The organism is Pseudolysinimonas kribbensis (assembly GCF_039531715.1).
In the GTDB taxonomy this organism is placed as follows: domain Bacteria; phylum Actinomycetota; class Actinomycetes; order Actinomycetales; family Microbacteriaceae; genus Pseudolysinimonas; species Pseudolysinimonas kribbensis.
Map to the genome: position 1 here is coordinate 767568 of NZ_BAAAQO010000003.1, position 51208 is coordinate 818775.

At 70.8% G+C, this 51208-nt stretch carries 48 protein-coding genes, 1 tRNA gene and 3 rRNA genes (1 of these 52 running past the window's edge); 47 read left to right on the forward strand and 5 right to left on the reverse strand.

What is annotated here, in order from left to right; genetic code table 11:
• From infC to ABD285_RS10395, 17 genes are all read left to right on the forward strand, one after another.
• Positions 1-258, forward strand: the end of a protein-coding gene (infC, locus tag ABD285_RS10315; protein WP_425565006.1) for a translation initiation factor IF-3. Its footprint begins 333 nt before the window's first position; the window shows 258 of its 591 coding nt (coding positions 334-591); the start codon falls outside the window, past its left edge; its stop codon occupies positions 256-258.
• Complete coding sequence (gene rpmI / locus ABD285_RS10320) at positions 251-445, forward strand: 50S ribosomal protein L35 (protein WP_284252370.1); 195 nt, start codon at positions 251-253, stop codon at positions 443-445. Before infC ends, rpmI begins: the two co-directional genes overlap by 8 nt.
• Positions 446-472: 27 nt before the next feature.
• Positions 473-859 (forward strand): 50S ribosomal protein L20, encoded by a 387-nt coding sequence (gene rplT, locus ABD285_RS10325; protein WP_284252368.1) that lies wholly within the window; start codon positions 473-475, stop codon positions 857-859.
• A 183-nt stretch (positions 860-1042) separates the two neighbouring features.
• Positions 1043-1285, forward strand: a complete 243-nt coding sequence (locus tag ABD285_RS10330; RefSeq protein WP_284252366.1) for a hypothetical protein — start codon at positions 1043-1045, stop codon at positions 1283-1285.
• Positions 1285-1743, forward strand: a complete 459-nt coding sequence (locus ABD285_RS10335; RefSeq protein ID WP_344202410.1) for a hypothetical protein — start codon at positions 1285-1287, stop codon at positions 1741-1743. The genes ABD285_RS10330 and ABD285_RS10335 overlap by 1 nt, the downstream gene beginning before the upstream one ends.
• Positions 1744-1834: 91 nt before the next feature.
• Positions 1835-2620, forward strand: coding sequence for a TrmH family RNA methyltransferase (locus tag ABD285_RS10340; protein ID WP_284252362.1), 786 nt, complete (start codon positions 1835-1837; stop codon positions 2618-2620).
• 1 nt (position 2621) lies between these two features.
• Positions 2622-3779 carry a glycosyltransferase gene (locus tag ABD285_RS10345; RefSeq protein ID WP_344202412.1) on the forward strand — a complete coding sequence of 386 codons (1158 nt, stop codon included), beginning with the start codon at positions 2622-2624 and terminating at the stop codon, positions 3777-3779.
• An 11-nt stretch (positions 3780-3790) separates the two neighbouring features.
• Positions 3791-4825, forward strand: coding sequence for a phenylalanine--tRNA ligase subunit alpha (pheS, locus tag ABD285_RS10350; RefSeq protein ID WP_344202414.1), 1035 nt, complete (start codon positions 3791-3793; stop codon positions 4823-4825).
• On the forward strand, positions 4825-7314 hold the full coding sequence (pheT, locus tag ABD285_RS10355; RefSeq protein ID WP_284252357.1) for a phenylalanine--tRNA ligase subunit beta: 2490 nt from the start codon (positions 4825-4827) through the stop codon (positions 7312-7314). Before pheS ends, pheT begins: the two co-directional genes overlap by 1 nt.
• A 216-nt stretch (positions 7315-7530) precedes the next feature.
• A complete protein-coding gene (gene argC, locus ABD285_RS10360; protein ID WP_344202416.1) occupies positions 7531-8580 on the forward strand; it encodes an N-acetyl-gamma-glutamyl-phosphate reductase in 1050 nt (349 codons plus the stop codon).
• A complete protein-coding gene (argJ, locus tag ABD285_RS10365; protein WP_344202417.1) occupies positions 8577-9746 on the forward strand; it encodes a bifunctional glutamate N-acetyltransferase/amino-acid acetyltransferase ArgJ in 1170 nt (389 codons plus the stop codon). The genes argC and argJ overlap by 4 nt, the downstream gene beginning before the upstream one ends.
• Complete coding sequence (argB, locus tag ABD285_RS10370) at positions 9743-10636, forward strand: acetylglutamate kinase (RefSeq protein WP_284252355.1); 894 nt, start codon at positions 9743-9745, stop codon at positions 10634-10636. The genes argJ and argB overlap by 4 nt, the downstream gene beginning before the upstream one ends.
• Complete coding sequence (locus tag ABD285_RS10375) at positions 10633-11841, forward strand: acetylornithine transaminase (protein ID WP_344202420.1); 1209 nt, start codon at positions 10633-10635, stop codon at positions 11839-11841. The genes argB and ABD285_RS10375 overlap by 4 nt, the downstream gene beginning before the upstream one ends.
• On the forward strand, positions 11838-12761 hold the full coding sequence (argF, locus tag ABD285_RS10380; protein ID WP_344202422.1) for an ornithine carbamoyltransferase: 924 nt from the start codon (positions 11838-11840) through the stop codon (positions 12759-12761). Before ABD285_RS10375 ends, argF begins: the two co-directional genes overlap by 4 nt.
• A 96-nt stretch (positions 12762-12857) precedes the next feature.
• Positions 12858-14069, forward strand: coding sequence for an argininosuccinate synthase (locus ABD285_RS10385; RefSeq protein ID WP_284252353.1), 1212 nt, complete (start codon positions 12858-12860; stop codon positions 14067-14069).
• Position 14070: 1 nt separating this feature from the next.
• Complete coding sequence (argH, locus tag ABD285_RS10390; protein WP_344202425.1) at positions 14071-15489, forward strand: argininosuccinate lyase; 1419 nt, start codon at positions 14071-14073, stop codon at positions 15487-15489.
• Positions 15486-16097: a DNA-3-methyladenine glycosylase gene (locus ABD285_RS10395; RefSeq protein ID WP_284252350.1), complete on the forward strand. Its 612-nt coding sequence runs from the start codon at positions 15486-15488 to the stop codon at positions 16095-16097. The genes argH and ABD285_RS10395 overlap by 4 nt, the downstream gene beginning before the upstream one ends.
• A 101-nt stretch (positions 16098-16198) precedes the next feature.
• Here ABD285_RS10395 and ABD285_RS10400 read toward each other — a convergent pair whose 3' ends face one another.
• Positions 16199-16786 carry a hypothetical protein gene (locus ABD285_RS10400; RefSeq protein WP_284252348.1) on the reverse strand — a complete coding sequence of 196 codons (588 nt, stop codon included), beginning with the start codon at positions 16784-16786 and terminating at the stop codon, positions 16199-16201.
• A gap of 4 nt (positions 16787-16790) precedes the next feature.
• A complete protein-coding gene (locus ABD285_RS10405; RefSeq protein WP_344202427.1) occupies positions 16791-17429 on the reverse strand; it encodes a DNA-binding protein in 639 nt (212 codons plus the stop codon).
• Positions 17430-17539: 110 nt separating this feature from the next.
• Between ABD285_RS10405 and ABD285_RS10410 the strand changes: the two genes are divergently transcribed.
• On the forward strand, positions 17540-18556 hold the full coding sequence (locus ABD285_RS10410; RefSeq protein WP_344202429.1) for a DUF817 domain-containing protein: 1017 nt from the start codon (positions 17540-17542) through the stop codon (positions 18554-18556).
• Here the strand turns inward: ABD285_RS10410 and ABD285_RS10415 are convergent.
• Complete coding sequence (locus ABD285_RS10415; RefSeq protein ID WP_284252344.1) at positions 18458-20293, reverse strand: DUF2207 domain-containing protein; 1836 nt, start codon at positions 20291-20293, stop codon at positions 18458-18460. The two genes, ABD285_RS10410 and ABD285_RS10415, sit on opposite strands and share 99 nt — an antisense overlap.
• A gap of 36 nt (positions 20294-20329) precedes the next feature.
• Here ABD285_RS10415 and tyrS point away from each other — a divergent pair, with 36 nt between their 5' ends.
• From tyrS to ABD285_RS10530, 23 genes are all read left to right on the forward strand, one after another.
• Positions 20330-21613, forward strand: a complete 1284-nt coding sequence (tyrS, locus tag ABD285_RS10420) for a tyrosine--tRNA ligase (RefSeq protein ID WP_344202431.1) — start codon at positions 20330-20332, stop codon at positions 21611-21613.
• An 81-nt stretch (positions 21614-21694) separates the two neighbouring features.
• Positions 21695-22963, forward strand: a complete 1269-nt coding sequence (locus tag ABD285_RS10425; RefSeq protein ID WP_344202433.1) for a hypothetical protein — start codon at positions 21695-21697, stop codon at positions 22961-22963.
• 499 nt (positions 22964-23462) lie between these two features.
• Positions 23463-24985, forward strand: a 16S ribosomal RNA gene (locus tag ABD285_RS10430).
• A 425-nt stretch (positions 24986-25410) separates the two neighbouring features.
• A 23S ribosomal RNA gene (locus ABD285_RS10435) occupies positions 25411-28524 on the forward strand.
• Positions 28525-28624: 100 nt separating this feature from the next.
• Positions 28625-28741 (forward strand): 5S ribosomal RNA (rrf, locus tag ABD285_RS10440).
• The 16S, 23S and 5S rRNA genes sit together here, the layout of an rRNA operon.
• 93 nt (positions 28742-28834) lie before the next feature.
• Positions 28835-29359 carry a hypothetical protein gene (locus ABD285_RS10445; RefSeq protein ID WP_284252340.1) on the forward strand — a complete coding sequence of 175 codons (525 nt, stop codon included), beginning with the start codon at positions 28835-28837 and terminating at the stop codon, positions 29357-29359.
• A complete protein-coding gene (locus ABD285_RS10450; protein WP_284252338.1) occupies positions 29308-29982 on the forward strand; it encodes a tetratricopeptide repeat protein in 675 nt (224 codons plus the stop codon). Before ABD285_RS10445 ends, ABD285_RS10450 begins: the two co-directional genes overlap by 52 nt.
• Complete coding sequence (locus tag ABD285_RS10455) at positions 29966-30982, forward strand: HAD-IIA family hydrolase (RefSeq protein WP_284252336.1); 1017 nt, start codon at positions 29966-29968, stop codon at positions 30980-30982. The genes ABD285_RS10450 and ABD285_RS10455 overlap by 17 nt, the downstream gene beginning before the upstream one ends.
• Positions 30979-31131 carry a hypothetical protein gene (locus ABD285_RS10460; protein ID WP_284252334.1) on the forward strand — a complete coding sequence of 51 codons (153 nt, stop codon included), beginning with the start codon at positions 30979-30981 and terminating at the stop codon, positions 31129-31131. The genes ABD285_RS10455 and ABD285_RS10460 overlap by 4 nt, the downstream gene beginning before the upstream one ends.
• A 17-nt stretch (positions 31132-31148) precedes the next feature.
• Positions 31149-31940: a TlyA family RNA methyltransferase gene (locus ABD285_RS10465; RefSeq protein ID WP_344202437.1), complete on the forward strand. Its 792-nt coding sequence runs from the start codon at positions 31149-31151 to the stop codon at positions 31938-31940.
• Between the two features lie 49 nt (positions 31941-31989).
• Positions 31990-32970 carry an NAD kinase gene (locus tag ABD285_RS10470; RefSeq protein WP_284252333.1) on the forward strand — a complete coding sequence of 327 codons (981 nt, stop codon included), beginning with the start codon at positions 31990-31992 and terminating at the stop codon, positions 32968-32970.
• Entirely contained in the window at positions 32967-34676 is a 1710-nt protein-coding gene (gene recN / locus ABD285_RS10475; protein ID WP_344202439.1) for a DNA repair protein RecN, read from the forward strand. The genes ABD285_RS10470 and recN overlap by 4 nt, the downstream gene beginning before the upstream one ends.
• A gap of 145 nt (positions 34677-34821) precedes the next feature.
• On the forward strand, positions 34822-36585 hold the full coding sequence (pyrG, locus tag ABD285_RS10480) for a CTP synthase (protein WP_344202441.1): 1764 nt from the start codon (positions 34822-34824) through the stop codon (positions 36583-36585).
• Entirely contained in the window at positions 36586-37197 is a 612-nt protein-coding gene (locus ABD285_RS10485; RefSeq protein WP_284252331.1) for an NUDIX domain-containing protein, read from the forward strand.
• 44 nt (positions 37198-37241) lie between these two features.
• Entirely contained in the window at positions 37242-38153 is a 912-nt protein-coding gene (locus tag ABD285_RS10490; protein WP_344202444.1) for a site-specific tyrosine recombinase XerD, read from the forward strand.
• Between the two features lie 140 nt (positions 38154-38293).
• Positions 38294-39181, forward strand: coding sequence for a ParA family protein (locus tag ABD285_RS10495; RefSeq protein WP_284252330.1), 888 nt, complete (start codon positions 38294-38296; stop codon positions 39179-39181).
• Positions 39182-39183: 2 nt separating this feature from the next.
• Positions 39184-40026: a segregation and condensation protein A gene (locus tag ABD285_RS10500; RefSeq protein ID WP_284252328.1), complete on the forward strand. Its 843-nt coding sequence runs from the start codon at positions 39184-39186 to the stop codon at positions 40024-40026.
• Positions 40027-40030: 4 nt separating this feature from the next.
• Positions 40031-40636 carry an SMC-Scp complex subunit ScpB gene (scpB, locus tag ABD285_RS10505; protein WP_284252326.1) on the forward strand — a complete coding sequence of 202 codons (606 nt, stop codon included), beginning with the start codon at positions 40031-40033 and terminating at the stop codon, positions 40634-40636.
• Positions 40633-41382 (forward strand): pseudouridine synthase, encoded by a 750-nt coding sequence (locus ABD285_RS10510; RefSeq protein WP_284252325.1) that lies wholly within the window; start codon positions 40633-40635, stop codon positions 41380-41382. Before scpB ends, ABD285_RS10510 begins: the two co-directional genes overlap by 4 nt.
• Entirely contained in the window at positions 41379-42482 is a 1104-nt protein-coding gene (locus tag ABD285_RS10515) for a prephenate dehydrogenase (protein ID WP_344202447.1), read from the forward strand. The genes ABD285_RS10510 and ABD285_RS10515 overlap by 4 nt, the downstream gene beginning before the upstream one ends.
• Positions 42479-43144: a (d)CMP kinase gene (gene cmk / locus ABD285_RS10520; protein WP_284252323.1), complete on the forward strand. Its 666-nt coding sequence runs from the start codon at positions 42479-42481 to the stop codon at positions 43142-43144. Before ABD285_RS10515 ends, cmk begins: the two co-directional genes overlap by 4 nt.
• Positions 43141-44715 (forward strand): ribosome biogenesis GTPase Der, encoded by a 1575-nt coding sequence (gene der / locus ABD285_RS10525; protein ID WP_284252321.1) that lies wholly within the window; start codon positions 43141-43143, stop codon positions 44713-44715. Before cmk ends, der begins: the two co-directional genes overlap by 4 nt.
• Complete coding sequence (locus ABD285_RS10530; protein WP_344202449.1) at positions 44712-45368, forward strand: dihydrofolate reductase family protein; 657 nt, start codon at positions 44712-44714, stop codon at positions 45366-45368. The genes der and ABD285_RS10530 overlap by 4 nt, the downstream gene beginning before the upstream one ends.
• 50 nt (positions 45369-45418) lie before the next feature.
• On the opposite strand, the gene ABD285_RS10535 is transcribed toward ABD285_RS10530, so the two are convergent.
• The gene (locus tag ABD285_RS10535; protein WP_284252320.1) at positions 45419-46777 is read right to left on the reverse strand and encodes an HNH endonuclease signature motif containing protein; all 1359 of its coding nucleotides are present in this window, start codon (positions 46775-46777) and stop codon (positions 45419-45421) included.
• Positions 46778-46822: 45 nt separating this feature from the next.
• On the reverse strand, positions 46823-47425 hold the full coding sequence (locus ABD285_RS10540) for a TetR/AcrR family transcriptional regulator (RefSeq protein WP_344202451.1): 603 nt from the start codon (positions 47423-47425) through the stop codon (positions 46823-46825).
• 37 nt (positions 47426-47462) lie between these two features.
• On the opposite strand from ABD285_RS10540, the gene ABD285_RS10545 reads away from it, so the two are divergent.
• From ABD285_RS10545 to ABD285_RS10570, 6 genes are all read left to right on the forward strand, one after another.
• Entirely contained in the window at positions 47463-48182 is a 720-nt protein-coding gene (locus ABD285_RS10545) for an MBL fold metallo-hydrolase (protein ID WP_284252314.1), read from the forward strand.
• A 21-nt stretch (positions 48183-48203) separates the two neighbouring features.
• Complete coding sequence (locus ABD285_RS10550) at positions 48204-48932, forward strand: class I SAM-dependent methyltransferase (RefSeq protein ID WP_284252312.1); 729 nt, start codon at positions 48204-48206, stop codon at positions 48930-48932.
• 10 nt (positions 48933-48942) lie between these two features.
• The gene (locus ABD285_RS10555) at positions 48943-49521 is read left to right on the forward strand and encodes a cysteine hydrolase family protein (RefSeq protein ID WP_284252310.1); all 579 of its coding nucleotides are present in this window, start codon (positions 48943-48945) and stop codon (positions 49519-49521) included.
• Entirely contained in the window at positions 49514-50173 is a 660-nt protein-coding gene (locus ABD285_RS10560; protein WP_284252309.1) for a class I SAM-dependent methyltransferase, read from the forward strand. Before ABD285_RS10555 ends, ABD285_RS10560 begins: the two co-directional genes overlap by 8 nt.
• Positions 50170-50556 carry a YchJ family protein gene (locus ABD285_RS10565; protein ID WP_284252307.1) on the forward strand — a complete coding sequence of 129 codons (387 nt, stop codon included), beginning with the start codon at positions 50170-50172 and terminating at the stop codon, positions 50554-50556. Before ABD285_RS10560 ends, ABD285_RS10565 begins: the two co-directional genes overlap by 4 nt.
• A gap of 139 nt (positions 50557-50695) precedes the next feature.
• A tRNA-Pro gene (locus tag ABD285_RS10570) sits at positions 50696-50769 on the forward strand.
• Positions 50770-51208: the final 439 nt, after the last annotated feature.

Below are 51208 nucleotides of genomic sequence, written 5' to 3' on the forward strand. Positions count from 1 at the left end.
GGTCGCGAGCAGTCCCGGCCGGAGCAGGGCTACCGACTGCTGCAGCGGTTCGCGGAGGACGTCGCGGAGTGGGGCTCGGTCGAGTCCAATCCCGTGCAGGACGGTCGCAACATGGTCATGGTCATCGGCCCGCTGAAGAACAAGGCCGACGCGAAGGCCGAGCAGAACGCGAAGCGCGATGCGGCGCGAGCCCGCAACAACCCCGCTCCGGCGGCAGAACCCGCAGCTGCGGAGAAGAACGAGGAAGAAAGTGCCTAAGCAGAAGACCCACTCGGGTGCCAAGAAGCGGTTCCGGATCACCGGCTCCGGCAAGGTCGTGAAGCAGGGCGCGGGCATGCGCCACCACCTCGAGTACAAGTCGTCGCGGGTCACCCGCCGGCAGAACCAGGACGTCGTGCTGCCCACGCAGGACGCCAAGGTCATCAAGAAGCTCCTGGGCAAGTAAGCCCGGACCGGACAAGGAAACAGACTCATGGCACGTGTCAAGAGAGCGGTCAACGCCGCCAAGAAGCGCCGCACCACGCTCGAGCGCGCCGAGGGCTACCGCGGGCAGCGGTCGCGCCTCTACCGCAAGGCCAAGGAGCAGGTCACCCACTCGCTCACCTACGCCTTCCGCGACCGTCGCGCGAAGAAGGGTGAGTTCCGTCGCCTGTGGATCCAGCGCATCAACGCCGCCGCCCGCGCGAACGGCATGACCTACAACCGGCTGATCCAGGGCCTCGGCCTCGCCGGCATCGAGGTCGACCGCCGCATCCTCGCGGAGCTCGCGGTCAACGAGCCGGCCACGTTCACCGGGCTCGTGGAGGCTGCGAAGGCGGCCCTCCCGAAGGACGTCAACTCTGCGAAGGCGTCTGCGTAGCCGGGCCCGCATCACGAACCACGCACAGCGCGGACGCCGTAGGTCGGTGTCCGCGCTGTCGTTGTTGTGCGCGTGCCGGTCCGAGTCGGGCTTCGCGGCGCGCCGGAGCGGGAACGCGCGAGGAGTGAGGATCAACCACGATATGGTCGGCGTCACCACATCCCGATCGGCCGAGGAGGTCACGTGGCGCTCGGATTGAGCATCGCGGTTCTCGTGATCGTGATCGTGATCGTGATCGTGATCGTGATCGTGATCGCGAAGTCGGTCAACACGCGTCGTCATCACGCCGAGAACCTGCAACGGCTGATCGAAGCCGGCGTCGCGGCCGCAGATCAGGCACGGACAGGGACGACACCCGCGTCGCCCGGACCCACCCCCGCCCCGATGGCGCTCGACGCCGACGGGGATCCGAAGGAGAACGACTGATGGCGAAGCCGCACCCCCTGATGTGGACGGGCACGGACATCGTGACCACCCTCGCCCCCGAGGCGATCTGGCTGGCCGCGGCCGAAGCGATCGTCGGCGGCAAGGGCAAGGTGACCCAGACGGCCGACGCGGGGCCTATCCGTGCCTACGACATCAAGGGGTCGGACACGCTCTTCGCGACGAGCCCCGAGCTGTCGTTCGACATCCAGATCTCCGACGAACGTGATGGACGCCGCGCCGTGCGCACGCACATCCTCCGCGCGCTCCTCAAGGACGGCGGCCTCTTCGGCCCCAAGAAGATGCTCGGGCAGAAGGCATACGTGCGCATCGCCCAGGCCCTGGGGGAGCGGATCCGCGCGCAGGATGCCGCGGCGACCGTCTCGATGCGCGACGGCGCGATGCCTGCGGGTTTCGTGCTGGACGGCCTGTCGGCCAAGGTGGCGCCGCCCGCCGCATGAGCCGGCCCGTTCGGACCGCGCGGTGAACCGGTCGAGTAGCCGGCGTCACCGCGATGCCCGATCCGCTTCGTGGTGTCCCTAGACTTTTCCTGTGATCGACAACCCGCGCTCGCCGCGGGTCCGTGCCGTGGCGAAACTCGCCAAGCGCACCGCCCGTGAGGAGACCGGCTACTTCCTGGTGGAGGGGCCGCAGGCCGTCGCCGAGGCGTTCGCCTGCCGTCCCGAGCTGGCGATCGACCTCTTCATCACCCGGAGCGCTCTCGATCGCGGCGACTTCGGCGCCGCGGCGGCGGGCGTCGACGTCGAGCTCGTCACGGATGCGGTGCTCGAGGCGATGGCCGACACCGTCACCCCGCAGGGAGTGGTCGCGGTCTTCGCCCATCTCGACCAGACCGTCGACTCGATGCTCGACCGCCAGCCGAAGCTGCTGGCGATCCTCGACGAGATCCGCGATCCGGGCAACGCCGGCACGATCATCCGCGCGGCGGACGCCACCGGTGCCGACGGGGTCGTGCTCACCGGCCGGCACGTCGATGTCTACAACCCGAAGGTCGTCCGCTCCACGACCGGGTCGGTCTTCCACGTGCCGATCGCGCAGAACGCCGCGCTGGAGGCCACGATCGCCGGGGTGCGCGAGGCCGGCATCCGGGTCGTCGCCGCCGATATCAAGGGCGACCCCCTGCCGGAGGTGCGCGAGCTGCTGCCCGAGCCGACCGCGTGGCTGTTCGGCAACGAGGCGCACGGGCTCTCCGACGAGGCGCTCGAGCTCGCCGATCGCGTCGTGCGACTGCCGATCTACGGGCGCGCCGAATCGTTGAACCTCGCCACGGCCGCCTCGGTCTGCCTGTACGAGAGCGCGTTCGCGCAGCGCGCCTGACGTGCGCATCCTCTGCTCGTTCGCCGGGGGCGCCGGGCATCTGCTGCCGCAGCTGCCGATCCTGACCGCCGCGCGCGATGCCGGACACCGCGTCGACGTCTGCGGACGCGCCCCGGCGGTGCAGGTGCTGCCGCCCGGTCTCGCGGACGAGGTGCGGGTGCGCAATGTCGTGCGCGCGGACGCGGGCGGCACGATCGCGCCGATCGCCGAGACGACCCGCGAGCACGAGCGCGCGGTCATCGGCCGCCACTTCGCCGGCGGAGTGGCGCGCCGCTCGGCCGAGGAGGTCGGGGCGCTGCTCGCCGACCGGCCCGCCGACGTCGTGCTGTGCGACGAGGTGGACTTCGGGGCGCGGCTGGCGGCGGAGCGGGCGGGTGTCCCGTGCGCGGTCGTCGGCGTCATCGCGTCGGGGGCGATCGTGCAGTGCGAGATCGTGGCGGGACCCCTCGCGGCGCTGCGCTCCGAGCTCGGTCTCGACGCCGATCCGGATGCCGCCCGCATCACCGGCGAGCTGTGGCTCTCGCCGTTCCCGCCCGCGTTCCGTGATCCGGCGTTCCCGCTGCCGGAGGGCGCGCTGTCGATCGGCCCGGCGTCGATGTCCGGGTCGGCTCCCGCGCCGGTGGCCGACGACAGCGACCGGCCTCTCGTGTACGCGACGCTCGGCACCGAGTTCAACATCGAATCCGGCGACCTGTTCTCCCGGATCCTCGCGGCCCTCGGACGGCTGCCGATCCGCGCGGTGCTGACCGTCGGCGGCGACCTCGACCCGGCGGGGTTCGACGCCCCGGCCAACGTGCGCGTCGAGCGGTTCCTCGACACGTCGGCGCTGCTGGCGGGGTGCGCGGCGGTGCTCTCGCACGGCGGCTCGGGCACGGTCATGAGCGCGATCGCGCATGCCCTGCCGCAGCTCGTTGTGCCGATGGGTGCCGACCAGCCGTTCACGGCCGACCGGGTCGAGGCGCTCGGGATCGGCCGGCGGGCCGATGCGGTGCGGTCGACGCCGGGGGACCTCGCGGACGCGCTCGCGGTGGTCCTCGCCGACGACGGCCTGCGCGCCCGGGCAAGGGGGCTCCGCGACGCCTGGGCCCGGGAGCCGGGACCAGGGGCCGCGGTGCGGGCGCTGGAGCACCTCGCGTCGGGGCCCGGCGCGCGCCGGTAGGCTGAATCCTCGTGTCCGAGGCCATCACCGAACCCGCGGTCGAGGCCGCCGTCGAGGCCGCGCTCGCCGCGATCGCCGGCGCGCACGACGCCGCTGCCCTGAGGGCCGCGCGCGCCGAGCATGCCGGGGAGACGTCCGCGCTCGCGCGCTTCAACGCCGCGATCCGCGACCTGCCCGGCGACCAGAAGGCGGCCGCCGGCAAGCTCGTCGGCGGGGGGCGCGCGCGTGTGAATCAGGCGCTCGCGGCCCAGGAGCAGACGGTGCTCGCCGCCGAGGAGGCGGCGCGGCTGGAGAGCGAGAGCCTCGACGTCACCGAGGTGGCGTCGCGCTGGCGGGCGGGGGCGCGCCATCCGCTCACGATGCTCATGGAGCAGATGAGCGACCTGTTCATCTCGATGGGCTGGGAGATCGGCGAGGGCCCCGAGCTCGAGCACGAGTGGTTCAACTTCGACGCGCTCAACTTCGACGAGGACCACCCGGCCCGCGCCCTGCAGGACACCTTCTTCGTCGACCCGGTCGAGCGCCACCTCGTGCTGCGCACGCACACGAGCCCCGTGCAGATCCGGTCGCTGCTCACCCGGCCTCTGCCGGTCTACGTCGCCGCCGTGGGCCGCACGTTCCGCACCGACGAGGTCGATGTCACGCACACCCCGGTGTTCCACCAGATCGAGGGCATCGCGATCGATCGCGGTCTCACGATGGCGCACCTGCGCGGCACGCTCGAGCACATGGCGCGCTCGCTGTTCGGCACCGAGGCGCAGATCCGCCTGCGCCCCAACTACTTCCCCTTCACCGAGCCGAGCGCCGAGATGGACGTCTGGGTCACGAACCTCAAGGGCGGCCCGCGCTGGATCGAGTGGGGCGGCTGCGGCATGGTGAACCCCAACGTGCTGCGCTCCGCGGGCATCGACCCCGACGAGTACCAGGGCTTCGCGTTCGGCATGGGCATCGAGCGCACGCTCATGTTCCGCGACGACGTGCGCGACATGCACGACATCGTCGAGGGCGACATCCGGTTCTCGCAGCAGTTCGGGATGGTGGTCTGATGCGGGTCCCGCTGAGCTGGCTGGGCGAGTGGGTCGACCTGCCCGACGACGTGTCGCTCGAGAGCGTGCACGCCGCCCTCGTGAGGGTCGGGTTCGAGGAGGAGGACGTGCACGGCGCGGCCCTCACCGGCCCGATCGTGGTCGGGCAGGTGCTGTCGGCCGAGCCCGAGCCGCAGTCCAACGGCAAGACCATCAATTGGTGCAGCGTGGATGTCGGGGAGCCCGAGCCCAGAGGGATCGTCTGCGGCGCTCACAACTTCGGTCCGGGCGACAAGGTCGTCGTGACACTGCCGGGCGCCGTGCTCCCGGGGCCGTTCCCCATCGCGGCGCGCACGACCTACGGACACGTGAGCGACGGGATGATCGCCTCCGCGCGCGAGCTCGGCCTCGGCGACGAGCACGACGGCATCCTGCGCCTCGCCGACCTCGGGCTCGACCCCGGGGTCGGCGCCGACGCGATCCACCTGCTCGGGCTCGACGACGCGGCCGTCGAGATCAACGTGACGCCCGATCGCGGCTACGCGCTGTCGATCCGCGGCGTGGCGCGGGAATACTCGCACTCGACGGGGGCGGCGTTCCGCGACCCGGCGCAGGCCGTGACGGTCGCGACGGGCTCGGGCTTCGACGTGCGCGTCGACGACGCGGCGCCGATCCGCGGCCGGGTCGGGGCGAGCGTCTTCGTCACCCGTGCCGTGCGCGGCATCGATCCCGGCCGACCCACGCCGCCGTGGATGGCGTCCCGGCTGCGTCTGGCCGGCATCCGGTCGATCTCGCTCCCGGTCGACATCACCAACTACGTCATGCTCGAACTCGGTCAGCCCATCCACGGCTACGACCTCGCGAGGCTGACGGGCGGCATCGCCGTCCGGCGAGCGACGCCGGGTGAGACGCTCGAGACCCTCGACGGTCAGGTGCGCACGCTCTCGCCGGAGGACCTGCTCATCACCGACGACTCGGGCCCGATCGGGCTGGCCGGGGTCATGGGCGGCGCGACCACCGAGCTCTCCGGGGCCACGACCGACGTGCTCATCGAGGCCGCGAACTTCGATCCGATCTCGATCGCCCGCACCGCGCGGCGGCACAAGCTGCCGAGCGAGGCGTCGCGCCGGTTCGAGCGCGGCGTCGACCCCGCCGTGGCAGCTCCCGCGGCGCAGCGCGTCGTCGATCTGCTCGTGCAGCTCGCCGGCGGCACCGCCGACCCGCTCGGCTCGACGCTCGACGAATCCCGCCCGCCCCAGCCGATCCGGCTGGCGCCGGGACGCCCCGCGGCGCTGACCGGGGTCGGCTACACGCTCGACGAGGTGCGCGATGCGCTGCGCCTGATCGGCGCCACGGTCGATGAGGGCGCCGCCGGGTCGGACGACTGGTCGGTGACGCCGCCGACCTGGCGCCCCGACCTGATCGACGACGCCTCGCTCGTCGAAGAGGTCGCGCGCATCACCGGGTACGACCGCATCCCCTCCCTGCTGCCCCAGGCGCCGGCGGGTCGCGGTCTCACCCGCGCGCAGCTCGTGCGCCGCCGGGTCGGCACGACCCTCGCGGCGGCCGGCGGCACCGAGGTGCTCGCCTACCCGTTCCTGTCTCTCGCGGCGATCGAGCGGTTCGAACCCGGCGCCCCGAGCGTGCGGCTGGCCAACCCGCTCGACCCGCAGGCCGACCGGCTGCGGCGCTCGCTGCTGCCGGGGCTGCTGGAGGTCGCCCGCCGCAACCTCGGACGCGGGCTCCCCGACCTCGCCCTCTTCGAGCTCGGCAGCGTGGTGCGCCCCGAGGCCGGCGCCCCCGCCGGCACCGACTTCATCCCGCCGGGATCCCGGCGTCCCGACGACGCGACGCTCGCGGCGCTCGACCGGAGCATCCCGTCGCAGGGGTGGCGCGTGGCCGCGCTCTTCCTCGGCGAGGCGCTGCCCAAGCGGCCGGGTGCCGCGGCCGAGCCGGCGGGGATCGCCGACGCGCTCGACGCGGCCCGGCAGGTGGGGCTCGCGACGGCGACCCGGATCGTGCCGGAGCGGGGCGAGCATCCGGCGCTGCATCCCGGCCGCACCGCCGAGCTGCGGGTCGGCGACCGCGTCGTGGGTGTCGCGGGAGAGCTGCTGCCGTCGATCGCGGCCGAGCTCGACCTGCCGCGCGTCGTCGCGCTGCTGGAGCTCGACCTCGACGTGCTGCTCGAGCTCGGCGCCGTCGACGTGCAGGCAGCGCCCCTCGTGACGATGCCGGCCGCGACGCAGGACCTCTCCCTGGTCGTGCCGTCCGCGACGCCGGCCGGCGACGTGCTGGCCGCCGTCGTCGAGGGCGCCGGGGAGCTCCTCGAGCACGCCGCGCTCGTCGACGACTATCGCGGCCCCGGCCTGCCGGACGGGACGAAGTCGCTGACGTTCGCCCTGCGGTTCCGCGCGCCCGATCGCACGTTGACCGCGGCGGAGGCGAGCGAGGCGAAGCTCGCGGGCGCCGCCCGCGCGGGCGAGCTGTTCGGGGCCGCCGTCCGGGAGTAGCCGGAGGGGAGCGGGTCGCCCGGATTGGACCCGGCCTCGATCCGGGCAGTAGGGTCGTCCCGTGGACCAGCCCCGGACCGACCTCGAGAGCCTCGTGCTCCGTCGTGTCCGTCGCGCGCGCCGACTCTCGGCGACGCCGCGCCGCTGACCCGTCAGCCCCGTTCGCGCGACGTCGCCGCAGTCAGGCCATCGTCCGTCGAACCCTAAGGTTGAACCATGCCCCTCTCCGTCGCCGTCGCCGGCGCGAGCGGATACGCGGGGGGCGAGCTGCTCCGGCTGCTCGCCGCGCACCCCGACCTCGAGGTGACCACCGTCACCGCGCACAGCAACGCCGGGCAGCCGCTCGGCGACGTCCAGCCGCACCTGCGCTCCCTCGCCGGGATGACCCTGCAGGAGACGACGCCCGAGGTGCTCGCGGGCGCCGACGTCGTCTTCCTCGCCCTGCCGCACGGGCAGTCCGGCGCCCTCACGGCGCGGCTTCCCGACGACGTCGTGGTGATCGACTGCGGCGCCGACCACCGGCTCACCGATCCCGCCGCGTGGGACCGCTTCTACGGCGGCGAGTTCTTCGGCGCCTGGGATTACGGCCTGCCCGAGCTGCTGATCGACGGAGGGACCGGCAGGCAGCGCGACACGCTGGCCGGGTCGACCCGGATCGCCGCCCCCGGCTGCAATGCGAGTGCGGTCACCCTGGCCCTGGCCCCGGCCCTCGCGGCCGGCGTCGCGCGCGCGCAGGACCTCGTCGCGGTGCTCGCCGTCGGCACGTCCGGGGCGGGCAAGAGCGCCAAGACGAGCCTGCTGGCCAGCGAGATCGCGGGGTCGGCGTCCGCGTATCAGGTGGGCGGCGTCCACCGGCACATCCCCGAGATCCAGCAGAACCTCGTCGCGGCCGGCGCCACCGACCCCACCCTCTCGTTCACGCCGGTGCTCGTGCCGATGTCGCGCGGCATCCTCGCGACGGCCACCGCCGCGCTCGCGCCGGGCGTCTCGGCCGCCGAGGTGCGCGAGGCGTACGCGTCGGCGTACGCGGGGGAGCCGTTCGTGCAGCTGCTGCCCGAGGGCGTGTTCCCGCGGTCCGGCGACACCACGGGAGCCAACACGGCGCTCATCGGGATCGCCGTCGACGAGGCCGCGAACCGGCTCGTCGCGCTCTGCGCCATCGACAACCTCGTCAAGGGCACCGCAGGTGCGGCGATCCAGTCCGCCAACCTCGCGCTCGGCTTCGAGGAGACGACCGCCCTGCCCCTGAACGGAGTCGCGCCGTGAACAGTTCGGCCGGTACCGCCGTCACCGCCCCCGCCGGATTCGAGGCGGCCGGTGTCGCCGCGGGTCTCAAGGCCTCCGGCGCCCTCGACCTCGCCCTCGTCGTCAACCGCGGCCCGCGGCAGGACGCCGCGGTCGTGTTCACGAGCAACCGCGCCCAGGCCAACCCGATCATCTGGTCGAAGCAGGTCGCGGCCGACGGGCGGGTGAGCGCGATCGTGCTCAACTCGGGTGGCGCCAACTGCTTCACCGGGGCCGAGGGGTTCCAGACGACGCACGCGACCGCGGAGGCGGTGGCCGAGTCACTCGGCGTGAGCGCCGGCGACGTGCTGGTGTGCTCGACCGGGCTCATCGGCGATCAGCTGCCGCGCGAGAAGCTCGTGGCGGGCGTCGCCTCGGCCGCCTCCGTCCTCGGCGCCGGCGGGGGAGCCGACGCGGCCGCCGCCATCATGACGACCGACACCCGGCCCAAGACCGTGGTGATCGAGCGCGACGGCTGGCGGGTCGGAGGCATGGCCAAGGGCGCGGGCATGCTCGCGCCGGGACTCGCGACGATGCTCGTGGTGCTCACGACGGACGCCGACGTCGACGCGTCCGCGCTCGACGCCGTCCTGCGGGCCGCGACCCGGGTGAGCTTCGACCGCCTCGACAGCGACGGCTGCATGTCGACCAACGACCAGGTCTCGCTGCTGGCGAGCGGGGCATCCGGGGTCGCGCCGTCCGCGGCCGAGCTGACGGAGGCCGTCACGGCCGCTTGCCTCGACCTCGCGCGACAGCTGCAGGGCGATGCCGAGGGCGCCAGCCACGACATCGCGATCGAGGTCGTGCACGCCGCCTCGGAGGACGACGCCGTCGAGGTCGGCCGAGCCGTCGCGCGCAGCAACCTGTTCAAGGCGGCGATCTTCGGCAACGACCCCAACTGGGGCAGGGTGCTGGCCGCGATCGGCACGACGCGGGCGGCGTTCGATCCGTACGCGGTCGACGTCGCGATGAACGCCGTGCGGGTGTGCTCGAGCGGCGCGCCGGACCGGCCGCGCGACGAGGTCGACCTCACGCCGCGCGCGACGCACGTGCTCATCGACCTGAAGGCCGGCGACGCCACGGCGACGATCCTCACCAACGACCTCACGCACGACTACGTGCACGAGAACTCGGCGTACGCGTCATGAGCGACGTGGTGCTGGACGATCTGGACGCGGTGGACAAGGCCGCGGTCCTCATCGAGTCGCTGCCGTGGCTGCAGCGCTTCGCCGGCCGCATCGTCGTCGTCAAGTTCGGCGGCAACGCGATGGTCGACGAGGAGCTGCAGCGCGCGTTCGCGCAGGACATGGTCTATCTGCGGCACGTCGGCATCCGGCCGGTCGTCGTGCACGGCGGCGGGCCGCAGATCACGTCGATGCTCGAACGGCTCGGCATCCCGAGCGAGTTCCGCGGCGGCTACCGCGTGACCACGCCGGAGGCGATGGACGTCGTGCGCATGGTGCTGACCGGCCAGGTGAGCCGGGAACTCGTGAGCCTCATCAACGAGCACGGGCCGCTCGCGGCCGCGATCTCGGGCGAGGACGCCGGGCTGTTCCGCGGACGCCGGCGCGAGGCGATCGTCGACGGCCAACCGGTCGACATCGGCCTGGTCGGCGACGTCGTGGAGGTCGACCCCGCGGCCGTGATCGCGCAGCTCGACGCGGGGCGCATCCCGGTCGTCTCCTCGATCGCGCCCGACCTCGACCAGCCGGGGCAGTCGCTCAACGTCAACGCCGACTCGGCCGCCGCGTCGCTCGCCATCGCCCTCGGTGCCGCGAAGCTCGTGGTGCTCACCGACGTCGCGGGGCTGTACCGCGACTGGCCCGACCGCGACGCGCTCGTCAGCCAGATCGACGCCGCCGAGCTGACCCGGCTGCTGCCGAGCCTTTCGAGCGGCATGATCCCGAAGATGACCGCGTGCCTGGATGCCGTGCTCGGCGGCGTGCCCAAGGCGGCGATCATCGACGGCCGGCGCCCGCACTCGATCCTGCTCGAGATCTTCACGGACGCCGGCGTCGGCACGGAGGTGATCCCGTGAACGCGTCCACCTTCACCACCCGGTTCCGCGCCGCGATGATGCCCACCGTCCCGTCGCCGCTCGCCATGCTCTCGCACGGCAAGGGCGCCCGGGTCTGGGACGTCGAGGGCACCGAGTACCTCGACTTCCTCGGGGGCATCGCGGTCAACGCGCTCGGGCACGCGCATCCGGTCTTCACCCGCGCCGTGTCGGCGCAGGCGGAGCGGCTCGCGCACATCTCCAACTACTTCGCGAGCGAGCCCGAGCTCGCGCTCGCCGAGCGGCTGACCCGGCTGACCGGCGGCGACGCGGTGTACTTCACCAACTCCGGCACGGAGGCGATCGAGGCGGCCGTGAAGCTCGCCCGGCGCACCGGCCGGCCGCGCATCCTGTCGCTCACCGGCTCGTTCCACGGCCGCACGATGGGGGCGCTGTCGCTCACCGGCAAACCCGTGCTGCAGGACCCGTTCCGGCCGCTGCTGCCGGGGGTCGAGCAGATCGCGCCGACCATCGCGGCGCTCGAGAAGGCGCTGGCCGACGACGTCGCCGCCCTCGTGGTCGAGCCGATCCAGGGCGAGGCCGGTGTCGTCGACCTGCCGGACGGCTACCTCGCCGCCGCGCGAGAACTGACCTCGCGGCACGGGGCGCTGCTGATCCTCGACGAGATCCAGACGGGCATCGGCCGCACCGGCGACTGGTTCGTCTACCAGGCCGAGGGCGTTCTGCCGCCGGGAGCGGCGCCGGATGCCGTGGCGCTGGCCAAGGGGCTCGGCGGCGGCTTCCCGATCGGGGCGCTCGTCGGCTTCGGCGCCGCCGCTCAGCTGCTGCAGCCCGGGCAGCACGGCTCGACCTACGGCGGCAACCCGCTCGCCACCGCCGTGGCCGGCGCGGTGCTCGCCGAGATCGAGGACGCGGGCCTGGTCGCGAACGCGGCGCTGCGCGGGGCCGAGCTGCGCGCGGCGATCGCGGGGATGGCATCCCCGCTCGTCGCGGAGCTCTCCGGCCGCGGCCTGCTGATCGGCGTCGTCCTGACCCGGCCCGTCGCGAAGGAGATCGTCGCCGCGGCCCAGGAGCGCGGGCTCATCGTCAACGCCGCCGCGGAATCCCGCGTCCGGCTCGCCCCGCCGCTCATCATCGGCGACGCCGAGGTGGCCGAGTTCACCGAGAAGTTCGCCGCGGCGCTCGCCGCGGTCGCCGCCTCCACTCCGACGGGAGCCACCGCATGACCCGCCATTTCCTCCGCGACGACGACATCAGCCCGGCCGAGCAGACCGACATCCTCGACCTCGCGGAGAGGATCAAGGCCGACCGCTGGGGGGTGAAGCCGCTCGCCGGACCGCAGACCGTCGCCGTCATCTTCGACAAGTCGTCGACGCGCACCCGGGTGAGCTTCGCGGTGGGGATCGCCGACCTCGGCGGCAGCCCGCTGATCATCTCGACCGCGAACAGTCAGCTCGGGGGCAAGGAGACGCCGTCCGACACGGCCCGTGTGCTCGAGCGGATGGTGTCGGCGATCGTCTGGCGCACCTACGCGCAGGAGGGCCTGGAGGAGATGGCGCGGGGCACCCGGGTGCCCGTCGTCAACGCCCTGAGCGACGTCTTCCATCCGTGCCAGCTGCTCGCGGACCTGCTCACGATCCGCGAGCACAAGGGCGCATTGGCCGGCCTGACCGTCGCGTTCCTCGGGGACGGCGCCGACAACATGGTGCACTCCTATCTCCTCGCGTGCGCGACGGCCGGCATGCATCTGCGTGTCGGGTTCCCCGAGGCGTATGCCCCGGATGCCGGGATCGTCGCCGACGCCGAGCGCATCGCCGACACGACCGGTGGCTCGATCACATTGCTGCACGACCCCGAGGAGGCCGTCGCCGGCGCCGATGTCGTCGTGACCGACACCTGGGTGTCGATGGGCAAGGAGGAGGAGAAGGCGGTCCGCGTCGCCGCGCTCGGCGACTACCAGGTGACGCCGGACCTCATGGCGCTGGCGAAGCCGGACGCGATCTTCCTGCACTGCCTCCCCGCCGATCGCGGCTACGAGGTCGCCGCCTCGGTCATCGACGGGCCGCGGTCGGTCATCTGGGACGAGGCGGAGAACCGCCTGCACGCCCAGAAGGCGCTCCTCATCTGGCTCCTCGAGCGCGCCTGAGGTGACACTTTTCGTCGCCTCCCCGGGCCCGGGCACGACGAAAGCTGCCACCTCACCGATCTTTAGACTGATTCCGAACTCAAGGAGACACAGCACATGGCAGAACGCGTCGTCCTCGCCTACTCGGGCGGACTCGACACCTCGGTCGGCATCGGCTGGCTGCACGACGCCACCGGCAAGGAGGTCGTGGCGCTCGCCGTCGACGTCGGCCAGGGCGGCGAGTCGATGGACGACATCCGGCAGCGCGCCCTCGACTGCGGCGCCGTCGAGGCGGTCGTGGTCGACGCGAAGAACGAGTTCGCCGACGAGTTCATCGTGCCGGCGCTGAAGGCGAACGCGCTCTACCAGAAGCGCTATCCGCTGGTCTCGGCTCTCAGCCGGCCCCTCATCGCGAAGCACCTCGCGCGCGTCGCGAAGGAGCTGGGCGCCGACTCGGTCGCCCACGGCTGCACGGGCAAGGGCAACGATCAGGTGCGCTTCGAGGCCGCGGTCGCCGCTCTCGCTCCGGACCTCACGAGCATCGCGCCGATCCGCGACCTCGCGCTCACCCGCGACAAGGCGATCGCCTACGCCGAGGAGCACGGCCTTCCGATCAAGCAGAGCAAGAAGAACCCCTACTCGATCGACAAGAACGTGTGGGGTCGCGCGGTCGAGACCGGCTTCCTCGAGGACCCGTGGAACGCTCCCATCGAGGACCTGTACGAATACACGCAGGACCCGTCGGTCGACCGCCCGGCCGACGAGGTGACCGTCACCTTCGCCGAGGGCGTGCCGGTCGCGATCGACGGCAGGGTCGTCTCGCCGCTCGAGGCGGTGCAGCAGCTCAACGCCCTCGCCGGCAAGCACGGCATCGGCCGGATCGACATCGTCGAGGACCGCCTCGTCGGCATCAAGAGCCGCGAGGTCTACGAGGCCCCGGCCGCGCTCGCGCTCATCGCGGCGCACGAAGAGCTCGAGAACCTGACGCTGGAGCGCGACCTCGGCCGCTACAAGCGCGGCGTCGAGGTGCAGTGGGCCGACCTGGTCTACGACGGACTCTGGTTCTCGGGGCTCAAGCGCAGCCTCGACGCGTTCATCGACCACACGCAGCAGCACGTGTCCGGTGACATCCGGATGACGCTGGCGGGCGGGCGGGCGACCGTGACGGGCCGGCGCAGCGTCGAGAGCCTCTACGACTTCTCCCTCGCCACGTACGACACGGGCGACACCTTCGACCAGTCGCTCGCCAAGGGCTTCATCGAGCTGTGGTCGCTGCCGTCGAAGATCTCGGCGCGCCGCGACCTGCCGTCCCACAGCTCGGGGGACTGACGTGGCGCTCTGGGGCGGACGGTTCGCCGGCGGCCCGTCGCCGGAGCTCGCCGCGCTGAGCCGCTCCACCGGGTTCGACTGGGAGCTGTGGCCGTACGACATCGCGGGGTCGCACGCGCACGCCCGCGCGCTCACCGCGGCGGGCCTGCTGTCGCCGGATGACGAGGCCGCCATGCACGCCGGGCTCGACGCGGTCGCGGCGCGGCTGGCCTCCGGCGAGCTCGTGGCGACCGATGCCGACGAGGACGTGCACGGCGCGCTCGAGGCGGCCCTCGTCGTCGAGGTCGGCCCCGAGCTCGGAGGGCGGCTGCGGGCCGGCCGCAGTCGCAACGACCAGATCGCCACGCTCATCCGGCTCTACCTGCTCGACCATGCCGAGGCGATCCGGCACCAGCTCGTGCAGCTCATCGACGCGATCGCCGGGCAGGCCGAGGCGCACCCGGGCGCCGCGATGCCGGGCCGCACCCACCTGCAGTCCGCCCAGCCGGTGTTGCTCGCGCATCACCTGCTCGCCCACGCCTGGCCGCTCGTGCGCGACCTGGAGCGACTGCGCGACTGGCGCGCGCGCGCGGTCGGATCGCCCTACGGGGCGGGGGCGCTCGCCGGCAACGCGCTCGGCATCGACCCCGCGATCGTGGCGCGCGAGCTCGGTCTGGGGGAGCCGCTGCCGAACTCGATCGACGCGACGGCGGCGCGCGATGTCGTGGCCGAGTTCGCGTACATCGCGGCGCAGATCGGCATCGACCTCTCGCGCTTCGCCGAGGACATCATCGTCTGGAACACCCGCGAGTTCGGCTTCGTGCGTCTCGACGACGGCTATTCGACGGGCTCGAGCATCATGCCGCAGAAGAAGAACCCCGACATCGCGGAGCTGGCCCGGGGCAAGGCGGGTCGGCTGATCGGCGACCTGACCGGGCTCCTCGCCACGCTCAAGGGCCTCCCGCTCGCGTACAACCGCGACCTCCAGGAGGACAAGGAGCCGGTCTTCGACGCCGTCCGCACGCTCGAGACGCTGCTGCCCGCGTTCGCCGGCATGGTCGCGACCCTGGTGTTCGACGAGGAGAGGATGGCGGCTCTGGCGCCCGAGGGCTTCTCGCTCGCGACCGATGTGGCCGACTGGCTCGTGCGGCGCGGCGTGCCGTTTCGGGAGGCGCACGAGATCTCGGGCGCGCTCGTCCGGCTCTGCGAGGAGCGGGGGATCGGGCTGCACGAGGCGAGCGACGCCGACTATGCGGGAATCGATCCGCGGCTCACCGGCGAGGTGCGCTCGGTGCTCACCGTCGCGGGATCGCTCTCCGCCCGCGACCAGCGCGGCGGCACCGCGCCGGAGCGCGTCGCGGAGCAGCTGACGGAGCTGGTGGCCGCCGTGCGCGGGCTCGCCCCGGCCTCGCTCACGCAGGTGCCGCCGGCTCGGCCGTGAGCGCGCCGCTGGACCTGCTCGAGCGGCCGTCGATCGAGGTCGCGCCGCTGCTGCTCGGTGCGGTGCTGCATGGCCGCGGCGTGAGCATGCGGATCACCGAGGTGGAGGCCTACCTCGGCGAGCTCGACCCCGGCTCGCACGCCTTCCGCGGTCGCACCCGCCGCAACGCCGTCATGTACGGACCGCCCGGCCACCTCTACGTCTACTTCACCTACGGCATGCACACCTGCGCCAACGTGGTGTGCTCGCCGGAGGGCACCGCGACCGCCGTGCTGCTGCGCGCGGGCGAGATCGTCGACGGCGCCGATCTGGCGCGCGAGCGACGCACGACCACGCGATCGGATGCCGACCTCGCCCGCGGGCCGGCGCGCCTCACGGTGGCCCTCGGCATCGCGCTCTCCGACGACGGCGACGACCTCTCGTCGGGCCCGATCACGCTGGAGCCCGCCGGCCGGCCCGCTCCGGAGGTCGCCACCGGTCCGCGCACGGGCGTCTCGGGGGCGGGCGGCACGGACGCGTACCCGTGGCGGTTCTGGATCCCGGGCGACCCGACGGTCTCGCCCTACAAGAAGCACAGCCCGAAGCGCCGCACTCCCGCCGTGCGCTGAGCCCGAGCGCCCACGTCTGCACCACGCGGGCACCGACATCCGCGCCGGGGTGATGCAACCAGAGGCGCTCGCCGCGGAGCCGCGCGCCGAGAAGCGGCCGGCTAGAAGACCGACCCCGCCAGCCACACGATCCCGCCGCAGGCCGCTGCCCAGATCATGCTCACGAGGGTGCCGATGATGAATCGTTCGCGCACCTCGGGCGAGCTGAGCTCCGAGAACCGGCCGAGGCCCTTCACGGCGACGATCACGGCGACCGCCTCCGGATGCCCCACGACGATGGAGACGACGATCGCCGCGCGCTCGAGGTAGCCGATGATCGCGCCGCCGCGCAGCACCTCTCGCGGCTTCCGGCCGTCCTCGCCCTCGACGACGATGCCGCCCGCGACGCCCTCCCGCTCGGTCTGCGCAGGCGCCGTCCGGCGCAGCACGAGCATCGTGAGCGGGCTCCCCGCGACGACGCCGAGCGCCGCGACCACGAGGGCGAGCATCACCCAGAACGCGGGGGCCGGGGCGGGCACTGCGAGCCGGAAGGCCAGCAGGAGCGCACCGAGACCGACGGGCAGCAGGGCGACGAGCGCCAGCAGGGGCTGGCGCATCCGCGCCGCGAGTGCGGACAGCACCAAGGCGCCCGCGGTCACTAGGATCGCGAGCAGCCAGACGACGACCTCGAGCACGACGGGCACGATCATGGGCTCAATCCTCCCCGCTGCCGCGCCCGTCGGAGTCCGCGACAGGCGCGGCATCCGGATCGGCCGTGTCGAGCAGCGAGGCCAACGCGCCGCGCGCCGCCGAGTCGAGCCGCACGCCGGCCGCGAGCGCGCGTCGCGACGCCGCCTGCGGCGTGATCCCGAGCCGCGCGGCGGCGTCCTTCTGGCTGAGCCCGCCCTCCATGAGGTCCCACATCTCCCATCCGGGATCGGTGCGGCGGCCCCGGAAGTAGAGCAGCAGGTCGATGAGCGGCTGGATCGTGGCGGTCTGACGGGCGTCGTCGGCGATCACGACGCAGCCGTAGGGATGGCGACGGGCCTCCTCGACGCCGGAGCGCGCGTTCACGAAGGCGCTGCCGCCGACCGCGCGGGTGACGTCAGGGAGCGGGAGACGCACGCGTCCGATCCCGATGCCGACCCGCCAATCGCCGGTGCGGAGCAGGGCGAGCGCGGCGTCGAGCACCGCGCGGCCGTCGCGCGCGAGGGCCTGGACCTCGTCGCCGGCCGTGCGGTCGGGGGGGAGCACGTACCGGTCCGCTCCCAGGCCCAGAAGGATCTCGAGCGCGTCGTCTGCGAGATCGTCGCCGTGCCGGCTGTCGATCTGGTCCGCCGTCATCGTGAGCATGGAAATCCTTTGATCGAGTCCTGATCAAGCATAATACGTTGATTACACACGAGTCAACGTTCCGACGGCCAGGAGGACGAGCTCTCACCTCCGCCTGACTACGGTGAACCGTGGCCGGGCTGACCTCTGTCGAGCGCATCATCGACGCGGCCGCCCACCGCATCCTCGACCGCCCCGGCCGGCCGGCGCTCAGCCGGGTCCGGGGTGCGCTCGTCGAGATCCTCGTCTTCGGGGCCAAGCAGGCGTGGGCCGCGCTCTTCGGCGGCATCATGCTCGCCGTGCTCGTCGGCACCGAGCTCTGGTACCCCGATCACGCGGCGCTCGATCGCAACGATCTGCGCACGATCCTCGCCGTGCTCGTGCAGGTCTGCATGGTGCTCGGCCGCCTCGAGACGCTGCGCGAGCTGCGGGTGATCATCCTGTTCCACGTCGTCGGCACCGTCATGGAGCTGTTCAAGACCGACGTCGGCTCGTGGATCTACCCGCCGGGCGGCGTGCTGCACATCGCCAACGTGCCGCTGTTCTCCGGCTTCATGTACGCCGCGGTCGGCTCGTACCTCGTGCGCGTGTTCCGGCTGTTCGACCTGCGCTTCGACCGCTATCCGCCGCGCTGGGTCGGCGGGGTGCTCGCCGCGCTCATCTACGTCAACTTCTTCAGCCACCACTGGATCATCGACCTGCGCTGGCTGCTCATCGCCGCGGTCGTCACGCTGTTCTGGGTCACCTCGATGGAGTTCCGCATCCTGCGGGTGCGCGTCCGGATGCCGCTGCTCGCCGCCTTCGTGGGCGTCGCGTTCGTCATCTGGATCGCCGAGAACGTGGGCACCGCCAGCGGCACGTGGCTGTACCCCTCGCAGCTGCACGGATGGCATCCGGTGCCGATCTCGAAGATGGGCTCCTGGTTCCTGCTGATGATGATCTCGGTGGCTCTCGTCACCTGGGTCTACCCGCCGCAGCCGCCCGACCTGCCCGAGGAGGCCGCGGAGCAGGATGCGCGCGAGGGGCTCAGCGAGGCCCGCGACGCCGGATCACCAGCCGCCTCCGCCTCCACCGCCGCCCCCGCCGCCGGAGAACCCGCCCCCGAACGACCCGCCGAAGGAGCTGCTGGAACCGGAGCCGGACCATGACGAGCTCGACGACACCGTGGGCGTCGCGGCGAAGCCGCTCGGCTGCATCGAGTGGCTGAACGCCGCGAGTCCGACGAGCAGCGCCGGCCCCGTGAGATCGAGGTTCGAGGGTGCGGCGCTCGGCGTCGTCGCGTAGTGCTCGCCCAGCACCTTCGCCCAGCGACCCTCGACACCCCAGACCATGGCCCACGGCAGGAGGCGCTCGTAGAGATCGACGACGGCCGCGTCGTCGGCGGGGTCGATCCGGGTCCGTTCGGCGCCCTGCGGGCTCTGCAGCACCCGTAGCCGGTCGGCCTCGGCCAGCTCCAGATAGTCGCGCAGACCGAGCAGCTGGTCGCGGATCGCGGATCCCTTCGCGCTCAGGCGCTCCGGCATCCCGGCGAAGGCGATCGTGATCGGTGCGCCCACCAGCACGGCGAGCACGAGCCAGACCCACTCCGGGCCGACCACGTCACGGTCGTCCGCCCAGAGGAAGATCGCGACCGCGCCGGCCATGCACAGGAACGCGACCCAGCGCATGAGCGTGGTGAGCGGGCTCTTGCGGCCGACGACGAGCCGACGCGCGCGCAGCGCCCCGTGGGCCTGCTGCTGCAGCGTGCGAAGGCGATCCCCGAGCTTGCGGTCCGAACGGTCGAGCACGAGGCGCTTGTGCTTCTGCGTGCCGCCGAAGACCTTCTCGAGCGCCGCGCGGTCGTCCGTCTGGGTGAGGCGATCCGGGTCGACGAGGTCGAGGCGGTAGCGCTCGTCGTGCTCGGCGTCGGGATCCTCGACCAGACGCGCCGCGCCCGTGACCGCGAACTGCACGAGCACCGCGGGCAGTGCGGCGGCGTCGCGGTGCAGCAGCATCGCGGCCGACATCACCCCGATGTCCTCGGGCGGCTCGTAGCGCGGCACGATGATCGCTCCCGGCGCGTCGCGCCAGAACACGAGCCGCAGCAGCACGATCGCGACGGCGATGGCCGCGACGAGGCCGGCGAGCACCCATGGCGCGACCGCGACCACCCAGGAATCGTCGGGGGTCGGGCCGGGGGTGAACGTGTGCGGGCGGAATCCGATCGCGATCGTGAGCGTCGAGTACGGCCCGACCGCGTCCGTCTTCGCCGTGAAGCCGTCGGACGTGCGCTGCAGGGCGCACTCCCCGCCGCCCGGGGGCGGGTAGCACGCGGTCCGGCCGGTGAGCCGGCTCGCGAGTCCGTCGCGCAGGTGCACGGTCGTGCTCACGGCGCCGAAGCCCTGACCCCAGCCGTCGCCGTTCACGTCCCAGTAGAACTCGTCGTCGCCCTTGTCGAACGGATGCGCGGCGTGCAGCTGGGTGTACCGGATGACGTAGGTGTGCCGACCGTGCACGTAACGGTCGGCGTCGCCGATCCGCAGCTGCGTGAAGTCGCCGTCGCGGCTGACGTCGACGTGAGCCGGTCGGCCGTCGTCGGTGACGCTGCGGAGCGTGAAGCCGTTCTCGACCCTGGTCGTCTCGTCGTAGCTCGGCACGGCGCGCAGGATGCCGTGATTCAGGTCGGCGGTCGGGAAGTCGGCGACGATCGTCTCGGTCACCGCGAGGGTCGAGTGGCCCGCCGCGTCGAGGCCGAGCGTGTAGTCGGCGTGGAACGACGCGAAGGTGAGGGCCGTGTCGTCCGCGTGCGCGGGCGAGGCGTCCAGCGCGATGCCGCCGGCCGTGAGGCCGAGTGCGACCGCGGCGAGGAGCAGACGGGTGGCCCGATGGCGGGGGATCGCTCGCACGCGGTGAGCCTATCGAGCAGCCGGTAGCCTGATCCGGTGCATCGCCCGGCCAATGATCCGACGTTCGACGACGTCTGGGAGGAGCTCGTCTGGCGCGGGCTCGTGCAGGTGTCGACCGACGAGGGCGAGCTCAAGCGGCTCCTCGCGGGCGAGCCGATCACGTTCTACTGCGGGTTCGATCCCACCGCCGCGAGCCTGCACCTGGGCAACCTGGTGCAGCTGCTCACGATGCGCCGCATCCAGCTCGCCGGTCATCGTCCGCTGGGTCTGGTCGGCGGCTCGACCGGCCTGATCGGCGATCCCCGCTCGACGACCGAGCGCACCCTGAACTCCAAGGAGCAGGTCGCCGAGTGGGTCGCCCTGCTACGGGCCCAGGTCGAGCGCTTCCTGTCGTTCGAGGGCGCGAATGCGGCCCGGATGGTCAACAACCTCGACTGGACCGAGCCCATGTCGGTCATCGACTACCTGCGCGACATCGGCAAGCACTACCGGGTCGGCACGATGATCAAGAAGGAGATCGTCGCCTCGCGCCTGAACAGCGCCGAGGGCATCTCCTACACGGAGTTCAGCTACCAGATCCTGCAGGGCATGGACTACCTGCATCTGTACCGGGAGCACGGCTGCCGGCTGCAGACCGGAGGCAGCGACCAGTGGGGCAACCTCACGAGCGGGGTCGACCTCATCCACCGCGCCGAGGGGACGTCGGTGCACGCGATCGGCACGCCGCTCATCACCAACAGCGACGGCACCAAGTTCGGCAAGAGCGAGGGCAACGCGATCTGGCTCGACCCCGTGCTCTGCAGCCCCTACGCCTTCTACCAGTTCTGGCTCAACACCGACGACGCGGACGTGATCGAGAGGCTCAAGGTCTTCACCTTCCTGACGCGTGCCGAGATCGAGCAGCTCGCGGCGGCCGTCGCGGCGGAACCCTTCAAGCGCGCCGCGCAACGCACGCTCGCGCGTGAGGTGACGTCGCTCGTGCACGGTGAGCCGGCGACGGATGCCGTGATGGCGGCGTCCGAGGCGCTGTTCGGGCAGGGCGACCTCGCCGCGCTCGACGCCGCCACCCTCGAGTCCGCGATCTCGGAGCTGCCGTCGGCGACCGGGGCGAGCGACACCCCGATCGCCCAGCTGCTCGTGGATGCCGGCCTCACCTCGAGCCTGGGGGAGTCGCGCCGCGCGATCGAGCAGGGCGGCGTGTACCTCAACAACGGCCGGATCGACGACACCGCGGCCGTGCTCGGAGATGGGCTGCTGGCCGGGGGAGTGGCGGTGCTGCGGCGCGGCAAGCGCACCCTCGCCGGCGTGCGGCACGTCTGAGCGCCCCCGTTCGGGGGCGACTCGGCGTCGGCGCGCTCGACGGGAACCGCCGGTGTCATAGGCTCCCACCGGAGGCAGCCGATGGATTCCGAGGACGAGACGCGCGACGGGCTCGACGCGCTGTCGAGCCTGTTCGAGCCGCGGACCGCGCCCCTTCCGGCGCAGGCTGCCGCGCCGGTTCCGCCGGCCGGTTCCGTGCCGCCGTCGGCGCAGATCCCGCCCGCGTTCGGCTCCCCGTTCCCCGATCCCGCTCCCGCCGCGGCGCCGCGCGGAGCTCCGGTGTCCGATCCGGCGTCCCGGCCGCCGTTCTCACCGCCGCCGCTGGTGCCGGTCGGCGTCTCCCCGCCCCGCGAGCCGGCGCGTCCCGATCCGGCGACTGCGGATCCGACCGGCCCCGCTGCCGCGCCGGCGGGCGCCGCCCCGGTGACGAGCGTGCCCGCTGGACCGGTCCCGGCTCCCGCCTTCGGAGGCGCGGTGATCGCGCCCGCCCGGGGCCGACGGGCCGCGGTGGCGCCGACCGTTCCCGATCCGCCGACGTTCGAACCGCCCGCTCCGGAGCCCGCCCCATCCGAACCGGCACCCGCGTCGATCTTCGCCGCGGCTCTCCCGGTGCCGGCGGGAGCGCCACCCTCGCCGGATGCCGCTCCCGTGACCGCACCGCCCCCGGGCGCTGCACCTGCGCCCGCTCCCACCTTGCCGGCACCGCCCGCGTCGCCCTCGATGGCCGGCTCGCCGCGGGATCTCTCCGGTCCGCTGCTGCCCGGTGACTACGAGGAGGTCGACGAACAGCAGCTGGCGCGTTCGACGCCGCTCGAGCGCATCCTGTTCGCCCTGGCGTTCCTCGTGCCCCCGGTCGGACTGATCGGATCGATCATCGCGGCGGTCCGCAGCTCGTCGCGTCGGGGCTGGGTGATCGGGCTGCTGAAGGCGGGCATGGCCGTCGGGGTCGTCTTCTGCATCGTCGCCGCGGGCTGCGCCTACGCGGGCTACAACGTCCTCCGGCAGCAGCAGGCGCACGACCGCGTCGCCGCCGCCAGCGCGGGATTCTGTGCCGCGATCAACAAGGACCCGACCCTGGGCCGTGACGACGGCGGGTGGCCCCAGCCGGCGACCTCCGTGCCGGCCTCGCTGAGTGCGATGCAGGCCTTCGTCGATCGCTGGAACGCATTGGCGAAGGCGTCGCCCGCCGGCATCCGGTCGAAGGTTGCGACGGTGGCCGCCGCCGGCTCCGAGGTGATCAAGACCGTCACGGCGCAGCGCACCGTCAACGACGCCGACAACCGGTCGCTCGTGCAGTCCGCGGTGTCCTCCTCGGGCGTCCGGAACTGGCGCTCGGAGTACTGCGGCTAGCGCGACACGCCCGGGATTCGCGCCCGATTTGGCACGCGGCCGAACCGCCCGTAATGTAACTCCCTGTCACCCCAAAGGTGCGGCAGGGCCGAGAGCCCGCCGGCCTCAAGCGGGACGGATCCCCACTCGGAACGAGCCGGACACGGCTGCGCCCCGCGTGGTACGATCGAAAACCCATCCTGACTCGGAACTTCGGTTCCGGCGGTGTGTCGCAAGACCAGCCGCGTCCGGATGGGTAAGTTAGGACAGTTGCCCTGACGCCGAGCCTGAAGAAGGCGGAGGTCAGGTGCGCCCGATCCTTGAGAACTCAACAGCGTGCACTATGTCAAATGCCAAATATTACCTCGTGCCCTGACTTCGGTCAGAGCAGAGATTCCTTTGGATTGACGGATTGTCAGTAGACGATCCTTTCAGTCAGATCAAATTCACGTCGTCGATCGGTTTTCCCCGGTCGCGGCGTACGGTTTGCCGTCGACTTCGGTCGGCGTGCTACCACACCTTTACGGAGAGTTTGATCCTGGCTCAGGACGAACGCTGGCGGCGTGCTTAACACATGCAAGTCGAACGGTGAAGCAGGAGCTTGCTCCTGCGGATCAGTGGCGAACGGGTGAGTAACACGTGAGCAATCTGCCCTGGACTCTGGGATAAGCGTTGGAAACGACGTCTAATACCGGATACGAGACGCGAAGGCATCTTCAGCGTCTGGAAAGAACTTCGGTCCAGGATGAGCTCGCGGCCTATCAGCTAGTTGGTGAGGTAATGGCCCACCAAGGCGACGACGGGTAGCCGGCCTGAGAGGGTGACCGGCCACACTGGGACTGAGACACGGCCCAGACTCCTACGGGAGGCAGCAGTGGGGAATATTGCACAATGGGCGCAAGCCTGATGCAGCAACGCCGCGTGAGGGACGACGGCCTTCGGGTTGTAAACCTCTTTTAGTAGGGAAGAAGCGAAAGTGACGGTACCTGCAGAAAAAGCACCGGCTAACTACGTGCCAGCAGCCGCGGTAATACGTAGGGTGCAAGCGTTGTCCGGAATTATTGGGCGTAAAGAGCTCGTAGGCGGTTTGTCGCGTCTGCTGTGAAAACCCGAGGCTCAACCTCGGGCCTGCAGTGGGTACGGGCAGACTAGAGTGCGGTAGGGGAGATTGGAATTCCTGGTGTAGCGGTGGAATGCGCAGATATCAGGAGGAACACCGATGGCGAAGGCAGATCTCTGGGCCGTAACTGACGCTGAGGAGCGAAAGCGTGGGGAGCGAACAGGATTAGATACCCTGGTAGTCCACGCCGTAAACGTTGGGCGCTAGATGTGGGGACCATTCCACGGTTTCCGTGTCGCAGCTAACGCATTAAGCGCCCCGCCTGGGGAGTACGGCCGCAAGGCTAAAACTCAAAGGAATTGACGGGGGCCCGCACAAGCGGCGGAGCATGCGGATTAATTCGATGCAACGCGAAGAACCTTACCAAGGCTTGACATATACGAGAACGCTCTAGAAATAGAGAACTCTTTGGACACTCGTATACAGGTGGTGCATGGTTGTCGTCAGCTCGTGTCGTGAGATGTTGGGTTAAGTCCCGCAACGAGCGCAACCCTCGTTCTATGTTGCCAGCACGTAATGGTGGGAACTCATAGGAGACTGCCGGGGTCAACTCGGAGGAAGGTGGGGATGACGTCAAATCATCATGCCCCTTATGTCTTGGGCTTCACGCATGCTACAATGGCCGGTACAAAGGGCTGCGATACCGCAAGGTGGAGCGAATCCCAAAAAGCCGGTCTCAGTTCGGATTGAGGTCTGCAACTCGACCTCATGAAGTCGGAGTCGCTAGTAATCGTGGATCAGCAACGCCACGGTGAATACGTTCCCGGGCCTTGTACACACCGCCCGTCAAGTCATGAAAGTCGGTAACACCCGAAGCCAGTGGCCCAACCGCAAGGAGGGAGCTGTCGAAGGTGGGATCGGTGATTAGGACTAAGTCGTAACAAGGTAGCCGTACCGGAAGGTGCGGCTGGATCACCTCCTTTCTAAGGAGCATCTGGATCGCTTGCGATCCCAGAGCCACTTCTCGAGCGAATGTCTCGAGGTGGTCAGCTCATGGGTGGAACATTGACATAGGCCTTGAGCTCGGACTCGAGATCCCAGTACGCACTTCGGTGAAGGAACGGATCGGAAGCGAGTGCTCGGGGCGTGCACGCTGTTGGGTCCTGAGGGACCGGTCGCCTCCGCATGTCGGAGCTGCCAGAACTCAGGACCTCGACCGTTGCCGGCGTGATGGCAGGCGCGGACGGGGTACCGCCCGTACTTTGAGAACTACACAGTGGACGCGAGCATCTTAGATTCGAAGTCTTCGGACTTCTGATCTACAAATAGTGGTCCGGTTTCGACCGGACACACTGGTCATGTCTTGCGCCGGCTTCGGTTGGTGCGAGACGCGATTCAAAACTCATGTAGTCAAGTTTCTAAGAGCAGACGGTGGATGCCTTGGCATCTGGAGCCGAAGAAGGACGTAGCAATCTGCGATAAGCCTCGGGGAGTTGATAAGCGAACTTCGATCCGAGGATTTCCGAATGGGGAAACCCCGTCAGGCGTACTTGTGCGACCTGATGACTCCCGCCTGAATATATAGGGCGGGTAGAGGGAACGTGGGGAAGTGAAACATCTCAGTACCCACAGGAAGAGAAAGCAACCGCGATTCCGTTAGTAGTGGCGAGCGAAACCGGAACAGGCCAAACCGATCATGTGTGATAGCCGGCAGGCGTTGCATGGTCGGGGTTGTGGGACCTTCACGTACTTCTGCCGAAGTACACGTCGACGTGCGCGATATAGGTGAACGGCATTGAAAGGCCGACCGCAGAGGGTGCCAGTCCCGTAACCGAAATGTCGCGCAGAGGCGGAAGGGATCCCAAGTAGCACGGGGCCCGAGAAATCCCGTGTGAATCTGCCAGGACCACCTGGTAAGCCTAAATACTCCCAGATGACCGATAGCGGACAAGTACCGTGAGGGAAAGGTGAAAAGTACCCCGGGAGGGGAGTGAAATAGTACCTGAAACCGTCTGCTTACAAACCGTTGGAGCAGCCCTAGCAGCTGTGACAGCGTGCCTTTTGAAGAATGAGCCTGCGAGTTAGCGGTATGTGGCGAGGTTAACCCGTGAGGGGTAGCCGTAGCGAAAGCGAGTTCGAATAGAGCGATCCAGTCGCATGCCCTAGACCCGAAGCGAAGTGATCTATCCATGGCCAGGTTGAAGCGACGGTAAGACGTCGTGGAGGACCGAACCCACTTGGGTTGAAAACCGAGGGGATGAGCTGTGGATAGGGGTGAAAGGCCAATCAAACTTCGTGATAGCTGGTTCTCTCCGAAATGCATTTAGGTGCAGCGTTGCGTGTTTCTTGCCGGAGGTAGAGCTACTGGATGGCCGATGGGCCCCAAAAGGTTACTGACGTCAGCCAAACTCCGAATGCCGGTAAGTGAGAGCGCAGCAGTGAGACGGTGGGGGATAAGCTTCATCGTCGAGAGGGAAACAACCCAGACTACCGACTAAGGCCCCTAAGCGTGTGCTAAGTGGGAAAGGATGTGGAGTTGCACAGACAACCAGGAGGTTGGCTTAGAAGCAGCCACCCTTGAAAGAGTGCGTAATAGCTCACTGGTCAAGTGATTCCGCGCCGACAATGTAACGGGGCTCAAGCACACCGCCGAAGTCGTAGAATTCGCACATGTGGTAGGCCTTCGTGGTCCAGCCGTGCGGATTGGTAGGAGAGCGTCGTGTGGCGAGTGAAGCGGCGGGGTGACCCAGCCGTGGACGCCACACGAGTGAGAATGCAGGCATGAGTAGCGAAAGACATGTGAGAAACATGTCCTCCGGAAGACCAAGGGTTCCAGGGTCAAGCTAATCTTCCCTGGGTAAGTCGGGACCTAAGGCGAGGCCGACAGGCGTAGTCGATGGACAACGGGTTGATATTCCCGTACCGGCGAAGAACCGCCCCAGCTAATCCAGTAGTGCTAAGAGTCCTAATCCGGCTGACGGATCCCTTCGGGGTGAAGCGGCCGGCCTAACGCTCGACCCCATGCTGGTGCGGCTAGCGTATTAACAGGTGTGACGCAGGAAGGTAGCTGAGCCAGGCGATGGTTGTCCTGGTGTAAGGGTGTAGGGCAGGAGATAGGCAAATCCGTCTCCTATATAGCCTGAGACCCGACGCGTATCCCTCACGGGAGAAATCAGTGATCCTATGCTGCCGAGAAAAGCATCGACGCGAGGTTCTAGCCGCCCGTACCCCAAACCGACTCAGGTGGTCAGGTAGAGAATACCAAGGAGATCGAGAGAATCGTGGTTAAGGAACTCGGCAAAATGCCCCCGTAACTTCGGGAGAAGGGGGGCCGAATGGGTGAAGGGACTTGCTCCTGGAGCCTTGAAGGCCGCAGAGACCAGTGGGAAGCGACTGTTTACTAAAAACACAGGTCCGTGCCAAGTCGCAAGACGATGTATACGGACTGACGCCTGCCCGGTGCTGGAAGGTTAAGAGGAAGGGTTAGCTTCGGCGAAGCTCTGAATTTAAGCCCCAGTAAACGGCGGTGGTAACTATAACCATCCTAAGGTAGCGAAATTCCTTGTCGGGTAAGTTCCGACCTGCACGAATGGCGTAACGACTTCCCAGCTGTCTCAACCGCGAACTCGGCGAAATTGCACTACGAGTAAAGATGCTCGTTACGCGCAGCAGGACGGAAAGACCCCGTGACCTTTACTACAGCTTGGTATTGGTGTTCGGTGTGGCTTGTGTAGGATAGGTGGGAGACTTTGAAGCGGGCACGCCAGTGTTCGTGGAGTCATTGTTGAAATACCACTCTGGTCACTCTGGATGTCTAACTACGAACCGTAATCCGGTTCTGGGACAGTGCCTGGTGGGTAGTTTAACTGGGGCGGTTGCCTCCCAAAGAGTAACGGAGGCGCCCAAAGGTTCCCTCAACCTGGTTGGCAATCAGGTGTCGAGTGTAAGTGCACAAGGGAGCTTGACTGTGAGAGTGACGGCTCGAGCAGGGACGAAAGTCGGGACTAGTGATCCGGCAGTGGCTTGTGGAAGCGCTGTCGCTCAACGGATAAAAGGTACCTCGGGGATAACAGGCTGATCTTGCCCAAGAGTCCATATCGACGGCATGGTTTGGCACCTCGATGTCGGCTCGTCGCATCCTGGGGCTGGAGTAGGTCCCAAGGGTTGGGCTGTTCGCCCATTAAAGCGGTACGCGAGCTGGGTTTAGAACGTCGTGAGACAGTTCGGTCCCTATCCGCTGCGCGCGTAGGAAATTTGAGAAGATCTGTCCTTAGTACGAGAGGACCGGGACGGACGAACCTCTGGTGTGTCAGTTGTTCCGCCAGGAGCACCGCTGATTAGCTACGTTCGGAACGGATAACCGCTGAAAGCATCTAAGCGGGAAGCCGGCTTCAAGATGAGATTTCCATCCCTTCGGGGGAGAGGCTCCCAGCCAGACGACTGGGTTGATAGGCCGGATGTGGAAGTGGGGACTAAAGACCCACGCAGCTGACCGGTACTAATAAGCCGATAACTTGATAACATCAGTTTTGCTGATGCTCGCGTCCACTTGTAGCTCTCGATGTACGGTCGGGAGCGTCGCTGAGAGATCAGCGCCGACGACGATGACACATCAATAGTGTTTCGGCGGCCATAGCGAAGGGGAAACGCCCGGTTACATTCCGAACCCGGAAGCTAAGACCTTCTGCGCCGATGGTACTGCAGGGGAGACCCTGTGGGAGAGTAGGACACCGCCGGACTTCTTTCCGAGGAGGCCACCCATTGCTGGGTGGCCTCCTCGTGTTTAAGCAGCTTTTCGAGAGGACTGACGATGGCGGAGCAACGTCCACGACGTGGCGGCGATGGTCGTTCCGACCGAGGCGGCGCGTCGGGCCGGCCGCAATCCGGAGGCCGAGCAGGTCGTCCGGATCGTTCCGGTGGTACGGGTCGTCCGCAGCGTGATGGTGGTGTCGGCCGCCCGCAGCGTGACGGTGGTACGGGTCGTCCGCAGCGCGACGGTGGTGCTGGGCGTCCGCAGCGTGACGGTGCGGGTCGTCCGCAGCGCGACGGTGGTGCCGGTCGTCCGCAGCGCGGTGATGGCGCGGGTCGTCCCGAGCGTGGCACCGGCACCGGCCGGCCGGATCGCGGCGACGCAGCCGCGCGTCCGAGTCGCGGCGGTGCCGGCGGTGCCGGCGGTCCGCGTCGGTCCAGTGGCGCGGGCGCGCCCCAGCAGCGCGGCGCCCGGCCCCCGCGTCGTGACGGGGGTGCACCGACGACGGATGCTGCGTCTCGACCGCGGCACGACGATCCGCCGATCCCCGAGGACGTGCTGCCCGCCCAGCTCGACAGGGCGGCTCGCGCCGAGCTCAAGACGTTGACCAAGGAGAACGCCGACGCGGTCGCGCAGCACCTGGTGATGGCCGGTCGCCTGATCGACTCCGATCCGGCCCTGGCGCATCGGCACGCACTGGCCGCCGAGCGCCGCGGCGGCCGGATCGCCGTCGTGCGGGAGAGCCTCGGCATCACGGCGTATGCCACGGAGGACTTCGCGCTCGCGCTGCGCGAGCTCCGCACCTACCGCCGGATCTCGGGGCGCGACGACCAGCTGCCGCTCATGGTCGACAGCGAACGCGGAGTGGGCCGCCCCGAGAAGGCGCTCGAGCTGGGGCGCAGCGTGCCGCGGGATCGGCTCGACCCGGCCGTGCAGGTCGCTCTCGCGATCGCGATGTCGGGGGCGCGTCTGGATCTCGGACAGCCGGAGGCGGCGCTCGAGGAACTCCGCATCCCGCAGCTCGATCCGGAGCGCGCGTTCGCCTGGAGCCCCGCCCTGTTCGATGCGTACGCGACCGTGCTCGAGGAGCTCGGCCGCGACGATGAGGCGGAGCAGTGGTGGCAGCGCTCCGACCGGGCGTCGATCGCGCTCGACCGCGCGGCGATCCCGGAGGGCGAGGAGATCGTCGAGGTGATCGAGGAGGAGCAGCCGGATGGCGCGGTCGACTGAGCAGGCGCGGCCGCTCGACGGCGCCGACCTGCTGCTGCTCGACCTGGACGGCGTCGTCTACGCGGGCTCGGCGCCGATCCCGCACGCGGTCGACAGCATCAATCGCGCCCAGCAGGCGGTGCGCGTCGCCTACCTGACGAACAACGCCTCGCGCACGGATGCGACCGTGGCCGCGCAGCTGACCGAGCTGGGGCTGCGGGTGAGCCCCGACGAGATCGTGACCTCGCCGCAGGCGGCCGTGACCGTGCTCGCCGAGCAGGTGCCGGAGGGGTCGATGGTCCTCGTCGTCGGCGGTGAGGGCCTGACCTCCGAGCTCGAGAAAGCCGGATTCACGGTGACGCGGTCGGCGGAGGACGGCCCGGCCGCCGTGGTCCAGGGCTTCCATCCATCGGTCGCGTGGACGGACCTCGCGGAGGCGAGCTACGCCCTCCGCGCCGACCCGACCATGCCCTGGATCGCCACCAACACCGACTGGACCATCCCGCAGACCCGCGGCATCGCGCCCGGCAACGGCACACTGGTATCGGCGGTGCACACGGTCGTGGGCCGGCTGCCCGTCGTGGCGGGCAAGCCCGAACGCGCGATCTTCGATGCCGCGGTCGCACGGTTCGGCGGCGACCATCCGCTCTTCGTCGGCGACCGCCTCGACACCGACATCGTCGGCGCCAACCGGGCGGGGCAGACCTCGGCGCTCGTCATGACCGGGATCGACGGACCGAAGCAGGTGCTGGCCGCGGAGAAGGATTCCCGCCCGCACTACCTGCTCGCCGACCTGCGCGACCTGTTCCAGCCCTACCCGGCGCCGACCGTCGAGCAGAAGCGCGGCACGACGCGGATCCGCTCCGGGCGAGCGGTCGTCACGGTCGCCGACGATGCGGTGCGACTGGAGCGCGCCTCCGAGCCGATCGAGATCCTGAGGGCCGCCGCTGCCGCGATCTGGGGAACCGGCAAGCCGATCTACGCGCTCGACGTCGCCGCCGAGCTATATTCCTGGTCGTGAGCGACGACACCGACCAGACCCGCGACGGCCTGCTCTCGCGGCTGCGGGTGATCGAGGATCAGCCGCTCGAGACCCGGGCGGAGGCGCTCGGGCACCTGCACGACGAGTTGCGCATCCGGCTCGAAGCCGGCGACGCGCCGCGCCGCTGACCGCCCGCGACGGCGACATGCCCGCAGCGCGACTCGATGCCGAGCTCGTGCGGCGCGGGCTCGCCCGCTCGCGCGCCGAGGCATCCCGCGCCTTGGCCGAGGGCCGGGTGAGCGTCGACGGCGTGCCCGTGGCGAAGGCGGCTACCCGGGTGGCTCCGGATGCCGTGCTCGACCTCACGGGCGCCGACGCGTACGTCAGCCGAGCGGCCCACAAGCTCGTCGCGGCGCTCGACGCGTTCGGGATCGATCCCGCGGGGCGGTTCGCGCTCGACATCGGGGCGAGCACCGGGGGCTTCACGCAGGTGCTGCTCGAGCGGGGAGCGCGCCGGGTGCTCGCCCTCGACGTGGGGCATGGGCAGCTCGCCGAGCCGGTGCGCTCCGACCCCCGGGTGGTCGTCGTGGAGGGTCGCAACGCCCGGACGATCACCGCGGGTTCGGTGGCGGACTGGGTCGGCGATCCGGAGCCGGCGAGCCTGGTGGTCGCGGATCTCTCGTTCATCCCGCTCGGCGTGGTGCTGCCCGCCCTCGTGGCGACGGCACCGGATGCCGACTTCGCGCTGCTGATCAAACCGCAGTTCGAGGTGGGCCGGCAGGGGGTGCGCGAGGGCATCGTGCGCGATCGGTCGTTGCGCCAGGATGCCGTGACGGGCGTGCTCTGGGCGGCGCACGACCTCGGGCTGCGCACGGCCGGCCTCGCCCCCTCCCCAATCCTCGGCGGAGCGGGGAACCACGAGTATCTGGTGCACTTCAGCGCGAGCGTCGGGGGCGATCCCTCAGAATGGAGGGACACGGTGTCGGCGTTGACCTGACGCCGCACGATCGGCCGGTGTTCCGGCGCCACCAGGAGAAGGAGCACGGATGACCGATGCGCGGCATCTCCTCGTGATCGCCCATACCGGTCGCGACGATTCCCTCCAGGCCGGCATCGAGGTGTGCCGGCAGCTCATCGCGGCGGGTCTCGTCCCGGTGGTCTCCGACGACGAGCACGACGACCTGCTGCGCGCCGCGCCGGATCTGGCGCCGCTCGCGCTGCTGGGTGCGGATGTCGCCTCCCACGACATCGAGCTCGTCATCGTGCTGGGCGGCGACGGCACGATCCTGCGTGCTGCGGAGTTCGCCCGCGGCACGGATGCGCCGCTGCTCGGCGTGAACCTCGGGCACGTCGGCTTCCTGGCCGAGGCCGAGCGCGAGGACCTGGCCCAGACGGTGACGCGCGCGCTCGCCCGCGACTACGAGGTCGAGGAGCGGATGACGCTCTCGGTGCGGGTGAAGCTGCGCGGCGAGGTCGTGTACGAGACCTGGGCGCTCAACGAGGCGTCGGTCGAGAAGGCCAACCGCGAACGCTCGCTCGAGGTCGTCGTCGAGGTCGACGGGCGGCCGCTGTCGAGCTTCGGCTGCGATGGCGTCGTGATGTCGACGCCCACCGGATCGACCGCGTACTCGTTCTCGGCCGGCGGTCCGGTCGTCTGGCCGAGCGTCGACGCGATGCTCATGGTGCCGCTGTCGGCGCACGCGCTCTTCGCGCGTCCGCTCGTGGTGGGCCCGCAGTCCTCGCTCGCCGTGGAGCTGCTGCCGCGGTCGACGGCCTCCGGCGTGCTGTGGGCCGACGGACGGCGCACGTTCGATCTGCCGACCGCGGCGCGCGTCGTGGTGCGTCGCTCGCCCATCCCGGTGCGGCTCGCCCGGCTCACCCCGCGGCCGTTCACCGACCGGCTCGTCGGCAAGTTCTCCCTGCCGGTCGGCGGGTGGCGTGGCCCGGGTCGCGACGACCCGGTGACCGACACGATCGCCGTCGCCGCCGCACTCGACGACGATGCCGCGGGCGAGGCGGCTCCATGATCGAGGAGATCGTCATCCGCGATCTCGGCGTGATCGGGGACGCCCGGCTTCCCCTCGGGCGGGGTTTCACGGCGCTGACGGGCGAGACCGGCGCCGGCAAGACCATGGTCGTCACCGCGCTCGGCCTGCTGCTGGGCGATCGCGCCGACTCCGGCATCGTCCGCGCCGGGAGCGATCACGCCGTCATCGAGGGGCACTGGCAGGTCGCGTCGACGGGGCCGGTCGCCGACCGGGTGCGCGACGCGGGCGGCGACCTCGACGAGGACGGCACCGGTGCCGGTGAGCTCATCCTGACCCGCGAGGTCTCGGCCGAGGGGCGCAGCCGCGCGACCGTGGGCGGTCGCTCGGCGCCGGTCGGGGTGCTCGGCGAGCTCGGCGAGCATCTCGTCGTCGTGCACGGCCAGTCCGAGCAGCTGCGGCTCAAGTCGGCGGCGGCCCAGCGCGAGGCGCTCGACCGGTTCGCGGGCCAGGAGCTGGCGACCGTGCTCGGCGACTACCAGGACGTCTTCCGGCGTTGGCAGTCCGAGCAGTCCGAGCTCGACGTGCTCGTCGCCGAGCGCGACCGGCGCGGCCGCGAGGCGGAGGAGCTCCGCATCGCGATGGAGGAGATCGAGAAGGCGGCGCCGCAGCGCGGCGAAGACGATGAGCTCGCCGAGCGCGCCGCGCGGCTGACCAACCTCGAGGACCTGCGGCTCGCCGCCGCCGAGGCGCAGGAGCGCATCTCGTCGCAGCTGCTCGACGGGGGTCCGGATGCCGTGGCGCTCGTCGAGGGCGCCCGGCACGCCGTGGAGCGGGTCGTCGAGCACGACACCGCGCTCGCGCCGATCCTCGAGGCGCTGACCTCCGCGTCCTTCGCGCTCAGCGAGGTCTCCGCCCAGCTGTCGCACTACCTCGGGGGGCTCGACGCGGATGGCGCCCGGGAGCTGGAGGCGATCCAGGAGCGCAGGGCGACGCTGGCATCCCTCGTCCGCCGCTACGGGCCCGGCCTCGACGAGGTCATCGACTATCTCGAATCCGGCAGCACCCGCCTGCTCGAACTCGACGGCGATGCCGACCGCATCACGCTGCTCGAGCAGGAGGTCGCGGCCGACGGCGCACGCGTCGAGGAGCTCGCCGCGGCCCTCACGGCGATCCGACGGGAGGCCGCCGGCCGGCTCGGCGACGCCGTGACCGCCGAGCTCGGCTCGCTCGCGATGCCGGATGCCCGCCTCGTGGTGGAGGTCGAGGAGCGCGAGCTCACGCTGACCGGTCGCGACCAGGTCGCGATCCTGCTGCAGCCCCATGCGGGCGCGGAGCCCCGGCCGGTGTCGCGCGGGGCGTCGGGCGGCGAGCTCTCGCGGGTGATGCTCGCGATCGAGGTGGTGCTGGCGGGCAGCGACCCGGTGCCGACTTTCGTGTTCGACGAGGTCGACGCGGGAGTCGGCGGGGCGGCGGCGACCGAGATCGGGCGACGGCTGGCCCGGCTCGCCGAGACGTCCCAGGTGATCGTCGTCACCCACCTCGCCCAGGTCGCCGCGTTCTCGAACAACCACCTCGTCGTCGAGAAGGGCAGCGACGGGTCGGTCACGGCTTCGAGCGTGCGGCTCGTGCACGCGGACGATCGCGCCCTCGAGATGGCGCGGCTGCTCTCGGGGTCGCCCGACTCGGCGCACGCGCTCGCCCACGCGCGGGAGCTGCTCGAAGCCGCGCATGGACGCTGGAGCTAGGAGCGAAGGCCATTTCTGGCCTTCGCCGCGACGCCAGTCCCGGTGCCCGTCTCGGGCGCCGGATCGGCTCAAGAGCCACCAGCGGCGTCTCAGAGAGCGGAGTGTCACAGCGAACCGCGATGACGTCGGGATAAGCTGAAACCCCGTGGTGGTCAATACGGGTCAGGTCGTTACCAAGCACATCTTCGTCACCGGGGGCGTCGTCTCCTCGCTCGGCAAGGGCCTCACCGCCGCCAGTCTGGGCAATCTGCTCACGGCCCGCGGGCTGCACGTCGTGATGCAGAAGCTCGACCCGTACCTCAACGTCGATCCCGGCACGATGAACCCGTTCCAGCACGGCGAGGTGTTCGTCACCGACGACGGGGCCGAGACGGACCTCGACATCGGCCACTACGAGCGCTTCCTCGACATCGACCTCGACCAGGCCGCGAACGTGACCACGGGGCAGATCTACTCGCGGGTGATCCAGCGCGAACGTCGCGGCGAGTACCTCGGCGACACGGTGCAGGTGATCCCGCACATCACCGACGAGATCAAGCGCCGGATGCGGCTGCAGGCCGAGCCGCCGGCCGACGGCGGGCCGGTGCCCGACGTGATCATCACCGAGATCGGCGGCACCGTCGGCGACATCGAGTCCCAGCCGTTCATCGAGTCGGCGCGGCAGGTGCGGCACGAGCTCGGCCGCAACAACGTCTTCTTCGTGCACGTGTCGCTCGTGCCCTACATGGGTGCGTCGGGCGAGCAGAAGACCAAGCCGACCCAGCACTCGGTCGCGGCCCTGCGATCCATCGGCATCCAGCCGGACGCGCTCGTGCTGCGCAGCGACCGGCCGGTGAGCGAGGCCAACAAGCGCAAGATCGCGCTCATGTGCGACGTCGACGAGCGCGCCGTCGTGAACGCGGTCGACGTGCCGTCGATCTACGACATCCCGAGCATGCTCAACGACCAGGGCCTCGACGCCTACATCATCGAGCAGCTGCGCCTCGACGAGAAGGCGGGCGATGTCGTGTGGGACGGCTGGCACGACCTGCTCACCGCCGTGCACGAGCCCAAGCACGAGGTGACGATCGCGCTCGTGGGCAAGTACATCGACCTGCCCGACGCCTACCTGTCGGTGACCGAGGCGCTCAAGGCCGGCGGGTTCGCGCAGGAGACCAGGGTCGCGATCCGGTGGGTGCCCTCCGACGAGTGCGAGACGACCGAGGGCGCGCAGCGGCTGCTCGGCGACGTCGACGGCATCTGCGTGCCCGGCGGGTTCGGCGTGCGCGGCATCGAGGGCAAGCTCGGCGCGCTACGGTTCGCGCGCGAGAACGGCATCCCGGTGCTCGGCCTGTGCCTGGGCCTGCAGTGCATGGTGATCGAGTACTCGCGCAATGTGGCGGGGCTGCCCGGCGCCTCGAGCTCCGAGTTCGATCCGGACACCGAGTTCCCGGTGATCGCGACGATGGCGGAGCAGGTGGACATCATCGACCACGGCGACCTCGGCGGCACGATGCGGCTCGGGCTCTACCCGGCGCGCCTGCAGGACGGCTCGCTCGTGGCCGACCTCTACGGCGAGCGCGAGGTCTCCGAGCGGCACCGGCACCGGTACGAGGTCAACAACCACTACCGCGACCGGATCGCCGACGCGGGGCTCGTCTTCTCCGGCGTCTCGCCCGACCGCTCGCTCGTCGAATACGTCGAGCTGCCGCGCGACGTGCACCCGTTCTACGTGGGCACCCAGGCGCATCCCGAGCTGCGTTCGCGCCCCAACCGCGCGCACCCGCTGTTCCGCGGACTCGTCGAGGCGGCGCTCGAGCGGCAGAACGCGACGCGGCTGTTCGAGGTGCAGGAGCCGGGGGAGCGCCCGGCCGAGATGGCTCCGGCGACCGAGTCGATCGGCGTCATCGCCGAGCCCGCGGAGGTCTGAATGGACCGCGACGCGCTCCAGAGCGGACCTCTGGCCGATCTGCGTGATCCGGCCGAGCTGCTCGAACGCGAGACGGTCTTCGAGGGCAAGGTGTGGGATGTCGTGCGCGACCGCGTGCGATTCGGCGACGGCGAGCTCGTGCGGGAGTACGTGCGGCACACGGGCGCGGTCGCCATCCTCGCGATCGACGAGCAGGATCGCGTGCTGCTCATCAACCAGTACCGGCAGCCGATCGGCACGCGCGACTGGGAGATCCCGGCCGGGCTGCTCGACGTGGAGGGTGAGGAGCCGCTCGCGGCCGCGAAACGGGAGCTCGCGGAGGAGGCGGACCTGCAGGCGAGTCAATGGAGCGATCCGATCACGTTCCACTCCACCCCGGGCGGCAGCGACGAGGTGCTGCACGTCTACGAGGCCCGCGGATTGAGCGCGACGCTGAAGTTCGACCGCACCGACGAGGAGGCCGAGATCGTGCTGCGCTGGGCACCGCTCGACGAGGTCGTCGACGCGGTGCTCGACGGTCGGCTGCACAACGCGATCCTGATGATCGCGGTGCTGTCGGCAACGGTTCGCACTGGCCGCGCGCGCTCCGCTGAAAGCGGAGGTCATTTCTGACCTCCGCCGCGGCGCCAGCGCCGACACCCGTCTCGGGCGTCGGTTTGCTCGATCGTGAGCTCGAGCGCTACCTGCGGCACGTCGCCATCGAGCGCGGTCGCTCGCCGCACACGGTCGCCGCGTACCGGCGCGATCTGACGGCGTTCCTCGTGTCGGCCGCCGCGGCCGGGGCGACCGTACCCGCCGCCCTGACCCCGGCGATCGTCACCGACCACGCGCGGCGACTCCGGGAGGGAGACCACCCGCAGGCCGCCTCGTCGGTGGCGCGGGCGCTGTCGTCGATCCGGGGGTTCACGCGGTTCCTCGTGGAGGAGGGCCTGCTCACCACCGATCCGGCCGTCGAGGTGCCCGCGCCGAAGCTGCCCGCGCGGCTGCCGAAGGCGCTCACGATCGAGCAGGTGGAGGCGCTGCTGTCCGCGACCGACGGCGACGAGCCGGCGCGGCTGCGCGACAAGGCGCTGCTCGAGCTGCTCTACGCGACCGGGGCACGGGTGTCGGAGGCCGTGGACCTCAACGTCGACGACCTGATCGGCGAGGACGGGGCGGCCGACGTCATCCGGCTGTTCGGCAAGGGCGGCAAGCAGCGGATCGTTCCGGTGGGCTCGTACGCCCGCGCGGCGCTCGACGCCTACCTCGTGCGCGCGCGGCCGCTCATGTCGGCGCACGGGCGCGCGACGCCGGCGCTGTTCCTCGGGGTGCGCGGGGCGCGGCTGTCGCGGCAGAACGCGTGGCTGATCATCCGGGCCGCGGGGGAGCGCGCGCAGCTCGGCGTGGAGCTCTCGCCGCACTCGATGCGGCACTCGTTCGCGACCCACCTGCTGCAGGGCGGAGCGGACGTGCGGGTGGTGCAGGAGCTGCTCGGCCACGCGAGCGTGGCGACGACGCAGATCTACACGAAGGTCACGGCTGACGCGCTGCGCGACATGTACGCGACGGCGCACCCCCGCGCCCGCTGAGTGAGCCCAATTGGGGTCGGCGATGTGTTCGCCGACCCCAATTGGGCTCACTGGACGGGGGGCGCAGGATGCCCAACCTTCAACCTCAGCTTGACGCGCGCCGCCGGGGCCGCCCCCGGGCCCCGACTTAGACTCGGGGCATGTCGGCGCAGAGGGAGGACGTGACCGAGCTGGCGGGTCTCGAGGCCCCGAAGCTCGGCCCGACCGGGCGTCCGCTGCGCGACTTCCCGGTGCCGAAGAAGCTGCGATCGCACGGCCCAGCCCGGATCATCGCCCTCTGCAACCAGAAGGGCGGCGTCGGCAAGACGACGACCTCCATCAACCTGGGCGCCACGCTCGCCGAGTACGGCCGCAAGGTGCTCGCGATCGACTTCGACCCGCAGGGTGCGCTGAGCGCCGGCCTCGGAGTGCAGACCCACGACGTGACGACGATCTACGACCTGCTGCTCGGCGCACAGCGCGACGTCACGGCCGCCATCCTGCCGACGGGCGTCGAGAACCTCGACATCATCCCCGCCAACATCGACCTCTCCGCCGCCGAGGTGCACCTGGTCAACGAGGTCGCGCGCGAGCAGATCCTCGCACGTGTGCTGCGTCAGGTCACCGATCGCTACGACGTCATCCTGATCGACTGCCAGCCCTCGCTCGGACTGCTGACGGTCAATGCGCTGACCGCAGCGCACGGCGTCGTCATCCCGCTCGAATGCGAGTACTTCGCGCTGCGCGGCGTCGCCCTCCTCGTCGAGACGATCGAGAAGATCCGCGACCGGCTGAACCCGGCGATCACGCTCGACGGCATCCTGGCGACCATGTACGACTCGCGCACCCTCCACTCGCGCGAGGTGCTCCAGCGGGTCGTGGAGGCGTTCGGCGACCAGGTGCTCGAGACCGTCATCGCCCGCACCGTGAAGTTCCCGGATGCGTCGGTCGCCGCCGCGCCCGTGACGACGTTCGCCCCGGAGCACACGTCGGCCGAGAACTACCGGCAGCTCGCGCGCGAACTCGTCTTCCGCGGCGCCGTCGCGTAACCATGGCGTCGACCACCCCCGGCGCGCTCCCGAGCCTTCTCGAAGCCGGTGGCGACGATCAGGCGCCCGGGTTCTCACTCGCGCTGGACAACTTCAGCGGGCCGTTCGATCTGCTGCTCTCGCTCATCGCCAAGCGCGAACTCGACATCACGGAGGTCTCCCTCAGCGCCGTGACCGACGAGTTCATCTCCTACCTGCACGGCCTCGACTCAGGCGGCGAGCTCGACCGGGCGAGCGAGTTCCTCGTCGTCGCGGCGACCCTGCTCGACCTGAAGGTGGCCGGCCTGCTGCCGCAGGGCGAGCTCGTCGACGAGGGCGACGTCGCGCTGCTCGAGGCGCGCGACCTGCTCTTCGCCCGGCTGCTGCAGTACCGGGCCTTCAAGGAGGCGGCCGCCTGGTTCGGGGAGGGCCTCGAGCGCGAGTCGACGCGGCACGCGCGGGTGGTGCGGCTCGAGGAGCGGTTCCGGGAGCGCACCCCCGAGCTGGTCTGGACCCTCACGGCACAGGACTTCGCCGCCCTCGCCGCGCTCGCGTTCGCGCCGCGCGAGATCCCCACCGTCGGGCTCGACCATCTGCACGCGCCGCTGGTCAGCATCCGGGAGCAGGCGGCCCAGGTGGTCGCGCTGCTGCGCGGCGGGGAGCCGCTCACGTTCCGCCAGCTGATCGCGGGCATCGAGCAGCGCGGCGTCGTCATCGCGCGATTCCTCGCCGTACTCGAACTGCTGCGGCATGCGGCGATCTCGTTCGAGCAGGTCGAGCCGCTCGGCGACCTGACGCTCACGTGGACGGCCCCGCAGTGGAGCGACGAGAGCCTCGCGACGCTCGGGGCCGACTACGATGCCTGAGGTCATGAGCGAGCAGGCGGAGGTCGAGGCACCGGGGGAGCCGGCCACTCGACCAGTGGTGGCAGACATCGAGCGGGCGCTCGAGGCGATCCTCATGGTCGCCGACGAGCCGTTGCCGCTCGTCAGCCTCGCGACCGCCATCGGCGCACCGGTGCCGGCGGTGCGGCAGTCGATCGAACGGCTCGTCGCCGACTACGACGGCGAGGACGGCGGCCCGCGTCGCGGATTCGAGCTGCGCGAGGTCGGCGGCGGGTGGCGCCTCTACGTGCGGCCCGAGCACGATGCGGTCGTGGCGGACCTTGTGCTCACCCAGAACCCCACCCGGCTGTCGCAGGCGGCACTCGAGACCCTCGCCGTGATCGCCTACAAGCAGCCGATCAGCCGCGGCTCGATCGCGTCGATCCGTGCGGTGAACGTCGACTCCGTGGTCCGCACGCTCGTGGGGCGGGGCCTCATCACCGAGGCGTTCACCGACCCCGAGACGGGCGCCATCCACTACGAGACGACCGGCTTGCTGCTGACCCAGCTCGGCATCAATTCGCTCGACGAACTCCCGCCGATCTCGCCGCTGCTGCCCGACGGCGCCGACGGGTTCGACGACCTGCGATGAGCGGAACCGAGGGCGAGCGGCTGCAGAAGGTGCTCGCGGCCGCGGGCGTGGCATCCCGCCGCGTCGTCGAGCAGTACATGGTCGCGGGCCGGATCACCGTGAACGGCGAGGTCGTCACCGAGCTCGGCCGGCGCGTCGATCCGGCCGTGGATCACATCGCGGTCGACGGCCAGGCGGTGCAGCTCGACCCCGGCAAGCGCTACCTCATGCTCAACAAGCCGACGGGGGTCGTGAGCTCGCTCGCGGACGATCGCGGCCGACCGGATCTGCGCCGCTGGACCGACGAGCTCGAGGAGCGCGTCTACAACGTCGGGCGGCTGGATGCCGACACGAGCGGCCTGCTGCTGCTCACCAACGACGGCGAGCTGGCCCACGTGCTCGCCCACCCGAGCTTCGGGGTGCAGAAGACGTACATCGCGACCGTGCGGGGCATCCCGACCGCGGCGACGCTGCGGAGGCTGCGCGAAGGCATCGAGCTCGACGACGGGCCGATCGCGGCCGACCGCGCACGCCTGGTGGGCGAGCCGTCGCGGGGCCACGCCATCGTGGAACTCACGCTGCACTCCGGGCGCAATCGCATCGTGCGCCGGATGCTCGACGCGGTGGGGCATCCGGTGCAGGAGCTCGTCCGCCGGCAGTTCGGGCCTCTGCATCTGGGGTCGCTCGGCTCGGGCCGCATCCGCGATCTCGATACGATTGAGGTCGGCCGGCTGCTCACGCTGGCCCGGAACGGCCAGCCCTCATGACGACCACAGCTCGGACACGCGGACCGGTCCGCATCGTCGGTGCCGGGCTGCTCGGCGCCAGCATCGGCCTGGCCCTGCGCGAGCGCGGCGTGGAGGTCGTGCTCGCCGACGCCTCGAAGTCGGCGCTGCGGCTCGCGGTCGACTACGGCGCGGGGCGCCCCGCCGCCGACGACGACGCGCCCGCGCTCGTCGTCGTGGCCGTGCCGCCGGAGGCGGTCGCCGAGGTGGTCGCCCGAGAGCTCGACACGTTCCCGGATGCGCTGGTCACCGACGTCGCGAGCGTCAAGTCCGGCATCCTGCGCGAGCTGTCCGAGGCCGGTGCCGACCTCGCGCGCTACGTCGGCTCGCACCCGATGGCGGGCCGCGAGCGCGGCGGCGCCGTCTCCGCGCGCGCCGATCTGTTCCTCGGCCGGCCCTGGGTGATCGCGCCGCACGACGCGGTCGACCCGGAGCGGCTGCGTGCCGTCGAGGATCTCGCGCTCGACGTCGGCGCCGCCCCCCGCCGCATGCGTCCCGACGAGCACGACCATGGCGTCGCGCTCGTCTCGCACGTGCCGCAGCTCGTCGCGTCGCTGCTCGCGGCGCGGCTGGTGGAGGCACCGGATGCCGAGGTCGGCCTCGCCGGTCAGGGGCTGCGCGACACGACCCGCATCGCCGGCAGCAACCCGGAGCTCTGGGTGCAGATCCTCGGCGCGAACGCGGCGCCGGTGGCGGAGATCCTCACGGCGCTGCGGCACGACCTCGACCAGGTGCTGCATGCGCTGGAGCACCCCCACCGGATCGGCGCACCGCGCACGGTCGCCGAGGCGCTCGTCGCCGGCAACGAGGGTGTCGCCCGCATCCCGGGCAAGCACGGGCAGGATCGGCGGTTCGCCGCGATCCTGGTGACGGTGCCCGACGAGCCGGGCGAGCTCGGCCGCCTGCTCACCGAGATCGGCGAGGAGGGCGTCAACATGGAGGACCTCCGGTTGGAGCACTCGCCGGGCGCTCAGGTCGGCTTCGCCGAGATCGCGGTGCTGCCGGAGGCGGCGCACCGGCTCGCGGCGGCGCTCGAGGGCCGCGGCTGGTCGCTCGTCGAGGCGAAGGGGTCCGACGCGTGAGTCCGATCGTGGTCGCCGTCGACGGACCCGCCGGCAGCGGCAAGTCCAGTGTGAGCATCGCCGCCGCCGAGCGGCTCGGTTACGCGTTCCTCGACACCGGGGCCGCCTATCGCGCGCTCGCCTGGCTCGGGCTCGAGCGCGGCGTCGACCTCGACGACGCTGACGCGGTGGTCGCGCTGCTCGACGACTTCGACTACCGCACCGTGCCCGGCGCCGACGGCACGATCGTGCACATCGGCCTGCACGACGTGACGACCGCGATCCGCGAGCCCCGGGTCTCGGCCGTCGTGAGCGACGTCGCCCGGATCCCCGCGGTGCGCTCCGCGCTCAACGAGACGTTCCGGCGGCTCATCGACGCCACCCAGGTGCCCGGGATCGTGGTGGAGGGGCGGGACATCACGACCGTGGTCGCGCCGGACGCCGCCGTGCGGATCCTGCTCACGGCATCCGAGGAGGTGCGCATCGCGCGCCGCAGCAAGGATCTCGCGCCCGCGCAGGCGGCGACCGCCGGCCAGCTGCGGGAGCGCGACCGCCGGGATGCGCAGGTCGTCGACTTCATGACCGCGGCGCCCGGCGTCACCACCCTCGACTCCACCGACCTCGACTTCGACCAGACCGTCGACGCCGTCGTCGCCCTCGTCCACGAGAGGACCGGCGCATGAGCGACGCGAACGATGACGCACCGGACCGCGATCGGTCCGGCCGCGAAGCCGCCGACGACGGCATCGACGGTATCGACGACACCGGGTTCGCCGCCGATCCGGAGCTGGCCGCGCGTCTCGACGCGATCCCCGACGACCTCGCCGAGCAGCGCGCCGCCTCGCTGCGCGCCGGGCTCGAGGAGTACGACCTGGAGGACGAGGATCGCGAGATCCTGGAGGTCGCCCAGGCCGGTCCCGACGGCATCACCTACTCGCCGGCGCTGCCGGTGCTCGCGATCGTGGGACGCCCGAACGTGGGCAAGTCGGCGCTCGTCAACCGCATCCTGGGCCGGCGCGAGGCCGTCGTCGAGGACGTGCCCGGCGTCACCCGCGATCGCGTCGCCTACAAGGCGGAGTGGATGGGGCGCCGGTTCACGCTCGTCGACACCGGCGGCTGGGAGCCGGATGCCCGCGGCATCAACGCCTCGGTCGCGGCGCAGGCGGAGGTCGCCGTGGACCTCGCCGATGCCGTGCTGTTCGTGGTCGACGTCAACGTCGGTGCGACCGCGACCGACGAGCACGTCGTGCGCATGCTGCGCGCCTCGCGCAAGCCGGTCATGCTCGTCGCCAACAAGGCCGATGACGCGATCCGGGATCCCGAGGCCGCCGTGCTGTGGAGCCTCGGTCTCGGCGAGCCGTGGCCCGTGTCGGCGCTGCACGGCCGCGGCGTCGCCGACCTGCTGGACCACGTCATGTCGGTGCTGCCGGAGGTCTCGACGGTCGCGAAGCAGGAGATCGGCGGCCCGCGCCGGGTCGCGATCCTGGGCCGGCCGAACGTGGGCAAGAGCTCGCTGCTGAACAAGTCGGCCGGCGAGGAGCGCGTGGTCGTCAACGAGCTCGCCGGCACGACCCGGGATCCGGTCGATGAGCAGATCGAGCTGGGCGGCAAGGTGTGGACCTTCGTCGACACGGCCGGCATCCGCAAGCGCGTGCACCTGCAGCAGGGCGCCGACTTCTACGCGTCGCTGCGCACGAGCGCCGCACTCGAGAAGGCCGAGGTGGCGGTCGTCGTCATCGATGTCACGGAGCCGATCTCGGTGCAGGATCTGCGCATCATCGACCTGGTGCTCGAATCGGGTCGCGCGCTCGTGATGGCCTACAACAAGTGGGACCTGCTCGACGACGATCGCCGCCGCTACCTCGAGCGGGAGATCGAGCAGGATCTCGCGCACATCGCGTGGGCGCCGCGCGTCAACATCTCGGCGCGCACGGGCCGGCACCTCGAGAAGCTGGTGCCGGCGCTCGAGCTCGCCCTCGCGAGCTGGGACACCCGCATCCCGACCGGAAAGTTCAACGCCCTCATCGCGGAACTCGTCGGCGAGCACCCGCACCCGGTGCGGGGCGGCCGCCAGCCGCGCATCCTCTTCGGCACGCAGGCCTCGACCCGGCCCCCGACGTTCGTGCTGTTCACGACCGCGTTCCTGGATCCGGGCTACCGGCGCTTCATCACCCGGCGACTGCGCGAGGTCTATGGCTTCGAGGGCACGCCGATCGTCGTGAACATGCGGGTGCGGGAGAAGCGCAAGCGGTGAGCCGGATCCGGGTGCACAACCTCGCGGTGTCGCTCGACGGCTTCGGTGCCGGCGAGGACCCGACGCTCGAGTCGCCCTTCGGCCATGCCGGCATGCGGCTGATGGAGTGGTTCCTCGCGACGCCCTCCTTCCAGCGCGTCCACCTCGGGACGGAGCCGGAGCCGACACCCGCGATCGAGGCGGACGACGCGTTCGCCCGCCGCAACCTCGAGGGCATCGGCGCGCACGTCATGGGGTCTCGGATGTTCGGGCTGCCGGGGTGGCAGGACGATCCGGAGTGGCGCGGCTGGTGGGGCGAGGAGCCCCCCTACGGCACACCGGTCTATGTGCTGACGCACCGTCCGCGCCCCGATCTGGTGCTCGGCCGGACGACCTTCCACTTCGTCGACGCGCCGGCCGGCGAGGTCGCGCGGCAGGCGCGCGAGGCGGCGGCGGGTCTCGACGTGCAGGTCAGCGGCGGTCCGACGACGGTGCGCGAGTTCCTGGATGCCGACCTGGTCGACACGATGCACGTCGTCGTGGTGCCGATCGTGCTCGGACGGGGCTCCTCCCTCTGGGCCGGGCAGGAGGGCCTGGAGGAACGCTTCGACATCCGCTCGACGACCACCCCGAGCGGCGTGACCCACCACGAATTCACCCGCCGCGGGCGCTGAACCACGGCGCACTGGCGGCCGAACCGTCGTCGCGCGCACTGAATCACGCGTCATCCTGCCAGCAGCTCCCGCACCGCGCGTGACTTCGTCTCGAGCATGATGCTCTGCCGGCCGGACCCGGGCGGCGCTTCGAGTCGATATCGGCCGCCGATCCGCCTGATCCTCCATCCCTCGTCGTGCAGCCGCAGGTGATGGTGCCGACACAGGAGGATCCCGTCGTCGACATCGGTGCGGCCGCCCTGAGCCCACGGCCGGATGTGATGCGCCTCCGTCCAGGATGGCGGCCGTTCGCATCCGGGCCACATGCATCCGCCGTCGCGTGCGGCGAGCGCGCGTCGCTGACGCCGGGTGAAGAGGCGCTGCGTGCGCCCGAGCGTCAGCACCCGGCCGTCGTCGGCGAACAGGACCGCCTCGGAACCGCCGCATGCGAGCCGCGCGACCGTCGCCATCCCGACCGCCTCGCCCGATTCGAGCACGCCGTGCCCGGCGGGGTTCTCCGACGCCAGGTCGGCCACGCGCACGAGCACCCGCACCGCCGGCTCGTCGCCGCCGAGCAGCACCGCGCGATCGATCGTCGCCGACGACCGCAGGAGTTCGGTGAACGCGTCCGACGCGAGCTGCTCGGTGCTGCGCTCGTCGTCGACGACCCTCCGCGCGCGCTCGCGGGCACCGGCCTCGACGAACCGCGGTCCGCCGCGTCGTGGCGACGTCGCCCGGTCGTAGATCTGGGTCACGACGGCGGCCGACTCGGGATCGAGCAGCCACACGATGCGCGTCATGCCGTCGGGCTGGCGCACCAGGCGCAACGACCGGGCGGCACGCCGCGCCCGCTCGCGGTCGACGATGCCGGCCGCGTCGAGCTCGTCGCGGAGCTCGCGCGCCCGCTTCTGCAGCCGGTCGGGATCGATCGTCGCGGACTCCTCGCACAGCCGCTCGACGGCCTGAGCGATCACGTCGGGAGGAATCGAGTCGCCCGCCGACCCCTGCCCGGCAGACCCCGACCCGGCAGACCCCAGACCCGCCTGAATCGCATCCGCCGCGGCGACGCTCACGCGCCCGTCGCGCAAGGCGTCGCCGAGCGCACCCGGGACGTTTGTGATTTCGCCGACACGAGTCACGGCCGCAGCATCCCGCCCGGTCATGCCCGCCTCGGCGCGCAGGAACTCCTGCACCGTGCGGTGTCCGGCGCGCTGCGCGAACCCGGACAGCCCGAGCTCGGGACTGGAGCGCCGTGCGACCTCGCCCGCGATCAGCGCCGCGCGGCGCTCGACCGCCTGCCGCAGCGACGCGCCGAGCGCGACCAGGGCGCGCAGCTGCTCATCGCCGACCGCCGCCAAGGGCTCCATCGGCGCGCACTCGACGACACTCAGCGCCATGCGCAACGCGTCGGAGAGGGAGGCCGGGGACATGCCTCCATTCTCCCCGTTCGAAAGTCTGTTCGGGAGGTAGGCCGATTATTCTGTGGAGAACTCGGCGTCCGCGCCCGGTGTGCGCAGGGCCGCGACCATCCGCTCCAGCCCCCAGCGCCACGCGCGATCCACATCCCCTCCGAGCCCGAACATCCCGCCGAGCTCCATCGTGAGAAAGCCGTTCGCCCACGCGGTCACGAGCCGGGCCCCCTCGAGCGCGTGCTCGGGCCCCGTGAGGGCGCCGACCGCGTCCAGCAGCGGGGTGACGCTGCGCACGACCGCCGCGGCATCCGGTCGCGGCGCTCCGTGCGCCGAGAACACGAGCCCGAACCCGACCGGATGCTCGTGCGCGAATCCGCGCAACGCGTCGGCCTGCACGACGAGCCGGCGTGCGGGGTCGGCCTCCGCCGCGGTGGCCTCGAGCCGATCGGTCAGGTCGTCGAGGGTGGCCGCGACGACGAGCGCCAGCAGCTCCCGACGGTCGCGCACGCGTTTGTAGAGCGACGGCGCCCGCACGCCGGCCCGCTCGGCGACGGCCTGCATCGTGAGGCCGTCGAGCCCGCCGTGCCCCTCCGGGCCCCCGCGCTCGATGATCTCCCGCCCCGCGGCGACGATCGCGGCACGGCTGGTCTTCTCCGGCGTCGGCATTTGCATCTCCCCTCGATAGCTAATTAGCATAGCCATCATGGAACTCGTGCCCGGCCTGCGCCGCATCGGCAACGACATCGTCGCCGTCCATCTCATCGTCACCGACGAGGGGATGACCCTCATCGACACGGGCCTTCCCGGCCAGTACGCCGACCTGACCCGCGAACTCGCGGCGCTCGGCCGGCCGCTCGGCGACATCCGGGGCATCGTGCTGACGCACGGCGACAGCGACCACACCGGATTCGCGGAGCGCCTGCGGTCGGAGCTCGGCATCCCGGTCTACATCGGCGCCGCCGACGCGGCCCGCGCGATGGGCGAGAAGCCGCCGTCGACGCCGAAGGACCGGCGCCGGCTCGGCCCCGTGCTCCGGTTCTTCGCCTATGCGCTGCGCAAGGGCGGCCTCAAGATGCCCGCGGTGAAGGAGGTCATGCCCATGAACGACGGCGACGTGCTGCCGCTGCCGGGCGCGCCCGTGATCATCGGGATGCCGGGCCACTCCCCGGGCAGCGTCGCCGTCCACGTGCCCGCCGTGCGCGCGGTCTTCGTGGGCGACGAGCTCACGACGCGCAACGTGCTGACGGGCGTGACCGGACCGCAGCCCGCCCCGTTCACCGACGACCAGGCCGGATCGTCGGCCGCACTGGATCGCCTCGCGGGGCTCGACGTCGATCTCGTCATCCCGGGCCACGGTCCGGTGTGGACGCAGGGTGCGCCCGCGCTCATCGCCGCGTACCGCGAGGCGGAGAAGGGCCACTAGCGCGGACGTAGGGTGGGATCGATGTCGGGATCCCGTGCCACCTCGTTCCATCAGGCCGCCGATGCGTACGCGCGGGCCCGCCCGTCGTACCTTCCCGAGGCCGTCGCCTGGATGCTCCCGGATGCCGCCCGCCGGGTCGCCGACGTCGGCGCGGGCACCGGCAAGCTCTCCGCAGTGATCGCGGCCACCGGACGCGATGTGGTGGCCGTGGACCCGGATGCCGGCATGCTGCGCAAGCTCGAGGCCGAGCATCCGGAGATCCGCACGCTCGTCGGCAGCGCGGAGCAGCTTCCGCTGGACGACGCCTCCGTCGACGCGGTCGCGTTCGGGCAGGCGTGGCACTGGGTCGACCCGCCCGCGGCGGCCGTCGAGGCCGCGCGTGTGCTGCGGCCGGGCGGAACCCTCGGACTGATCTGGAACGTCCGGGACACCCGCTCCGGCTGGGCGGCCGAGCTCGCGACCATCATCGACGCGAGCGACGCGGAGGAGTTCGTCGAGCGCGGCGGCCCGGTGCTCGGGGCGCCGTTCGGCGCGCTCGAGACGGCCGAGTTCGCGTGGCAGTACCCGCTGACGGTCGACGGTCTCGTCGACCTCGTGGCGTCGCGCAGCGCCACCATCCAGGCCGCCCCGGATGCGCGGGCCCAGCTGCTCGACCGCGTGCGGGAACTCGCGGAGCGGTCGGCCGGGAGCGATGGTCTGCTCCTGCTGCCGTACGTCACGCACGTGTACCGTTCGGCCATCCCGGCGTGAGGAGAGCACCATGAACCCGATCGATCCGGCCCGCACCGCCCTGCTGCTCATGGACCTGCAGCCGAGCGTGCTGGCGCGCTATCCCGCGGATGTCGTGCTGCCGAACGCGATCGCGCTGCGCGATGCGGCACGGGATGCCGGCGTGCTCGTCGGGTACGTGCACGTCGCGCTGGCACCCGAGGAGGCGGCCGCCGTGCCGGCGACGAATCCGATGTTCTCCGGGCTGGCGGCGCGCATGGCCGGAGCCGACCCGGCGATGAGCGAGGTCGATCCGCGGCTGGAGATCGACGTGGAGGAGCCGGTGTTCCGCAAGACGCGGGTGGGCGCGTTCTCGACGACCGACCTCGACGCCCGCCTGCGCGAACGGGACATCGACACCCTCGTGCTCGCCGGCATCTCGACGAGCGGCGTCGTGCTCTCGACCGTGCGCGACGGCGCCGACCGCGACTACCGGCTGATCGTCGTGGCCGACGCGTGCTCCGATCTCGACGACGAGGTGCATCGCGTGCTCACGCAGAAGGTGTTCCCGCGGCAGGCCGAGGTCGTCACCACGGCGGAGGCTGTCGAGGTGCTCGGCGCCGATGCGTGAGCACGAGCACCACCCCGGCGACGTGCACGACGGCGTGAGCGTCGCGGAGTACTGGGAGCAGCGCTACGCGTCCGGCGGCGCCGTCTGGTCGGGTCGCCCCAACGCGACCCTCATCGACGTCGCGCCGCGCCCGAGCGGCGCCGCGGCGCGCGCGGTCGACCTGGCGTGCGGCGAGGGCGGCGACGCGGTCTGGCTCGCGCAGCAGGGATGGCACGTCACCGCCGTCGACATCTCGAACGTGGCGATCGGGCGCGGCCGCGCCGCCGCCGAGGACCTCGGCCTCGCCGACGCGATCGAGTGGATCGCCGCCGACCTCGAGACATGGCAGGTGCCCGACGGCGTCGAGCTCGTGACGGCTTGCTTCCTGCAGTCGAGCCGGGAGCTGGATCGGGATGGCATCCTGCGCCGGGCGGCTCGCCGGGTGGCGGCGGGTGGTCGGCTGGTCTCGATCGCGCACGCGCAGCTGCCGCCGTGGTCGGCGCATCCGGACCACGTCGGGATCACTCCCGAGGCCGAGCTCGCCGCGCTCGACCTCGACCCTGCCGCGTGGCGGGTCGAACTCGCGGAGGTGCGGGAGCGGACCGGCTCGGGACCCGACGGCGAGCCCGCGACCCTGCACGACTCGGTGGTGCGCGTGCGCCGGATCGCGTGAGCGCCCCGGTGTGCCCGTGCGGCTCCGGCCGCCCCTACGAGGCGTGCTGCGAGCCGTACCACCTGGGCGCCGCGGCACCGACCGCCGAGGCGCTCATGCGGTCCCGCTACAGCTCCTTCGCGCTGGGGCTGGCGCCCTATCTGCTGCGCACCTGGCATCCGGAGACGAGACCGGCCGAGCTGGACCTCGATGACGGGATGACGTGGCGCGCCCTGCAGCTCGTCGACGTCGTGCGCGGGGGAGCGGACGACGCGGAGGGTGTGGTCGAGTTCCGCGCGTCGTTCCGCGACGCGTCGGGCGCCGTGGGCCGGCTGCACGAACGCAGCCGCTTCGCGCGGGTCGACGGCCGGTGGACGTACGTCGACGGCGACGTCCTGGACTGAGCCGGCGGCTCGGCGCGGTCCGGTAAGGTGGGAGATCGCGCCGGGTGACCGGCGAAGTCACGGGCTGTGGCGCAGCTTGTAGCGCACCTGACTGGGGGTTATAGGGGCTAGCGGCTGGTTCAGCCTGAAAAGTGAATAACGGGATGTGGCGCAGCTTGGTAGCGCACCTGACTGGGGGTCAGGGGGTCGCAGGTTCAAATCCTGTCATCCCGACAAAAATACCTGATGAGAGCCGGTTTTTCGTCAGAGATCGTTTTTTCGCGAACGCCGGGTGGGGTCGAGGTCTCGTCGCCCGTTTGAGACTTTCTGGCTCTGCGGTTGTCGCGAGCCGGGACCAAACCGGGACCGCGAGGCTACTTGATGCGGTGTTCAACAACGCCGTATCGCCGCCACCTCGGCGTCCCTAACGCACAACCCGTGCATTCGCGCGTCGGTGATGTGCTGGCACGGCGAGGATGGGTTGTCGCGGCGCTACCCACATTCGAGTGGAGCTTTACTTGGTTGATGGAGGAGCCTTATACCGTGCGACTGAATCTGCTAACCGACCTCCCGCGCGAACTCGCAAAGCGAACACGGTTCGACCTGGGAGCCTGACCCGGTTTCCCGGACATCTTGAGTGAGGCGATGATCGTCTCGGAAGGAGTCCGTGTAA

Bases quoted from the DNA above. Each gene is read 5' to 3' on its own strand.
- rplT (WP_284252368.1), top strand. From the start codon at position 473: ATGGCACGTGTCAAGAGAGCGGTCAACGCCGCCAAGAAGCGCCGCACC.
- ABD285_RS10335 (WP_344202410.1), top strand. From the start codon at position 1,285: ATGGCGAAGCCGCACCCCCTGATGTGGACGGGCACGGACATCGTGACC.
- pheT (WP_284252357.1), top strand. From the start codon at position 4,825: ATGCGGGTCCCGCTGAGCTGGCTGGGCGAGTGGGTCGACCTGCCCGAC.
- argC (WP_344202416.1), top strand. From the start codon at position 7,531: ATGCCCCTCTCCGTCGCCGTCGCCGGCGCGAGCGGATACGCGGGGGGC.
- argB (WP_284252355.1), top strand. From the start codon at position 9,743: ATGAGCGACGTGGTGCTGGACGATCTGGACGCGGTGGACAAGGCCGCG.
- argF (WP_344202422.1), top strand. From the start codon at position 11,838: ATGACCCGCCATTTCCTCCGCGACGACGACATCAGCCCGGCCGAGCAG.
- ABD285_RS10385 (WP_284252353.1), top strand. From the start codon at position 12,858: ATGGCAGAACGCGTCGTCCTCGCCTACTCGGGCGGACTCGACACCTCG.
- ABD285_RS10400 (WP_284252348.1), bottom strand. From the start codon at position 16,786: ATGATCGTGCCCGTCGTGCTCGAGGTCGTCGTCTGGCTGCTCGCGATC.
- ABD285_RS10405 (WP_344202427.1), bottom strand. From the start codon at position 17,429: ATGCTCACGATGACGGCGGACCAGATCGACAGCCGGCACGGCGACGAT.
- ABD285_RS10425 (WP_344202433.1), top strand. From the start codon at position 21,695: ATGGATTCCGAGGACGAGACGCGCGACGGGCTCGACGCGCTGTCGAGC.
- ABD285_RS10455 (WP_284252336.1), top strand. From the start codon at position 29,966: ATGGCGCGGTCGACTGAGCAGGCGCGGCCGCTCGACGGCGCCGACCTG.
- ABD285_RS10465 (WP_344202437.1), top strand. From the start codon at position 31,149: ATGCCCGCAGCGCGACTCGATGCCGAGCTCGTGCGGCGCGGGCTCGCC.
- ABD285_RS10470 (WP_284252333.1), top strand. From the start codon at position 31,990: ATGACCGATGCGCGGCATCTCCTCGTGATCGCCCATACCGGTCGCGAC.
- recN (WP_344202439.1), top strand. From the start codon at position 32,967: ATGATCGAGGAGATCGTCATCCGCGATCTCGGCGTGATCGGGGACGCC.
- ABD285_RS10485 (WP_284252331.1), top strand. From the start codon at position 36,586: ATGGACCGCGACGCGCTCCAGAGCGGACCTCTGGCCGATCTGCGTGAT.
- ABD285_RS10495 (WP_284252330.1), top strand. From the start codon at position 38,294: ATGTCGGCGCAGAGGGAGGACGTGACCGAGCTGGCGGGTCTCGAGGCC.
- ABD285_RS10500 (WP_284252328.1), top strand. From the start codon at position 39,184: ATGGCGTCGACCACCCCCGGCGCGCTCCCGAGCCTTCTCGAAGCCGGT.
- scpB (WP_284252326.1), top strand. From the start codon at position 40,031: ATGAGCGAGCAGGCGGAGGTCGAGGCACCGGGGGAGCCGGCCACTCGA.
- ABD285_RS10510 (WP_284252325.1), top strand. From the start codon at position 40,633: ATGAGCGGAACCGAGGGCGAGCGGCTGCAGAAGGTGCTCGCGGCCGCG.
- ABD285_RS10515 (WP_344202447.1), top strand. From the start codon at position 41,379: ATGACGACCACAGCTCGGACACGCGGACCGGTCCGCATCGTCGGTGCC.
- der (WP_284252321.1), top strand. From the start codon at position 43,141: ATGAGCGACGCGAACGATGACGCACCGGACCGCGATCGGTCCGGCCGC.
- ABD285_RS10535 (WP_284252320.1), bottom strand. From the start codon at position 46,777: ATGTCCCCGGCCTCCCTCTCCGACGCGTTGCGCATGGCGCTGAGTGTC.
- ABD285_RS10540 (WP_344202451.1), bottom strand. From the start codon at position 47,425: ATGCCGACGCCGGAGAAGACCAGCCGTGCCGCGATCGTCGCCGCGGGG.
- ABD285_RS10545 (WP_284252314.1), top strand. From the start codon at position 47,463: ATGGAACTCGTGCCCGGCCTGCGCCGCATCGGCAACGACATCGTCGCC.
- ABD285_RS10550 (WP_284252312.1), top strand. From the start codon at position 48,204: ATGTCGGGATCCCGTGCCACCTCGTTCCATCAGGCCGCCGATGCGTAC.
- ABD285_RS10555 (WP_284252310.1), top strand. From the start codon at position 48,943: ATGAACCCGATCGATCCGGCCCGCACCGCCCTGCTGCTCATGGACCTG.
- ABD285_RS10560 (WP_284252309.1), top strand. From the start codon at position 49,514: ATGCGTGAGCACGAGCACCACCCCGGCGACGTGCACGACGGCGTGAGC.